We start from the raw sequence: 46,675 nt of genomic DNA, 5'->3' as shown, positions 1-46,675 counted from the left end.
GGCCGGGGTGGGGCTCACCTACGACTTGATTGAACGGCACCGGGACACCCAACCCTGGACGGTGTCGGTGGTGGTGCGCAGGACCTGGACGGACTCGGGGACTCGCACGGACGTGTCCTTCGACGTGACGGTGCCACTGGCGATGTTCTTTGGGACCCGGATCCCCGCCCCCGAGGATGGAGGGGCGTCTTCGGAGTAGCCCCGGGGCGGACCCCGTACTATGGGAGGTCCACCATGAACTTCGAGCTGACCGACATCCAGCGCGAGATCCAGCGGCTGTGCCGCGAGTTCGCCGCCAAGGAGCTCATCCCCAACGCCCGCAAGTGGGACGAGCAGCACGCGTGGCCCACGGACGCGGTGAAGAAGCTGGCGGAGCTGTCCCTGCTGGGCATCGCGGTGCCGGAGGAGTGGGGCGGCGCGGGCCTGGACAACGTCTGCTACGCCATCGCCATGGAGGAGATTTCGCGCGGCTGCGCCTCCACCGGCGTGATCATGAGCGTGAACAACTCGCTCTACTGCGACCCGGTGTCCAAGTTCGGCACCCCCGAGCAGAAGGAGCAGTTCCTCAAGCCCTTCGCCAGCGGTGAGAAGCTCGGCTGCTTCGGCCTCACGGAGCCCGAGGCCGGCAGCGACGCCGCCGCCCAGAAGACCGTCGCCGTGAAGCGGGGCGACGAGTACATCATCAACGGCTCCAAGAACTGGATCACCAACGGCCCCAAGGCCGACGCCATCGTCCTCATCACGATGACGAACCGGGAAGCGGGCAACAGGGGCATCACCGCGTTCCTGGTGCCCACCAACACCCCCGGCTTCACCCGCGCGGAGCCCGACAAGAAGATGGGCATCAGCGCCGCCTGGTCCTGCTCCATGTTCTTCGAGGACATGCGCGTCCCGGAGAAGTACCGCCTGGGCAAGGAGGGCGAGGGCTTCAAGGTCGCCATGTCCACCCTGGACGGCGGCCGCATCGGCATCGCGTCTCAGGCGCTGGGCATCGCGCGCGCGGCCTTCGAGGAAGCCGTTCGCTACTCGGGTGAGCGCAAGACGTTCGGCAAGGCCATCCGCGAGCACCAGGCCATCCAGTTCATGATCGCGGACATGGCCATGGAGATCGACGCGGCCCGCCTGCTCGTGTGGCGCGCGGCGCTGATGAAGGACAAGGGCGTGCGCCACAGCCCGGAGAGCGCCATGGCCAAGCTCTACGCCAGCGAGATGGCCAGCCGCGTGGCCAACAAGGCCCTGCAGATCCACGGCGGCATGGGCTACAGCAAGGAGATGGACGCCGAGCGCCACGTGCGCGACGCGCGCATCACCGAAATCTACGAGGGGACGAGCGAGATCCAGCGCATCGTCATCTCCGCCAACCTGCTGAAGGAGTAGTCACCCGGCCATGAAACGCGCGCTCCTCCCCGTGCTGTTCCTGTCCCTGGGCCTGGCGTCTCCGCTGGCGCTCGCCCAGGGCACGTCGAAGAAGAAGGCCGCGGCCACGCCGGCTCCGGCCACGACGTCCGCGCCCAAGAAGGACGACGGGCTGGACGTCAGCAAGCTGCCCTTCACCCCGGACTCCATCCGCCAGGTGATTGCCCACCACATGCCTCGGATCCAGGAGTGCTACGAGGACCACATGGTGGAGAAGGACAAGAAGGTGGAGGGCCTGCTCCGCACCACCTTCACCATCACCGCGGAAGGTGCCGTGCGCAGCGCGAAGATCGACAAGCACGGCAGCACGCTGAAGGATGCGGGCCTCAACGATTGCGTGGTGGCGGTGCTGTCGTCCCTGGACTTCCCCAAGCCCCCGGACGGCCGCGACCACCCCATCGAGTACCCGTTCAACCTCAAGGCCATCGAGTAGGGCTTCCGAGCCCCCCAAGGACGCCCGCGCCCGTGAACTTCGACCTCACCGAGACCCAGACGCTCATCCGTGACACCGCTCGCAAGTTCGCCCGCGAGCGCGTGGCCCCGCACGCCCGCGCGTCCGACCGCGAAGAGCGCTTCGACCCGGAGGTCTTCAAGGCCCTGGCCGAAGTGGGCCTGCTGGGCGTGAACCTGCCGGGCAAGTACGGCGGCGCGGAGGCCGGCGTCGTGTCCTACGCGCTGGCCATGATGGAGATGGCCGCCGCGGACGCCTCCGTGTCCGTGGCCATGGCCGTCACCAACATGTGCGGCGAGCTCATCCACGCGGTGGGCACCGACGCGCAGCGGGAGAAGTTCGTCACGCGCATCACCTCCGGTGAGGCCGTCGTGGGCGCGTTCGCGCTGAGCGAGCCGCACGCGGGCTCCGACCCCGGCGCCATGCTCACCACCGCCGTGAAGCGCGGCGACAAGTACGTGCTCAACGGCAGCAAGCAGTGGATCACCTCTGGCGCCTACGCGGGCGTCATCGTCGTGTGGGCCCGCACGGGGCAGTCCGGCAACAAGGGCCTGTCCTGCTTCATCGTGGAGGGCGGCGCCAAGGGCCTCCACGTGGGCAAGCACGAGGACAAGATGGGCCTGCGCGCGTCCAACACCGTGGGTCTCACCTTCGAGGACTGCGAAGTCCCCGCGGAGAACCTCCTGGGCAAGGAGGGCGACGGGTTCCGTCTGGCCATGATGGCGCTGGACGGCGGGCGCATTGGCATCGCGGCGCAGGCGTGCGGCACGGGCCGCGCGGCGCTGGAAGCGACCGTCTCCTACACCAAGGACCGCAAGGCCTTTGGCCAGGCCGTGGCGGACCTGCAGGGCCCGCGCTTCATGATGGCGGACATGCGCACCCAGCTGGACGCCGCCGAGCTGCTGACCCTGCGCGCCGCCGCCCTCAAGGAGGCCGGCCAGCCGTTCACTCGCGAGGCTTCCATGGCGAAGCTGTTCGCCAGCGAGATGAGCAACAAGGTCGCGGACAAGGCCGTGCAGCTGCACGGTGGTTACGGTTACATCGACGAGTTCCCGGTCGAGCGTTACTTCCGGGACGCGCGCGTGCAGACCATCTACGAGGGCACCAGCGAGGTGCAGCGGATGGTCATCGCCCGGGAAACATTCCGGCGCGAGGGGTAACACTCCGCTTGTCCCACCTGGGGCGAGCGGGCAGGGGGCACCGGCCGGGTAGGACAGATGCGGACGCGGCCGGGCGTTCATAGAACACGGATCACGACTTGGGGCGGTGCACCGCTTGACTCCTGTAAACCCAGGTGTCTAGGGTGCGCGGCTTCCAACCAGCCTTGCGTTCCCATTCAGGGGACACCCGCGGTCTCCCGTCGCTCCCCGCAGGCGGCCGCGCACCCATTCAAACAGGGGGCAGTTGTACCGTTCCAAGGACTTCCCATTCATGCAGCAGAACGTGAACCAGCAGATCGACGGCGGTGACGAAGACTTCGCGGCGATGTTCGAGGCCTCGCTCAAGGAGCGTGGCGGCGACGGAATCCTGAAGGAAGGCGAGATCGTCAAGGGCACGGTCGTGCAGGTGACGAAGGATTTCGCGATCGTGGACATCGGCTACAAGTCCGAGGGTCAGGTCCCGATCTCCGAGTTCACCAACCCCCGCGGCGAAGTCACCGTGAAGGCCGGTGACCCCGTCGAGGTCCTCCTGGAGAGCCGCGAGAACGACACCGGCATGGTCGTCCTCTCCAAGGAGAAGGCCGACAAGATGCGCATCTGGGACGAGATCTCCGCCGCTTGCGAGCGTGATGAGATCGTCAAGGGCACCATCGTCGGTCGCGTGAAGGGTGGCCTCTCCGTCGACATCGGCGTGAAGGCGTTCCTGCCTGGCTCCCAGGTCGACATCCGCCCTGTGCGCAACCTTGATCAGTACATCTCGAAGGAATTCGAGTTCAAGGTCATCAAGTTCAACAAGAAGCGCGGCAACATCGTCCTCTCTCGCCGCGTGCTGCTGGAGAAGCAGCGCGAGGAGATGAAGAAGGAGACCCTCAAGAACCTCAAGGAGGGTGCGGTCCTCAAGGGCGTGGTCAAGAACCTCACGGACTACGGCGCCTTCATCGACCTCGGCGGCATCGACGGCCTGCTGCACATCACCGACATGTCCTGGGGCCGCATCGGTCACCCCAGCGAGATGTTCAACGTCGGTGACGAAGTGCGCGTCGTCGTCCTCAAGTTCGACCCCGCGCAGGAGCGCGTCAGCCTGGGCCTCAAGCAGATCCAGGAGGACCCGTGGCACCGCGCCGACGAGAAGTACCCCGTCGGTACCCGCGTCGCCGGCAAGGTCGTGTCGATCACCGACTACGGCGCGTTCATCGAGATCGAGCAGGGCGTGGAGGGCCTGGTGCACGTGTCCGAGATGTCCTGGACCAAGCGCCTCAAGCACCCGTCCAAGATCCTGGAGGTCGGCCAGACGGTGGAGGCCGTCGTCCTCGACATCGATCCGAAGGCCAAGCGCATCGCGCTGGGCATGAAGCAGATCGAGCAGAACCCCTGGACGCTGCTCGAGGACAAGTACCCGATCGGCTCCGTCATCAAGGGCCAGATCCGCAACGTCACCGACTTCGGCGTGTTCGTCGGCGTCGAGGAGGGCGTGGACGGCCTGGTGCACGTGTCCGACATCTCCTGGACCCAGCGCATCAAGCACCCGGGCGAGATGTTCAAGAAGGGCGACGAGGTCGAGGCGGTGGTCCTCAACATCGACGTCGAGAACGAGCGCTTCAGCCTGGGCATCAAGCAGCTCCAGCCGGACCCCTGGGAGACGCTGTCCGAGCGCCTGCCCGTGGGCAGCCGCGTGAAGGGCAAGGTCACCAAGGTCACCGACTTCGGCGCGTTCGTGGAGATCGAGCCGGGCATCGAGGGCCTCGTCCACGTCTCCGAGCTGAAGGAAGAGCGCGTGGAGAACCCCCGCGACGTGGTGAGCGAGGGCCAGGATGTCGAGGTGAAGCTCATCGACATCAACACCCCGGACCGCAAGGTGGCGCTGTCCATCAAGGCGCTCATCGGCGAGGGCGAGGACTACCGCGAGTACCTGCGCAAGCAGGCCGAGGGTTCCAAGGCCCGCCTGGGCGACGTCATGGCCTCCAAGCTGAAGAAGTAATCAGCCCAACGTCTTGACGTGAATAGCGGCCGGGTTCCCCAGTGGGAGCCCGGCCGTTTCCATTTGATTCGGCGGAAAGCGCCCGTGATAAGTGCCTTTCCGGCGCTTTTCTCTTTTACAGACGGTTCCCTCTCCAGGAGGCAATTCCATGGCTCGTGAAGTCGTCATCGTGGGCGCGGCCCGTACCCCCATCGGCTCCTTCCAGGGAGCGCTGTCCAAGCTCACCGCTCCCCAGCTGGGCGCCATCGCCATCAAGGCGGCGCTGGAGCGCGCGGGCGTGAAGCCGGAGGCCGTGCAGGAGGTCATCATGGGCTGCGTCCTGCAGGCGGGCGTGGGCCAGGCCCCCGCGCGTCAGGCCACCATCTTCGCGGGCCTCCCGGACACCGTCCCGGCCGTCACGCTGAACAAGGTCTGTGGCTCCGGCCTCAAGGCCGTCATCGCCGCGGCGCAGTCCATCGCCCTGGGTGACGCGGACGTCGTCGTCGCGGGCGGCATGGAGTCCATGTCCAACGCGCCCTACATCAGCCACACGATGCGCGGCGGTTCCCGCATGGGCAACGTGGAGTTCAAGGACGCGATGATCTCCGACGGCCTCTGGGACGTGTACGGCAACGTCCACATGGGCAACTGCGCCGAGGAGTGCTCCACCTCGCAGGGCATCAGCCGCGCGCAGCAGGACGAGTTCGCGCTGGAGTCCACGCGCCGCGCCATCCAGGCCCAGAAGGAAGGCCTGTTCGCGGCGGAGATCGTCCCCGTGCAGATCCCGGGCAAGAAGCCGGATGAGTTCACCACCGTCTCCGAGGACGAGGGCCCCAAGAACGCCAAGCCGGACAAGATCCCGGGCCTGAAGCCGGTGTTCAAGAAGGACGGCACCGTGACGGCCGCCAACGCGTCCTCTATCAACGACGGCGCCGCGGCGCTGGTGCTGATGAGCGAGGAGAAGGCGAAGGCGGAAGGCCGCACCATCCTGGGCCGCATCAAGGGCTACGCGCAGGCCGCCCGCAAGCCGGTGGAGTTCACCATCGCGCCGGCGGACGCCATCAACACGCTGCTCACGAAGCAGAACGTGACGGCCAAGGACGTGGACCTCTGGGAGATCAACGAGGCCTTCTCCGTGGTGGCCATCGCCAACAACCGCATCCTCGGCCTGGATCCGGCCAAGGTGAACGTGCGCGGCGGCGCGGTGGTGCTGGGCCACCCGATTGGCGCGTCCGGCGCTCGCGTGCTCGTCACGCTGCTCCAGACGATGAAGGACCAGGACAAGAAGCGTGGCGTGGCGTCGCTCTGCATCGGCGGCGGCGAAGGCATCGCGCTGATGGTCGAGCGCTGAGGACCCGACCGCATGAACAAGGTCTACGCGAGCGCGGATGAGGCGGTCGCCGACATCCCGGACAACATCACTCTCATGAGTGGTGGGTTCGGGCTGTGCGGCAACCCCGAGAATCTCATCACGGCCCTGCACAAGAAGAACGTGAAGGGCCTCACCATCATCTCCAACAACTGCGGCACCACGGAGCTGGGGCTGGGCATCCTCCTGCAGAACAAGCAGGTGAAGAAGATGGTCGCCAGCTACGTGGGGGAGAACAAGGAGTTCGAGCGGCAGTTCCTCTCCGGCGAGCTGGAGGTGGAGCTGAACCCGCAGGGCACGCTCGCGGAGCGCATCCGGGCCGGGGGCTGCGGCATCGGCGGGTTCTTCACGCCGACGGGCGCGGGCACCCAGGTGGCGGAGGGCAAGGAGTCGCGCATGATCGACGGGCGGCTCCACGTCCTGGAGACGCCGCTGAAGGCCGACTTCGCCATCGTGCACGCGTGGAAGGCGGACACCTGGGGCAACCTGGTGTTCCACAAGACGGCTCGGAACTTCACTCCCATGATGTGCATGGCCGCCAAGGTCACCATCGTGGAGGCGGAGCACATCGTGCAGCCGGGCGAGCTGGACCCGGACCTGGTGCACATCCCGAGCATCTTCGTGCACCGCATCGTGCAGGCGCAGAACCTCCAGAAGTGGATCGAGCGGCGGACCGTCCGCAAGAAGGCGTCCTGAGCCATGCCCCTGACTCGTGAACAGATCGCGCAGCGCATCGCCCAGGAGCTGAAGGACGGCTTCTACGTGAACCTGGGCATCGGCATCCCCACGCTCGTGCCCAACTACATCCCCCACGGGGTGGAGGTGGTGCTCCAGTCGGAGAACGGCCTGCTCGGCATCGGGCCTTACCCCGAAGAGGGGAGCGAGGACCCGGACCTCATCAACGCGGGCAAGGAGACGGTGACGCTGGTGAAGGGCTCCGCCTTCTTCGACTCCGCGCTGTCCTTCGGGATGATCCGCGGCGGCCACATCGACCTGGCCGTGCTGGGCGCCATGGAGGTCAGCGAAGAGGGTGACCTGGCCAACTGGATGATCCCCGGCAAGATGGTGAAGGGCATGGGCGGCGCCATGGACCTGGCCGTGGGTGCCAAGCGCATCTACGTGGCCATGGAGCATGCCAACAAGGACGGGCAGCCCAAGATCCTGAAGAAGTGCTCGCTGCCTTTGACGGGCCTCAAGTGCGTGCACCACATCGTCACGGACCACGCGTTCATGGACGTGACGCCGGAGGGACTGGTCCTCCGCGAGCTGGCACCCGGACTGACGGTGGAACGGGTGCAGCAGCTCACCGAGCCGAAGCTGAAGATCGCGCCCGACCTGCGCGAGATGAAGTTCCAGGCCTGACGTGGAGTGCTAGGGTGCGCTTCCGTCTCCTCGGGTGGGACGGAAGCCACCATCCCCCGGGGAACGGAGCACCTCATGGCTGACACCTTGGAGAAGCCTGTCCCCGCGCCTCGCGCGCACCGCATCGACCATGAGCTGCCCGTGGCGTACCGCACGGTGGCGGGCTTCGTGACGGACTGGGCGGTGAACCTGTCGCGCGGCGGGCTCTACATCAACACGCAGCAGCCGTTGCCGGTGGGCACGGTGGTGCGCCTGTTGGTGTCGCTGCCGGGCGCCAGCTTCCCGGTGGACCTGTCCGGGAAGGTGACCCGCACGAACCCCCAGGGGACGCCGGGCTCCGAGGTGCCGGGGATGGCGGTGGAGTTCCTGGACGTTGACGATGAGAAGCGGTCGCGCATCGAAGCGTTCGTGGAGCGCCTGCGGGAAGCCCTGCCGGCGGACGAGCGTGGCAGTGCGACCCGGAAGTAGGGCGGCCCCACCCAGGCGGCCCCCTCGAGTGCGCCTGCGATGACGACGCTGCCCGAATCCCCCATTGAACTGACGATTGAACGGCTGGGCCAGCTGGGTGAAGGCGTGGCCCAGTGGGAGGGGCGCACCGTCTTCGTGCCCGGCGCCTTCCCCGGCGACACCGTGCGCGTGCGCCTGGAGTCCCAGGGCAAGGTCCTGCGCGGCCTGTTGGGCCAGGTGCTGACGGACGGTGCGGAGCGCGTGTCGTCGCGCTGCGTCCTGTCCGACGCGTGCGGCGGCTGTGACTGGCTGGAGCTGTCCGTCCCGGCGCAGCGGTCCGCGAAGCAGGAGATCGTCCTCTCCACCCTGGAGCACCTGGGCCGCCTGAAGCGCACGGCCTTCACGGTGCGGCCGTTGATGGTGGCGCCTCGGGACTGGGGCTACCGCCGCCGCGCGGTGCTGCACGGGGCGGGGAAGGGGGCGCTCGGCTACTTCGGCCGGCGCACGCACGAGCGCATCCCCGTGGACGTCTGCCCGGCGCTGACACCGGTGCTCACGGCGCTGCCCGGGAAGCTGGCCCCGCTGCTCAAGCCGCTGGCCAAGGACACCGAGGAGGTGCTGCTGCTCGCCGAGGGCGACAAGGCCGCGTTCGCGGTGAACCTCAGCGGCCGGGTGACGGCGCGGCACCTGGAGGCGGCGGAGGCGGCGGTGCGCGCGCTGCGGTTGGAGGGCGCGGTGCTGGTGCCGAAGGAGGGTTCGGCGCGGCTCATCGGCCGGCCGGTGCTGCGCTCGCTGTCTCCTCTGCGCCCCGAGGTGCCGGTGTACCTGCGGCCGGATGCGTTCGCGCAGGCGCACGCGGAGGCCAACGTGGGGCTCGTCACCACGGCCCTGTACGAGCTGGGCGCGAAGGAGACGGACTCCGTGCTGGAGCTGTACTCCGGCAATGGCAACTTCACCTTCCCGCTGGCGGGCACGGCCGGGTCGGTGCTGGGCGTGGAGTCGTCGCCGGTGGGCGTGGAGCTGGCGCAGCGGAGTGCTCGCGAGGGTGGGGTGGCCAACGTGCGCTTCGTCCAGGGCGACGCGCGCAAGGTGTGCGACGGGCTGGTGGCGGAGGGGCGTTCGTTCGACCTGTGCCTCGCGGATCCGCCGCGCGCCGGGGCACCGGGCCTGGCGAAGTGGATGCGCGCGCTGAACGTGCGCCGGGTCGTCTACGTGGCGTGCGACCCGGCTTCGCTGGCGCGCGACGCGGCGGGGCTGGTGGAGGCCGGTTACAAGCCGGTGGCGCTCCAGGTGGTGGACATGTTCCCGCAGACGCACCACGTGGAAGCGGTGATGTCCTTCGAACGGGGAGCCTGACGCGCCATGGACGCCCGCATCGTCGAGTTCGCCGAGGTCCTCCGCCAGAACGGCGTGCGCGTCAGCACGTCCGAGGTGCAGGACGCCCTGCGCGCCACGGCGGAAGTGGGCGTCCAGGACCGGAGCCTGTTCCGCTCCGTGCTGCGCGCCACGCTGGTGAAGCGCGAGCTGGACGTGGAGACGTTCCGCCGCGCGTTCGACTTCTACTTCTCCGGCGCGGCCCGCACGTTCGAGGCCATCGACAAGTCGCTGGCGAAGCAGCTGGAGGAAGAGGGCTACCTGGAAGGCGACCTGCTGAAGATGGTCATCTACCAGATGAACCTGCTGGCGCCGGAGATGTCCCCGCTCGCGCAGGCCATCCTCGCGGGTGACCGCGCGCGGCTGGCGCAGATCTTCCGTCAGGCGTCGCTCCAGCTGGACCTGGGGCAACTGGAGAGCCCTCTGCAGACGGGGTTCTTCACGCGGCGGATGCTCGCGGGCGCGGGCATGGAGCGGGCGCGCTCCGATCTCAAGTCGATGGAGGACGAGCTGAAGGCTCGCGGGCTCCATGCCGAGGGCGTGGAGATCGTCTCGCGCCACGTGGCCGCGGCGATGCGCAAGATTGAAGACGCCGCTCGCGCGGAGGTGAAGCGTCAGTCCGAGGCTCGCATCCGGCGCCGCACGGACAACGTCACGGAGAAGCCGCTGCACCTGCTCACGCAGGCGGAGGTGGACCAGATGGAGGCCGCCGTCCGCACGATGGCGGAGAAGCTCAAGAGCAGGATGATCCGCAAGCAGCGCTCGCACCGTCGCGGGTCGCTGCACGCCCAGCGCACGCTGCGCCGGAACATGCCGTGGGACGGCATCCCCATGGTGCCCGTGTTCCGCACCCGCAGGCCCGAGCGCCCGGAGCTGGTGGTGCTCTGCGACGTGTCCGACTCCGTTCGCAATGCGTCCCGCATGATGCTGCTGTTCATGCACACGATGCAGTCGCTGTTCGTGCGCGTGCGCTCGTTCGTCTTCGTGTCCGACGTGGGCGAAGTCACCCAGTTCTTCAAGGACCTGGACGTGAGCGAGGCCATCGACGCGGCGACCGCAGGGCGCACCGTGTCCATGAGCTCCAACTCCAACTACGGCCGTGCGCTGGCGGACTTCACGCGCGACCACCTGGGCAGCATCACGCGCCGCACCACCGTGATGATCATTGGCGACGGCCGCAACAACTACAACGCGAGCAACGCCTGGGCCCTGAAGGACCTGAAGCGCAAGGCGAAGCGCGTGCTGTGGATCTGCCCCGAGGACCGGGGCAACTGGGGCATCGGCGACAGCGAGATGCTCACCTACGAGAAGCACTGCACCCAGGCCGTGGTCGTCACCTCCGTGACGGACCTGGCCCGTATCGCGGAACAGCTCGTCCCCGTCTGAAAACCCTTTCGCACCCGAGGAGCGCCCCCATGGCCCCGTCCTTCTTCGACGACTACCAGGACGTCCCCAACGTGGAGACCGGTCCGGACTTCGACGCCGCCGACGACCGCACGCTGCGCATGGCGTCCCGGCCGGTGGACAAGGCGCTGCTCGACCAGCTGGTCCGCTACCAGGAGACCTTCCTGTCGCACGTGGAGGTGGACGCCGGTCCGGAGGCCATGGCCAGCGCGGCGAAGGCGGCGCTGGAGACCAGCGGCCTGGACGTGAAGGCGGCGGAGTGGGGGAGCGCCGTCCTCCGGGCCTTTGGCGGCCGGCGGTGGACCGTGCAGCGGCTGCGCTCGAAGCTGACGGAGCTGGAGTCCCGCTCCGGGCCGGAGGTGGACGAGGTGAAGAAGCGCGTCCAGGGCGAACTGGTGAAGCAGGAGCGGGAGACGGACGCCCTGGGCCGGCGGTACGGCGTGGAGACGGTGGCCCTGCTCCGGGAGCGCGAGGCGGAGCTGGTGGCCCTGCACACCCGGCTCACGAAGGTGCTCAGCCGGGGATGACCCGGCGTGTCCGCCCGGTTGCATTCCGCGTCCGGGCGTTCCATAACGGCCCGTTTTCCTTCAAGGCCCACCCATGAAGCGCTACTTCATCCACACCTTCGGCTGCCAGATGAACGTCAACGACTCGCTCCGCATGAGCGAAGCGTTGTCGAAGATGTCCTACGTCCCCACGCCGGAGCCGGACAACGCGGACCTCATCATTCTCAACACCTGCTCCATCCGGGAGAAGGCCGAGGACAAGATGCTGTCCGCGCTGGGGCGCTACCGCGCCGTGAAGGCCAGCCGGGGCGCCATCCTGGGCGTGGGTGGCTGCGTGGCCCAGCAGGAGAAGGACAAGCTGCTCAAGAAGGTCCCGTACCTGGACTTCGTCTTCGGCCCGGACAACATCGCGAAGCTGCCGGAGGTCATCGCCCGCGTGCAGGACGCCCGCGAGCGCGTGGTGGAGACGGCCTTCGTGGACTCCGAGGAGTACGTCTTCCCGCGCGCCGACGCGGAGACGTCCCGCGGCAAGGTGACCGAGTTCGTCACCGTGATGAAGGGCTGCGACAACGTCTGCTCGTTCTGCATCGTCCCGCACACCCGTGGCCGCGAGGTGAGCCGCAACTTCCCGGAGGTGCTCAACGAGGTGGCGGACCTGGCCGGCGTGGGCCTTCGCGAAGTCACGCTCATTGGCCAGAACGTCAACTCGTACCTGGGCGGCATCAGCTTCGCGCAGCTGCTGCTGCGCACCGCGGAGGTGCCGGGCATCGAGCGCGTGCGCTTCACCACCAGCCACCCGCATGACCTGTCGGACGAGCTGATCGAAGCGTTCCGCGTGCAGCCGAAGATCGCCCCGCACTTCCACCTGCCGGTGCAGTGCGGCAGCGACCGCATCCTGAAGATGATGCGCCGCGACTACACCGTCGAGCAGTACATGGAGCGGCTGGAGAAGCTGCGCGCCGCGCGGCCCGGCATCGCCATCACCACGGACATCATCGTGGGCTTCCCCGGTGAGACCGAGGAAGAGTTCGAGATGACGATGCAGCTCACCGAGCGGGTGAAGTACGACAACCAGTTCTCCTTCGTGTACAGCCCGCGCCCCAAGACGGGCGCCGCGCTGCGCGAGAAGGACTGGGGCCCCATCCCGCACGAGGTAAAGGTGGCCCGGCTGGAGCGGCTGCAGAAGCTGCAGCGGCGCATCAGCGGCGAGTACACCCAGGCGCAGGTGGGCCTGGACGTGGAGGTGCTGGTGGAAGGGCGCTCGCGCTACGACGCCACCAAGCGCTTCGGCCGCACGCCGGAGAACCGCACGGTGAACTTCGAGGGCGATGCCCCCGCGGGCGCCATCGTGAAGGTGCACGTGGAGCGCGCCACGCCCAACCAGCTCGGGGGCAAGCAGTTGGTGGTGCTCCAGGCCCCCACCGTGGCGCCGCCCGCCGTGGAGTTGCCCGTGCCGCTGCATGTCCCGGCGGAGGCCTGACGCTTCCGCCGCTGTCTCGCCGTCGGAGGTAGCCCCATGCCGTTGAAGCCGTTTCGCGGGGTGTCCCCCCGCGTCCATCCGAGCTGCTTCATCGAGGACTCCGCCCAGGTGGTGGGCGATGTGGAGCTGGGCGAGGACTCGTCCATCTGGTTCAACTCCGTGCTGCGCGGGGACGTGAACTCCATCCGCATCGGCAAGCGCACCAACATCCAGGACCTCACCATGATCCACGTCACCAGCCAGGGTGACTCGACGACGGTGGGCGACGACTGCACGGTGGGCCACCGGGTCATCCTCCACGGGTGCGTCGTGGGCCACCGGGTGCTGGTGGGCATGGGCGCCATCCTGATGGACGGCGTGGAGGTGGGGGACGACTGCATCATCGGCGCCGGTACGCTGCTGACGCCCGGGACGAAGATTCCCCCGGGGTCGCTGGTGGTGGGCTCGCCCGGCAAGGTGAAGCGCCCCATCCACGACGGCGAACGTGAGTTCCTGGTGCAGTCCGCCCTCCACTACGTGCACACCGCCGCCGAACACCGCGCCAGCCGCTGACGTGGCCGCGTTGTGCGTGTTAGGAACACCCCATGGCGCTCGCCCCCGAGACGACCCTGAAGGCCTGTCCGCTCTTCAAGGGCTTCACCGACACCGGCATCTCCATCTTCGCGGCGGCGGCCGTGTCGCGTGCCTTCCCCAAGGGGACGGCCTTGTTCACCGAGGGCAAGGCGGGGGACTCGCTGTTGATTGTCGGTGAGGGCACGGTGCGGCTGAGCGCCCGGAGCCCCTCGGGCGAGGACGTGCCCCTGGGCGAGGTGACTGTCGGTGAGCCCCTGGGCGAACTGGCGCTCGTGCAGAAGGGCGAGCGGCTGTGCTCGGCCACGGCCCAGACGGACGTGATGGCGCTGGAGATCCGTTCAGCGGACTTCCAGAAGCTGCTCGCGCAGAAGCCGCAGGCCTGCATCAAGCTGCTGATGGGCATCGTCAGCCACTTCGGCGCGAAGGCCCGGGACAACCGGGACATGCTGCGCACGCTGGTGGCGCGGGCCCCGGGGACCTGAACGGCTGTCGGACGGGTGGCGCCGGGCTCGTGCCGGGAGGCCGGAAAGGCGAACGGTCCTGCCACCCGCACCCGAGGTGGTTACTGTGCTCGCCACGAGCCCCTCCAGGCTCCCAGGCTGTCGCACACCGTGGGTGAGGGTAGACATACGGCCGACGGCTTTCGTGATGTGGCGCGGACGCTTGAGGTGGGAAGCTGGGCGGCCGGAGTTTTCAACTGCCTCACCCGGTTGATGGCTGGGTGATGGACGGGCCGGCCCGGGTGGTTGCCGAGCGGCCCTTCGGGAAGTGATTGGACGGAACGACGCGTGGAAGAACTGCTCACCAACCTGCTCGGTAGCTCCCAGGGCCTCTTCGCCTACTTGTCCGTGTTCGCCATCCTGGTGGCGTGCGGTCTGGGCGTGCCGCTGCCCGAGGACATCTCGCTCATCCTCGGTGGGTTCCTGGCGCACAAGGGCGCGGCCCACCTGCCGGTGATGATGGCGGTGGGGTTCTTCGGCATCCTGGTGGGTGACAGCCTCATCTACCTGGCGGGGCGCCGGCTGGGCACGAGGCTGGGGCGCGACCCGGGGGCGAAGGGCGGAGGGTTCTTCTCCAAGATCGTCACGCCGGAGAAGCGGGCGAAGGTGGAGTCGCTCTTCGTCACGCACGGCCAGAAGATCGTGATGATCGCCCGCTTCATGCCGGGCGTGCGCGCGGTGACGTACTTCACCGCGGGCTCCGTGCACATGTCGTACTGGCGCTTCATCTTCTGGGACGGGCTGGCGGCGCTGCTGTCCGCGCCGGTGTTCGTGTGGCTCGGGTTCCACTTCGGTGGCGAGCTGGACATGGTCATCCGCAAGCTGAAGGACGGCCAGGTCGTGGTGATGGGGTCGTTGGCGGTGCTGGCGGTGGGCTACTTCGTCTACCGTCGCCGCAAGAACGCGAAGCTCAAGGCCGAGGCCGCCGCCAAGGAGCAGCTGACGCCGGTGGCCCTGCCGCCCGTGCCGGAGACGCTGGAGAACAGCATGTCGTCGACGCGCGCGGCCAGCCCCAGCGCCTTCTTCGACGTGCCCGCCGACAAGGCGCCCGCGTCCGAGCCGGACCTGAACGCGCACAAGTAGTCACCGTGCAGCGGTGACGTGGTTCACGGACCCCGCCCCCTCGAAGGAGGGAGCGGGGTTCTTCGTTGCGGGCCTCGGTGGTTACGTCACTCCTGGCCCGCGTCGTGGAGCGCCTTCGTCAGCAGCTCCGCCACGGACTGCACGGTGGGCTCGCGCAGCAGTGTGTGGTGGGTGCCGGGCAGCTCGTGCGATTCGAGCTGCTCGCCCACCAGCGCCGCCCAGCCGCCGTCGGGGGTACGGGTTTCGTCCCGCTCCTCCGCGTGGATGCGCAGCACGCGCTGATCCATCGCGGGCGGGTGGTAGCGCCGTGCCGCTTCGAGGTTCGCCTCGAAGACCTGGAAGAGGGCCGTGGCGTCCATTCCGGGTGGCAGGGCTTCGGCCAGGGCCGCGGACTCCAGCACCGTGTCCACATCCAGGTCCGTCAGCGACACGCCCATCAGGTCCTGTGCGAACAGGGCTACCGCCAGCGTACTGTCCAGGTCCGGCTCCGAGTCCGGCACGGTCTCCGGCACGTACGAGTCGATCATCGCCACCAGCTCCACCGATTCACCTGCTTCGCGGAGCTGGTACGCCATCTCGTAGGCGATGACGCCGCCCAGGGACCAGCCGCCGAGGCGGTACGGGCCGTGGGGTTGGACGCCTCGCGCAACGCGCACGTAGCTGGCGGCCAGGGCCTCCACGGTGTCCAGCGGCTGCTGCGTGCCGTCGAGGCCTCGGGCCTGGATGCCGTAGAAGGGCTGATCCGGTCCCAGCCTCCGCGCGAGCTCCGCGTAGGCCAGCACGTTGCCTCCCACCGGGTGCACGCAGAAGAACGGCGGTGCGATGCCCGGGCCTTCCTTCGTGAAGGGCACCAACGGCGTGAAGGGCATCGGCTCCTCCGGCTCGGCCTCCGCCAGCAGGACCGCGAACCGCTCCACGCTGGGGGCCTGGAAGAGCGCCGACAGCGGGAGCTTCCGGGCCGTCTCCCTGTGCACTGCCGCCATCAGCCGCACCGCGAGCAACGAGTGCCCACCCAGCTCGAAGAAGCTGGCGCGCACGTCCACCGCGGCCACGCCCAGGGCTTCGGCCCACAGACGCTCGATCATCGCTTCCTGATCGTCCCTTGGGCCGACCCTCGCTTCGGGGTTCGTGGCCTGGTCCACCGGTGCCGGCAGTGCCGCTCGGTCCACCTTGCCGTTGGGTGTCAGCGGCAGGACGGGCAGGGCGACGTAGGCCGCCGGGACCATGTAGTCCGGCAGCGAGCGCTGGAGGTGGCTTCGGAGCGGAGCGGTGTCCACCTCCGGCGCCACGTACGCCACCAGTCGCTGCACGCCCGGCACGTCCTCGCGCACCAGCACCATCGCGTCGCGGATGCCCGGGTGCGTGCGCAGCGCTGCTTCGATTTCGCCCGGCTCGATGCGGTAGCCGCGCAGCTTCACCTGGAAGTCCACGCGCCCCATGAAGTCCAGCGTGCCGTCCTGCTTCCAGCGGACCCGGTCGCCCGTGCGGTACAGGCGGGCTCCGCGCTCCGTGCTGAACGGGTGGGGAAGGAAGCGCTCCGCCGTGAGGTCCGGCCTGTTGCGGTAGCCGCGCGCCAGTCCTTCGCCCGAGATGAACAGCTCGCCCGGCACTCCCACGGACACGGGGTTCAGGTTCGCGTCCAGCACGTACACGCCCACGTTGAGCATGGGCCGGCCGATGACGGGTGTGGGCTGCGCCGTGCCCTGGATGCACTCGATGGTGGACGCCACGGTGCCCTCGGTGGGGCCGTAGGCGTTGTAGGCCTTCGTGTGATTCGTGGCCGCGAGCGTGCGCCACGTCACCTCGTCCATCGCCTCGCCGCCGATGAAGCAGATGCCCGGCACGTGGGACTGATCCAGGACGCCTGCCTCCAGCAGCAGCTTGAACAGCGACGGCGTGCAGTCCAGCGCGTCGATGCGCCGCTGCTCCAACCACGTGAGCATCGCCTCCGGATCCTGCCGCACGGCCTCCGGGACGATGCACAGGCAGTGGCCGTCCGCCATCAACAGCAGCTGCGTCACGGACGCGTCGAAGTAGAGCGGCCCGTTGAGGCTCACCCGCATCACCTTGGGCGCCTGCGTGTAGCAGGCCTCCGTCAGCGAGCGATGCAGGTGCGCCAGCGAGCGGTGTTGGATCATCACGCCCTTGGGCATGCCCGTGGAGCCCGACGTGTAGATGACGTAGGCCAGGTGCTCTGGCCGTGTGGCCGTGCGCGGGTTGCCCGGCGAGGACGCTTCGATGCGCCTCGCGTCCACGTCCAGCCGCACCACGTGCCGCACCGCCGGCTGCCACGACTCCACCAGGGACTGCGTGGTCAGCAGCACGGCCGCGCCGCTGTTCTCCAGGATGAAGGCCCTTCGCGCTTCAGGTGCCGCGGGGTCTAGCGGCACGTACGCGCCGCCCGCCTTGAGGATGCCCAGGAGCGCGACGATGGCCTCTGGCGAGCGCTCCAGGCAGAAGGCCACCGGCACATCGGGGCCCACGCCCAGTGAGCGCAGGTAGTGCGCCAGTTGGTTCGCGCGCACGTTGAGCTGGTGGAACGACACCGTCGTGTCGCCCATCACCACGGCGGGCGCCTTGGGCGTGCGCGTCACCTGCTGTTCGAAGCGTGCGTGGAAGGGCAGGTCGGACTCGAAGCGGATCGTCTCGCCGCTCCACTCCTCCAGCACCCACTGGCGCTCCTCCGCCGTCAGCAGGGGCAGGGTGTCCAGCGCGGCATCGGGCTTCGCGACCGCGCCTTCCAGCAGTTGGACCAGGTGCTCGGACAGCCTGCGGGCCGTGGCGGACTCGAAGAGGTCCGTGGCGTAGGAGAGGTCGCCCTCGAAGCCTCGCTCCGTGCGGCTCAGCGTCAGGTCCAGGTCGAACTTCGTCGTGGGCAGGTCCACCTCCACCGGGCGCAGCGTCAGCTGCGGCAGACGCACCTCCGCTTCCGGCATGTTCTGGAGCGCGAAGAGGGCCTGGATGAGCGGCGTGCGCGACAGGTCGCGCGTGGGCTGCACGGCTTCCACCAGGCGCTCGAAGGGGATGTCCTGGTGCTCGTACGCGCCCAGCGTGGTGGTGCGCACCTGCGAGAGCAGCTTCCGGAACGACGGGCGGCCGTCGAACCTGGCGCGCAGCACCAGCGTGTTGACGAAGAAGCCGATGAGGCCCTCCGTCTCCGCGTGACGGCGGCCCGCGATGGACGTGCCCACCAGCAGATCCTCCTGGCCGGAGTACCGGTGCAGCAGCGTCTGGAAGGCCGCGAGCAGCACCATGAAGGGCGTGGCGCCTTCCGCCTGGGCCAGCGCTTCCACCGCCTCACTCAACGACAGCGGTAGGCGCACAGGGAACGTAGCGCCCCGGGCGGAGCGCTGGGGCGGACGCGGCTTGTCGGTGGGCAGGGCCAGGGCCTGCGGAGCTCCGGCCAACTGCTGCGTCCACCACGCGAGCTGCGCGTCCAGCACTTCGCCCTGGAGCCAGCCTCGCTGCCACACGGCGAAGTCCGGGTACTGCACCGGCAATGGGGCCAGCGGCGAGGGCTGACCCTGCCGGAAGGACTCGTAGAGCGCGGTGACTTCGCGCACCAGGATGCCCATGGACCAGCCGTCGCCGATGGCGTGGTGCAGGCACAACAGCAGCACATGTTCCTGCTCGCCCAGCTTCAACAGCGTGAGCCGCGTGAGCGGACCCATGGCGAGGTCGAAGGGCCGCAGCGCGTCCTCGCTCGCGAGCCGCACGGCCTCCGCTTCTCTCTCATCGTCGGGCAGGCCCGTCAGGTCCACCACCGACAGGACTCCGGTGGGGGCGGGGTGCACGTGCTGGCGGGGTTCGCCGTCGTGGGCCTCGAACGTCGTGCGCAGCGCTTCGTGACGCTGCACCAGGGCGTCGAAGGCCTGCTGTAGCGCGGGCACGTCCACCGCGCCGGAGAGGCGCAGCGCGGTGGGCATGTTGTAGAGCGCGCTGCCCGGGTCGAGCTGATCGATGAACCACAGCCGCTGCTGCGCGAACGACAGCGGGTGCGGACCGGGCGTCGCGGCGGGACGCAGCGGTGGCAGGGCGTTGGCCTCCGGTGCATCCGGCAGCCGCTGGGCGAGCGCCGCCACGGTGGGGGACTCGAACAACGCGCGGACGCCCACGTCCACGCCGAAGCGGGCGCGGATGCGGGAGACCAGCTGTGTGGCCAACAGCGAGTGGCCGCCCAGCTCAAAGAATTGGTCGTTGCGGCCCACGACGGGCACGTTCAACAGCTCCTCCCACAGCGAGGCCAGGGCCACCTCCGCGGGCGTCGCCGGAGCCTCGTACGAGCGCGCGGCGCGCCACTGCGCCTCCGGTGACGGCAGGGCCTTGCGGTCCACCTTGCCGTTGGGAGTCAGCGGCAGGGCGGGCAGGGTGACGAAGGCCGACGGCACCATGTACTCCGGCAGGTGCTTGCGCAGGTGCTCTCGCAGCACCTCTGTGTCGCCGTCCGTCACCACGTAGGCCACGAGCCGCGCATCGCCCGGCGTGTCTTCCCGGACCAGGGCCAACGCGTCCCTCACTCCGGCATGCGTGCGCAGCGTGGCTTCGATTTCGCCCAGCTCGATGCGGTAGCCGCGCAGCTTCACCTGGAAGTCCAGGCGGCCCATGAACTCCAACGTCCCGTCCGGCCGCCAGCGGCCCTTGTCTCCCGTGCGGTAGAGGCGGGCTCCGGGCTCCGCGCTGAAGGGATCCGGGACGAAGCGCTCGGCCGTCAGGTCCGGACGGCCCAGGTAGCCGCGCGTGACGCTTTCGCCGGAGAAGCACAGCTCGCCCGGCATGCCGAAGGGCACCAGGCGCTGCCGTGCGTCGAGCACGTACGCGTTCAGGTTCGCCAGCGGCCGCCCGATGACGGGCTCCGTCCGGGGACTGCCCTGGATGGAGGCTCCCGTCGTGCCGACCGTGCACTCCGTGGGGCCGTAGCCGTTGAAGGCGCGCGTGCGGTCTGTCGCCGCGAGCCGCCGCCATGTCTCCACGTCCAGCGCGTCGCCGCCCGTCACGATGACCGGCGGCACCCAGGCCCGCTCCAGCAGTCCGGCAGCGAGGAGCGGCTTGAGCTGCGCGGGCGTGCAGTCCAGCGCGTCGACGCGGTGCTGCTCCAGCCAGGTGAGCATCGCCTGCGGGTCCAGGCGCAGCGCGTCCGGAACGACGTGGAGGCAGTGCCCGTCGATGAGGTGGACCACGCGCTCAATCACCGCGTCGAAGTACAGCGGCGCGTTGACGCTGATGCGCTGTCCACGCGGCTGGCCCGCGTAGAACGCGCGGCCCATGGCCCGGTGCATGTTGAGCACGGAGCGGTGCTGCACCATCACGCCCTTGGGCGTGCCCGTGGATCCGGACGTGTACAGCACGTATGCCAGGTGCTCCGGGCCTGTCAGGGCGGGCAGGGGATCGTGGGAGAGGGCGCCCAGGCCGGGTTGCTCCACGTCCAGCCAGACCTCCTGGACGCCGTAGGGGTTCCAGTCTCCGCACGCGGTCTCCGTCGTGACGAGCACGGCCGCGGCGCTGTCCTTCAGCACGAAGTCCCTGCGTGCTGGTGGGGCTCCGGGGTCCAGCGGGACGAAGGCCCCGCCCGCCTTGAGCACCGCCAGCAGCGCGACGATGGACTCCACCGAGCGCTCCAGGCACAGCGCCACCCGCACCTCCGGGCCCACCCCCATGGAGCGCAGTCGCCACGCGAGCTGGTTCGCCCGCGTTTCGAGCTGCCGGTACGTCAACGCCGTCTCCTCGAACACCACGGCCGGGGCATCCGGAGAGCGCGCCACCTGCCGCTCGATGAGGCCGTGCAGCGTGGCGTCGCGCTCGAAGTCGAGCAGCTCGCCGCCGCCCATGCGCACCAGCCGCACCAGCTCCTCCGGCGACACGAGCGACACGTCCGCCAGCGGCAGGTCCGGCGCGTCGCAGACGGCTTCCAGCAAGCGGCGCAGGTGCGCGACCATCCGCTCGATGGTGCCCGCGTCGTACCACTCCGCGGCGTAGTGGAAGCGGCCCTCGTAGCCGTCGCGGGTCCGGTTCAGGTCCAGCGCCAGCTCGAACTGCGTAGGTGTGCCGCCGTCGAAGGAGGCCGGCCCCACGGTGAGGCCGGGCACCGCGAGCTCCGGCACGGGCGCGTTCTGGAGCGCGAACATCGCCTGGAACAGCGGCGTGCGGCCCAGGTCTCGCTCGGGCTGGAGCGCCTCCACCAGGTGCTCGAACGGGATGTCCTGGTGCTCGTACGCGCCCAGCGTGGTGGCGCGCACCTGCGACAGCAGCTCGCGGAAGGTCGTCTTCGCACCGAAGCGGCCGCGCAGCACCAGCATGTTCACGAAGAAGCCGATGAGGCCCTCCGTCTCCGCGTGCCTGCGGTTCGCGATGGGCGAGCCCACCAGCACGTCGTCCTGTCCGGACATGCGCGACAGCACGGCCTGGAACGCCGCCAGCAGCGCCATGAAGGGCGTGGCGCCTTCGGCCTGTGCCAGCGCATCCACGCGCTCGCTCAGGACGCGCGGCAGCGTCACCCGGACCAAGCCGCCCCGTTGCGTGGAGGTGGCGGTCCTTGGCCGGTCCGTGGGCACGTCCAGCACGAAGGGTGCTCCGGACAACTGGTTCTTCCACCACTCGACCTGCGCTTGCAGCACGCCGCCCTGGAGCCAGCCGCGCTGCCAGACCGCGAAGTCCGCGTACTGCACCGGCAGCTCCGGCAGGGCGGCGAAACGGCCCGCGCGCCGGGCCTCGTAGAGGGCCGTGAGCTCCTGCACGAGGATGCCCAGGGACCAGCCGTCGGACACGATGTGGTGCAGGTGCAGCACCAGCACGTGCTCCCGTTCATCCAGCTTCATGAGCAGGGCACGGATCACCGGCCCGCGTGTCAGGTCGAACGGGCGGAGCGTCTCCGCGTGGCCCAGGCGCTGGGCTTCGGCCTGCTTCGCGGCGCGGCTGCCCAGGCCCGTCAGGTCCACCAGCTCCAGAGGGACGTGACCCTCCGGGTGGATGTCCTGCACGGGCTTGCCCATCTCCATGCGGAAGGTGGTCCGCAGGGATTCATGCCGCGCCATCAGCGCGTCCAGGCTGGCGCGCAGCGCGTCCACGTCCAGGTCGCCGGTGAGGCTCAGGGGCAGCGGCATGTTGTAGAGCGGGCTGCCCGGCTCCAGCTGATCGACGAACCACAGCCGCTGCTGCGCGAACGACAACGGCGGAGCGGACGTCCTCTCGGCACGGACCAGCGGCGGCGCCTGGGTGCGGCGCGCGCTCACCAGCCGCTCCGCCAGCGACGCCACCGTGGGCGCACGGAACAGCTCGCCCAGCGGCAGCTCCACGCCCAGCGTCGAACGGATGCGCGACACCACCTGCGTGGCCAGCAGCGAATGCCCACCCAGATCGAAGAAGTCGCCGTGGATGTCCACGGTGTCCAGATGCAGCACCTCCGCCCAGATGCCCGCGAGCGCCTTCTCCAGCTCGTTCCGGGGCGCGGCGATGGCGCCGTCCGTGACACGGGTCTGGGGCGCGGGCAGGGCCTTGCGGTCCACCTTGCCGTTGGGGCTCAGGGGCAGCTTCTGCAGCACCACGATGGCGGTCGGCACCATGTAGTCCGGCAGCTGCTTCTGCACGGACGCTCGCAGCGCGCCCGTGTCCAGGCCTTCGTCTTCACCGCACACCACATAAGCCACGAGGCGCTTGTCGCCGGGCACGTCCTCGCGCACCACGACCACCGCCTCCTCGACCTCCGGCGACTGGCGCAGCACGGCTTCGATTTCGCCCGGCTCCACGCGGAAGCCTCTCAGCTTCACCTGGAAGTCGGCGCGGCCCAGGAACTCCAACGTCCCGTCGCGCTGCCAGCGCACGCGGTCGCCCGTGTCGTAGAGGCGCGCTCCGGGTTCGGTGGCGAAGGGGTGGGGGATGAAGCGTTCGGCGGTGAGGTCTGGGCGCTGGAGGTAGCCCCAGGCCAGACCGTCTCCGCCCACGTACAGCGTGCCCGGCACGCCCGGCGGTACGGGCTGGAGTGCACCGTCCAGCACCCACACCGTGGAGTTCGACAGCGGCCGGCCAATGGGCACCGATCGGCCCACGGTGTCACCGGCGCGCAGCGTGTGCGTGGCGGAGAACGTGGTGTTTTCCGTAGGGCCGTAGCCGTTGACCAGCACGGCGCCCGGGGGCAGCCGCTTCAGGTGTTCACGCACTCGCTCCACGGACAGCACGTCGCCGCCCGCCAGCACCTGCTTCACTCGGGCCAGCGCGTCGCCCTGGTGCAGCACCATCTGCTCGAAGAGGGCCGCGGTGAGCCACAGCGTGGTGATGCCCTCGCGCCGCAGCAGCGCTCCCGTCTCCTCCAGTGACAAGGCCTTGGGCGGTGCGAGCACCAGCGTCGCGCCATTCAGCAGCGCACCCCAGATCTCCAGCGTGGACGCGTCGAACGCGATGGGCGCCAGTTGGAGGAAGACCTCCTCGGGTCCGAAGTGGATGAAGTCCGCGCCGCGCACCAGGCGCGTGATGCCCCGGTGCGGGACGCTGACGCCCTTGGGCCGGCCGGTGCTTCCCGACGTGAACATCACGTAGGCCAGCGCGTCGGCGGAGACATTCAGGTCGAGTGGCGTCTCCGGCTGCCGCGCGATCTGGGCTTCATCCGCGTCCAGAAGGACCTGGAGGTCCGTCACCTGGGGCAGCTCATCCGCCAGGGCCTCCTGCGTGACGAGCACGCTCACGCTGGCCGCCTGGAGCATCCAGGTGATGCGCTCCGCGGGGGCCTTCGCGTCCACCGGCACGTAGGCCGCGCCGGCCTTGAGGATGCCCAGCAGACCGGTGACGAGGTCGAACGACCGCTCCAGGCACAGGCCCACCCGGTGACCGGGCCGCACGCCCTGGCGCCGCAGGTGGTGCGCGAGCTGGTTCGACGCCCGCTCCAGCGCCGCGTACGTGATCGTCTCCCCGCCGGACTTCAGCGCGATGGCGTCCGGCGTGCGCGCGGCCTGTTCCGCGAAGAGGGCGCCCACTGACGCGTCGCGCGAGTAGTCCCGGGCGGTGTCGTTCCACTCGATGAGCAACCGCTGGCGCTCCGCGTTCGTGAGCCATGGCAGCTGCCCCAGCTGCGTGTCCGGCGCTCGGACAACGGCCTCCAGCAGCACGCGGAGGTGATCCGCCATCCCGGCCGCGGTGGCCGGTTCGAAGAGGTCCTGGTTGAAGACGAGCCCGCCGTCGAAGCCATCCGGCGTGCGCATCATCAGCCACTGAAGGTCGAAGAGGATGACCTCCGGGGTGGACTCCAGTGGGCGCAGCGTCAGCCCCGGCAGGGACAGCTCCGGCAGGGGCGCGTTCTGGAGCGTGAAGGTCACCTGGAACAGTGGCGTGCGGCCCAGGTCGCGCTCCGGGTGGAGCACCTCCACCAGCTTCTCGAACGGCAGGTCCTGGTGCTCGTACGCGCCCAGCGTGGTGGCGCGCACCTGCTCCAGCAGTTCACGGAAGCGGAGCGTGTCGCGGACCCGCGTGCGCAGCACCACCGTGTTCGCGAAGTAGCCGATGAGGTCCTCGGACTCCGCGTGACGGCGGCCCGCGATGGGCGACCCCACGAGCACGTCATCCTGGCCCGCGTACCGGTGCAGCAGCAGCTGGAAGGCCGCGAGCAGCACCATGAAGGGCGTGGTGGAGGTCTGCTTCGCCAGCGACTCCAGCGCCTCGCTCAGCTCGCGCGGCAGGGTCATGGGCTGCACGCCGGCCCGGAAGGACTGCCGCGTAGGACGCGGGTGGTCCGAGGGCAACTCCAGGTAGGGCGCGGCGCCATCCAGCTGCCCGCGCCAGTACGCCACCTGCGACTCCAGCACGTCGCCCTGGAGCCAGCCGCGCTGCCAGAGGGCGTGGTCGGCGGCCTGCACCGGCAGCTCCGGCAACGGCGACGGCTGCTCCTCGGCGAACGCCGCGTAGAGCGCGCCCATCTCCCGCACCAGCACTCCCGTGGACCAGCCGTCGGAGATGATGTGGTGCGTGTTGAGCAGCAGCCGGTGCTTCGTGGGCCCCAGCTTCATCAGGAGCCCTCGGAACAGCGGGCCCTCCTCCAGGTCGAACGGGGCGCGGGCCTCTTCCAGCGCCAGCCGCGATGCCTCCGCCTCGCGCGCCTCGGCCGTCGGCAGCGCGGACAGATCCTCGTGCCGCAGGGGCATGGGGAAGGGCGGATGGATGACCTGCGACGGCGTGCCCTCGTACGAACTGAAGGTCGTGCGCAGCGCTTCGTGGCGGCGCACCAGTTCGTCGAATGCGGCCAGCATCACGATGATGTCCAGCGTGCCGTCCAGCTCCAGCATGCTCGGGAGGCTGTAGGCGTTGCCCGCCGTGCCGAGTTGCTCGATGAACCAGAGCCGATGCTGCGCGAATGACAGAGGCAGCACGTCCGGCCGCTCCGCGCGGACCAGTGCGGGCAGGGCGGACTCGGGGACTTCGCGGGCCTCGGATACGGGCTGACGGAGGGCGTCGATGCGCTCGGCCAGCGCCGCGACCGTGGGCCCTTCCAGCAGGGCGCGCAAGGGCAGCTCCACGCCGAAGTGCTTGCGCACGCGCGACACCAGCTGCGTGGCCAGCAGCGAGTGACCGCCCAGTTCGAAGAAGCCATCGTTGCGTCCCACGGCGGGGACGCGCAGCACCTCGCTCCACAGTGGGATCAGCGCCGCCTCGGTGGGCGTCGCGGGCGGTTCGATGGCTCGCTCCGTGGCGGGCGCGGCCTCCGGTGCCGGAAGCGCCTTGCGGTCCACCTTGCCGTTGGACGTCAGCGGCAGGGCGTCCAACGTGATGAACACCGCGGGCACCATGTACTCCGGCAGGTGACGGAGCAGGTGCTCGCGCAGGGCCGACGTGTCCACCTGGGGCGCGACGTACGCCACCAGCCGGTCGTCGTGCACCTGCACCACCGCGTCCCGGATGCTCGGGTGCGCGCGCAGCGTGGATTCAATCTCACCCAGTTCGATGCGGTTGCCGCGCAGCTTCACCTGGAAGTCCAGGCGGCCCATGAAGTCGAGCGTGCCGTCCTCGCGCCAGCGGGCCTTGTCGCCCGTGCGGTACAGGCGCGCGCCGGGCTCCGTGCTGAGGGGGTCCGGCAGGAAGCGTTCGGCAGTGAGCGCGGGCTGGCCCAGGTAGCCTCGCGTGACGCCTTCACCGGAGAGGCACAGCTCGCCCGGCGTCCCGATGGGCGCCAGACGCTGGTTCGCGTCGAGCACGTACGCCCGCAGGTTGGTGATTGGCCGGCCGATGACGGGCAACGGCTGGGGCGCGCCCTGGATGGCGATGGTCGTCGCGTCCACGGTGACCTCCGTGGGGCCATAGCCGTTGTAGGCACGCGTGCGCTTCGTCTCGGCGAGCTGCCGCCACGTCACCTCGTCCATCGCCTCGCCGCCGATGGTGAAGCGCCCGGGGAGGTGGGCACGCTCCAGCATTCCCGCGGACAGCAGGAGCTTGAGCTGCGACGGCGTGCAGTCGAATACGTCGATGCGCTGACCATCCACCCACCCGAGCAGGGTCTCTGGATCCAGACGCACGTCCTCCGGGACGATGACCAGGCAGTGGCCGTCCAGCAGCTGGATCACCTGTTCGATGGACGCGTCGAAGTACAACGGCGCGTTCACGGTGATGCGCTGAGCGGGCGGCAGCTCCTCGTAGATGCTCCGCGTCATCGCCAGGTGCAGGTGGATCACCGAGCGGTGCTGCACCATCACGCCCTTCGGCGTGCCCGTGGAGCCGGACGTGTAGATGACGTATGCGAGGTTCCCGGCGCCCACCACCGGCGGCGGGTTCTCCGAAAACCTGTCCGACTGTCCGACAGGTTTTGTGTCCAGCCGCACCAGGTGGGGCACTTCTGGGTGCCACGCTTCTTGCGCCGCCTGCGTCGTCACCAGGACGGACGCGCCACTGTCTTTGAGGACGAACGACTTGCGCGCGGCCGGAGCCTTGGGGTCCAGCGGCACGAAGGCTCCGCCGGCCTTGAGCACGGCCAGCAGTGCCACGATGGCCTCCGCCGACCTCTCCAGGCACAGGCCCACCGTCACCTCCGGGCCCACTCCCAGCGACCGCAGGTGCCAGGCGAGTTGGTTGGCCCGCGCGTTGAGCTGCTGGAAGGACAGCGTCGTTTCCTCGAACACCACTGCGTCCGCATCCGGCGTCTCGGCGGCCTGCCGTTCGAAGCGCGCGTGCACGGTGGTGTCGCGCTCGAAGTCCACGACGTCGCCGGTGCCGGTGCGTAGCAGCCAGGCACGGTCCTCGGCCGGGAGGAGGGACACGTCCGTCAGCCGGGCTCCGGGCTGGATGAGGGTTTCGAGCGCCTGACTCCACTGGCCCAGCACTCGCTGCACGGCGGCCGCGTCGAAGCGGTTCTCGTCGTAGGCCAGGTGCAGTTGGAGCTCGCGGCCCGGGTGCACCGTGGCCGACAGCGGGTAGTTCGTGCTCTCGCCGAGCTCCAGGTCGCGCAGATCCAGCGCGGTGGAGCGGCGCAGCACCGATTCGTCGAGGGGAGCGTTCTCGAAGACGAGCAGCGACTGGAAGAGTGGCAGGCCCCGGGGGATGTCGCTCCAACCGTGCGCGGCGACCAGCGGCGTGTGCTGGTGCTGCTGGATGTCCAGCAGCTTCGCCTGGAGGGACTGGAGCCAGGGCAGCACGGGCGCGTCCTCGTCGGGGAGCGCGACGCGGACTGGCAGCGTGCTGATGAGCAGGCCTAACATGGCCTCCGAGCCCACAAGCTCCGGCGGCCGGCCTGCGAACGTGGTGCCGAAGAGGACATCGCGCGTGTCCGCGTGGCGCGCCAGCACCAGGGCCCACGCCGCCTGCGTCAACGTGTTGACCGTGAGCCGGTGTTGCCGTGCGAAGGCTTCCAGCGCCGCGGTGCGTGCCTCCGGCAGGGTCAGCACCCGGTTGGGCTGATTCACCGTGCCGGACGGGATCGCGGACGGAGGGCGCGCGGCCGGCAGGGGCGTGGGCGACGACAGGCCTCTCAACTGGCTGCGCCAGAAGCGTTCGTCCTCGGCAACGTCGCGCTGGCCCAGCCACGCGATGTAGTCCCGGAACGGCGGACGCCCGGCGGCGGGCAGTGGCGTCTCGGCGGTCAGCGCGTCGTAGATGGCGAAGACCTCCTGGAAGAACAGGCCCAGACTCCATCCGTCGAAGAGCAGGTGGTGGTGGCTCCAGACGAAGCGCCACCGCGCGTCTCCCAGCCGCACCGCCGCCATGCGCGACAGGGGCGCGCGCGACACGTCGAAGCCGCGCGCGCGATCCTCCGCGAGCAGCCGCTCCAGCCCCGCCTGCTGCTCCGGCTCCGGCAGGTGGCGCCAGTCATGCGCTTCGAACGGCATCGCCGCACGCGAATGCACCGCCTGCAGCGGCGTCTCCAGGTCCTTCCACACGAAGGCCGTGCGCAAGATGGGGTTGCGGTCCACCGCCGTCTGCCACGTCCGCTGGAACAGCGCGAGGTCCACGTCCGAGTGGACCGACCACGCGGCCTGCTCGAAGTAGAAGCCCGACTCCGGATCATTCAGCGCGTGGAAGAGCATGCCCTCCTGGAGCGCGGAGAGCGGGAACAGGTCCTCTACCGTGGGACCCTGCGCCGCGAGCACCGCGTCCAGTGAGGCCTGGGCCAGGCGCGCAAGGGGGAAGTCGATCGGCGTCCTCCTGCTCGCGTCCTCCGAGTGGCGTCGGGCGATGAGCTCGCGCAGCGCGCGCGTGAAGCCTTGGGCCAGGGCTTCGATGGTGGCGGCGTGATGCCACTCATGGCTGAAGCCGAAGTCCATCCGCAACTGTCCGTTCACGACGAAGCCGTCGATGGACAGCGCGTGCGCGCGATGGGTCAGGCCGGTGGGATCAGTGCCCGGCGCGAAGAGGGTGCTGGTGGAACCGTCCAGTTGCCTCAACTCGTTGAAGACCACCTGCGCGGACGGCAGGGCCGCGAGCCGCTGGCGGAGCTCCTCGGGCCCCATGAACCGCAGCAGGCCCTGGCCGATGCCTCGGTCGGACCCTGTGGACAGCGAATCGCGCACCGCGCGCAGGCAGTCCCCGGCCGAGCCTCCCTCCGGCAACTGGAGCAGGGCCGGCGTCAGTGACGTGAAACACCCCACGGTGCGGGACACGTCCGCATCCGCGAAGAGTTCCTCACGACCGTGGCCCTCCAGGTCGATGAGCAGGCGCGACTGGCCCGTCCACTCGCGCAGGGCCAGCGCCAGGGCCGTCAACAGGATCTCGTTGATCCGCACCCGCCAGGCCGCCGGCGTCTCCTGGAGCAACAGCCGGGTCTCCTCCGCGTCCAGCCGCACGGACACAGTGCGGTGCGAGTCCGCGGTGCCGGGCCCGGAGCCGTCGGTGGGCAACAGCGCTACGTCCCGCCGGGCCTCGTCGAGCCAGAGGGGCGTCTGCGCATGCAGTGCGTCGGACAGGGCGTGGACTTCCATCCTGCGGGCCCAGGCCAGGAACGAGGTCGTCTTCGTGGGAAGCGCGGGAGACTGGCCCGCGCGCAGCCGCAGGTAGGTGGTCTCCAGGTCCTCGACGAGCACCCGCAGGGACACGGCGTCCACCACCAGGTGGTGGAAGATCAGCAGCAGGCGCTGCTCTTGTCCGTCGCCGAAGTGGAAGAGGGCGGCGCGCAGCAGGGGCGGACGGGACAGGTCGAACGAAGCCTGGAGGCGCTCGGCCTCCTCCTCCAGCCGCGCAGCGCGCATCTCCGCGGGCAGTTCGGACAGGTCGAACTGGAGCAGGGAAACCTGGGCCTCAGCGGGCGCGGCGTCCTGCTGGCGCCAGGCGCCGCCGTCCTCACGCATGAAGCGCATGCGCAGGGCGTCGTGGTGGACCACCAATGCACGGAGCGCTTCTTCCACCCACGCCGCCTTCAACGGCTGGCGCGCCTGAAGCAGCAGCACCTGCTGGGCATGCGTGGGTTCGCGCTCCAGCAGCTGGCGCTGGATGGGCGTGAGCGGCACCTCGCCCACCACCGGTCCCTGTTCCGCGAGGCGGATCCCGCTGGCGCGAGCCACGGAGGCCAGGGCCGCCAGCGTCGGGTGTTGGAACAGGTCGCGGACGAACAGCTGGATGCCGGCCTGCCGGGCCCTCGCGACGGCCTGGAGGCTGATGATGGAGTCGCCGCCCAGCTCGAAGAAGTTGTCATCGAGCCCCACGCGTTCGACGCGCAGTACCTGCGCAAGGACCTCCGCGAGCGTCCGTTCCATCTCCGTGCGGGGCGCGATGTACTCGCGCGTCGCGGCGCGCTGGACTTCCGGCGTGGGCAGGGCCTTGCGATCCACCTTGCCGCTGGACGTCAACGGCAGCGCCGGCAACGGGATGAAGATCGCGGGCACCATGTACTCGGGCAGCCGCCGCGACAGGAGGGTCCGCAGCGAGGCCAGATCCAGGTCCGCGCCCGAGACGACATAGGCGACCAGACGTCGCGCACCGGGCGCGTCCTCGCGCACCACGGCCACGGCCTCCCGGACCTCCGGGTGGGTGAGCAACGCGGCTTCGATGTCGCCCAGCTCGATGCGGAAGCCGCGCAGCTTCACCTGGAAGTCCGCGCGGCCCAGGTACTCCAGCGTGCCGTCGGTGCGCCACCGGGCGATGTCGCCCGTGCGGTACAGGCGCGCGCCGGGCGTGTCGCTGAAGGCGTCGGGGATGAAGCGCTCAGCGGTGAGGGTAGGGCGGCGCCAGTAGCCCCGGCCCACCTGCATGCCTCCGATGAACAGCTCGCCCGGGATGCCCACTGGCACCGGCTGCAACGATGCATCCAGGACATGCATGCGCGTGTTCGCCACGGGCCGGCCGATGGGCACGACTCGCAGGGCTTCGTCGCGCGGGCACTCCCAGGACGTCACGTCCACGGCGGCCTCGGTGGGGCCGTAGAGGTTGTGCAGCGTGGTGTGCGGCAGTCGCGCCTGGGCACGGAGCACCAGGTCCGAGGGTAGGGCTTCGCCGCTGCACATCAGCTGGCGCAGACGCGGCAGGGACTCCAGGCCGGGCTCCTCCACGAAGGCTCGCAGCATGGAGGGTACGAAGTGCGTGGTCGTCACGCCCTCGCGCGCCATCAGTGCCACGAGGTAGTCAGGCTCCTGGTGACCGCCGGGCCGTGCGAGCACCAGACGCGCGCCCGTCATCAGGGGCCAGAAGCACTCCCAGACGGATACGTCGAAGCTGAACGGCGTCTTCTGCAGCACCGTGTCCGACGGCGTCAGGCCGTAGCGCCCCTGCATCCAGCGCAGGCGATTGACGATGCCCGCGTGCGCGTTCATCGCACCCTTGGGACGGCCCGTGCTGCCAGACGTGAAGATGACGTACGCCAGGGAGTCATCCCCAGCCAGCGGCACGGGACGCGCCGTGGACTCACTCGCGAGCAGGTCCGCCTGCGCATCCAACGCGATGACGTGCGCGGCATTCGGAGGCAGTGCGGCGCGGAAGCGCTCTTGCACCAGGATCACTGGAGCGGCGGTGTCCTCCAACATCCCGGCGAGCCGTTCCGCGGGCGTGGCCGGATCCAGCGGCACGTAGGCGGCTCCGGCCTTCAGGACGCCCAGCAGGGCGACGACCATCTCCAGCGAGCGCTCCATGCAGACGCCCACCAACGTCTCCGGGCCGACGCCGTGCGCACGCAGGTGATGCGCGAGCTGGTTGGCCCGGGCTTCGAGCTGCGCGTACGTGAGGCGCTGGTCCTCGAACTGGAGCGCGATGGTCTCCGGCGTGCGTTCGGCCTGGGACTCGAAGAGGTGGTGCAGCGTGGCCCCAGCGGGGAAGTCCACGCGCGTGTCGTTCCAGCCGCGCAGCACCTGCTCGCGGGCGGCCGGCGTGAGCAGTGTCAGCGTCGCGAGCGGAGCCTCTGGCGCGGCGATGATCTCCCTCGCGAGCACCACCAGGTGCTCCGCCATGCGCTCGATGGTGGCTGCGTCGAAGAGGGCGGTGGCGTACTCCAGGTGGCAGGCAATGCCCGTGCGGCTCTCCAGCACCTCCAGGGACAGGTCGAACTTGGCCGTGTCGTTGGGGACCTCCACCTGGCTCAGTGCCAGCGACGGCAGCTGACCCCGGGCCTCCGGCGTGTTGATCACGTTGAGGACGGCCTGGAAGACCGGCGTGCGGCTCAGGTCGCGAGGGAGTTCGAGTGTCTCCAGGACGCGCTCGAACGGAGCATCCTGGCGCGCGTAGGCCTCCAGGGCCTGGGTGCGCACGCGGCCCAGCAGCTCCACGAAGGACGGCTGGCCGGACAGCTTCGAGCGGAAGGGCAGGGTGTTGATGAAGCACCCCATCAGCCACTCGACCTCCGGGCGCGTGCGGCCCGCGATGGGCGTGCCCACCACGAAGTCGTCCTGGCCCGAGTAGCGCGACAGCACCGTCTGAAAGAGCGCCATCAGCACCATGAACGACGTGGCGCCGTGCTTGCGGCCCAGCGCCAGCAGCGGCGCGGACACTTCGGCAGGGAACGCGAAGCGGTGCCGCGCGCCCTCGAAGGACTGGACGACGGGACGCGGCCGGTCCGTGGGCAGCTCCAACGCGGGCGCCCCGGCCAGCTGCTGCTTCCACCAGGCGAGCTGCGCCTCCATCACGCCGCCTTCCAGCCAGGCGCGCTGCCACACGGCGTAGTCCGCGTACTGCACCGGCAGCTCCGTCAGGGGCGACGGCTGGCCCGCGTGGAACGCGGCGTAGTTCGCCGTCAGCTCGTGCGCGACGACCATGTTGCACCACGCGTCGGACACGGCGTGGTGGAAGACGATCGCCAGCACGTGCACCTGGGGCTCCAGGCGCAGCAGCGTCGCGCGCAGCACGGCCTGATCCAGGTTGAAGGGCAACAGCGCGTAGGCCCTGCAGAAGCGCTGCATCTCCGCTTCGCGGGCTTCGGGCGTGTCACCCTCCACGTCGCGGCGCGGGAGCGGCAGGCCGCGCGGCGGGTGGATGTTCTGCACCGCGCGGTCGCCCTCCAGCGCGTACGTGGTCCGCAGCACTTCATGCCGCGCCACCAGCGCGTCCAGTGTGTCCTGGAGCGCGTCCACGTCCAGCTCCCCAACGAGGCGGAAGAGCGACGGGTTGTTGTACGCGCCGCTGCCGGGCGCCATCTGCTGGAGGTACCAGAGGCGATGCTGCGCGAAGGACAGCGGCAACGGCCGGTCGCGGCCTACGCGCGGAATGGGCGGCGGGCCCTCGTTCACGACCGGGGCGGCCGGGCGCGCGGCGGGACGCGGAGCTTCCACGACGGCGGGACGCGCCACGGGCGGAGGGGGGAGGTGGGACGGTGACGCCACGGGCTCCACGCGGCCATCCGCGCGCAACCGGGCATGGCGGCCAGTGCGGTACAGCCTCGCCGAGGCCTCACGGGGGTGCGGCACCAGGCGGCGGTCCTCGTCGCCCGCGCGCCACAGCGCCGTGGGAAGCCCCGCGCCCGCGAGGGCCAGTTCGCCCACCACGCCCACGGGCACGGGCTGACCGGCCGCGTCCAACACCCACGCCTGGAGGTTCGCGGGGATGCGTTCTCCCAGCGTGCGCGGCAACAGCGCGCCTTCCTGGGCGTCACCCGACAGCCACACCTCCACGCCCGCGGCCCTGTGCAGCGCCGCGCCCAACTCCGCCGAAGCGCCTTCCAACACCAGCGCGCCAACATGAGCCAGGGACTCGCGCGCTCCGGGCAGTTCGCTGAGTGAACGCGCGAGCCGGGCCGACGTATGCACCAGCACCGCGCCGGACTGGCGCGCCAGCTCCAGCAGTCCTTCCACGCCCGCCTCGGCCTCCACCAGCACCTGCTCCTGGCGGGCGGTGGCCTCGGCGGCCATGCGCTCGCGCACCACGGCCAGGCGACGCAGACCGTCCAGCACCACCGGGGTGTCCAGGCCGAAGTCGATGAGCGCCGCCACTTCATCCACGTCCGCCGCGCGCACGTCGCGCAGACGCTTCACCGCGCCGTCCACCGTTCCCACGAGGCCCGTCGTCTTGGCGTGGTTCTCGAAGGTGTGCTCCAGCAGCGCGTCGATGTCCTCCGGGGACAGCTTCTGGATGTCGCCCTGGTAGCCCTGGGTGAGCAGCAGCGACGTGACGATGTCCACCGAGCTGCGGAAGTACGCGAGCAGCGGCTTGCGCACGAGGCGCAACACCTCCTGGTCGTCGTCGCCCAGGTACGTGTGCAGCATGCAGGTGATGTGGCCTCGGCCGGGGTGGCCGTTGCGGCGCCATGCCTCGCGGTACAACGCCACCTTCGGCTTCAGCTCCTCCAGCGAGTGCGACAGCAGGCCCGTGAGCACGCCCGCGCCCAGCTCGCCCGCCATGCGGAAGGTCTCCGGGTTGGACGTGGCGGTGAGCCACACAGGCAGCTCCTTCTGCACGGGCTTCGGCCGCAGCGCTCCCTCCACCAGGGTGCCCGCGCCGCCGGGGCGCTTGAAGCGCTCGCCGCGCCACAGCGAGCGCAGCGTGGACAGCTTCTCCAGCAGGATGTCGCGGCGCTTCTCGAAGTTGGCTGGCGCGAAGGTGAAGTCCTGCGTGTGCCAGCCCGTGGCCACGGAGAGACCCACTCGGCCCTGTGACACGTTGTCCACCACGGACCACTGCTCCGCGATGATGAGCGGATCATGCAGCGGCAGCACCACGCTGCCGGAGCGCACGTGCAGGTGCTTCGTGACGGCCGCGACCGCGGCGGAGATCACCGCGGGCTGCGGGTACAAGCCTCCGAACGAATGGAAGTGCCGCTCCGGCGTCCACACCGCGGAGAAGCCGTTCGCGTCCGCGAACTTCGCTCCCTCCATCAGGAGTTCGTACTTGGGACCCTGGAGCGCGTCCTCGTCGTTGGCGAAGTAGATGAGGCTCAGGTCCATCGCCTTCGCGCGAGGCCCGCCGCCTCCCAGACTCACCAGCCGCGCGGTGATGCGCTCCGGTGGGTACACCACGCGCAGGCCTCGCGTGAGCGCCCATAGAGCCTCCAGCTCCGGACGGTCCGCGGACGCCTCGCTCGCGGACAGCCACGCGCCGCCGTCCGGTGGAGACAGCCGCGCGTCCAGGCCGGTGAAGAACTCCGACAGCTCGCGGTGGCCCAGCGCCCAGGCTGGCTGTCCGGCGCCCGTGGGCAGCAGCCACGCCAGGGTGTGCGCGGCCTCTCCTGCGCGGAGGGGAGCACCCGATGCGTCCACGTCCTCCACGTAGACGACGCGCGATGCCTCCACTCGCACGGAGGCCACCAGCGCTCGCGTGGTGACGAGCACCGGCACGCGGGTGCCTTCTGGCGCGTAGACGGGCAACTGCGTCAGGTCAGCCGGGCCCAGCGCGATGCCCGCGCCACCCGCGGCCAGCACGCCCCACAGCGCGGCCAGCTTCTCCGGCGATGAGCGCAGGCACACGGCCACCGGAGTCCCTGCCGTCACGCCCAGGGCCTTCAGCCGCTCGGCCAGGGCATCCGCCTGGGCGCCCAGTTCGGCCCAGGTCCAGTGCGCATCCCCACGCGAGACGGCGGTGGCGTTCGCGTGGCGTGCACGCCGCTCCGCCAGGAGGGCCGGCACGGAGGTGATGCCCGGTGAAGCACGGGGCGCGGGCCAGGCGCGGCGCTCGGCCTCCGTGGTCAGGGGCAGCTGGGCGACAGGCGTCTCAGGCCGGGCGAGCGCCGCTCCGAGCAACACCTGGAAGTGCTCCATCAGCCGCTCCACGGTGGCGGCGTCGAACAGCTCCGTCGCGTACTCCAGGACGCCGTGGACGCGGCCGGGCGCTTCGGAGAGCAGGAGCGTGAGGTCCGCCAGGGTGGCGCCCCATTGCACGGGCGTGCCGGGCACCTCCACCAGCGAGCCGCGCAGGCCCGTCAGGTTCAGCGTCCCGGCGCCCGCGGCCGCACCCGTGTGGTAGACGAACACGGAGTCCGTCAGCCTTCCTCGGCCGATGTCATGGCCCGGGATGAGGGCTTCCACCAGGTACTCGAAGGGCACGTCCGGACGCGTCTGTGCGTCGGCGACCTCGTCACGCACCTGGGTCAGCAGCTCGCGGAACGTGAGGCCTTCGGTGAAGCGCGTCCGGAACGCCGCCGAGTGCGCCACGTAGCCGATGAGCGGTAGCAGCTCCGGCCTCGTGCGGTTGGCGATGGGCGTTCCGACGATGACGTCCGTCTGGCCGCTGTAGCGGTGCAGCAGCGTCTGCCACGCGGCGAGCACCGTCATGTAGCCGGTGAAGCCCTCACGGCGTGCGAAGGCCACCAACTCGCGGGCGAGCGCGGGCGGGAACTCGACCGTCATGCGCTCGGAGGTGAGCGGGCTCTCGGTGGGGCGCGGGCGGTCGGTGGGCAGGTCCAGCTTGCGCGGCATGCCAGCCAGCCGCTGCCGCCAGCCCTGGTCCTGTTCGGGCAGCCGGCCGCCCGCGATGCTGTTGCGCTGCCACGCGCCGAAGTCCGCGTACTGAACGGGCAGCGGGGGCAGGGGAGACGGACGCCCCTGGAGGAAGGCGTCGTAGAGCTGGCCCAGCTCCTGGACGAAGAGGGCGATGGACAGCGTGTCGCTGACGATGTGGTGGATGCCGCACAGGAGCAGGTGCAGCCGCGTGTCCACTCGCACGAGCGTGGTGCGCAGCACGGGGCCGTGGACCAGGTCGTACGGCTTCGCGGCGTCCTCACGGGCGAGCCGGAGGGCCTCGGGTTCACGGGTCTCCGCGGGGCCTCGCAGCTCCACGCGGGTGAGCGGGACTCGCATGTGCGCGTGGAAGCGCTGCACGGGGCGGCCGTCCACGGCGTCGTAGGTCGTGCGCAGCGCTTCGTGGCGCTGGACGATCTCCTGGATGCCGCGCTCCATCACGTCCGCGTTCAGGTCGCCTTCGAGCCGCAGGACGAACGGGATGTTGTACGCGGACTGACCGGGCAGGTGCTGCTCCAGGCGCCAGACGCGCTCCTGCACGAAGGACAGCGGCAGCTCGCCGGTGCGCGCGAGCGGCACGAGCGGAAGCTCCACGGAGACGGGGGCCTGCGGCGACTGACGCAGCAGGGGCACCAGACGCTCCGCGATGCCCGCGACAGTGGGCGCTTCGAAGAGGGCGGCGAGCGGCAGGTTCACGCCGAACGCGTCACGCACCTGGTTGAGCAGCTGCGCGGCCGTCAGCGAGTTGCCGCCAATCTCCAGGAAGTCGTCGTGGCGGCCGACGAACTCCAGGCCCAGTCGCGCGCGCCACAGCGCGGCCACGCGTTCCTCCACATCGCCACGAGGGGCATCGTCGCGCGCGGGCTGCGAGGGCAGGGGGGCAGCCTCGACAGGGGCCGGACTCGTGCTCGAAGCGGAGAGGGCAACGGCCTCCACGGCCTGTGTGGACATCACCACCGGAGACGGCGCCGCCACCGTGATGCGGCCTTGCGCCTTCTGCTCCACCCAGACGGTCTTCTCCTGGAAGACGTACGTGGGCAGGTGCAGCCGCAGGCGCTGCTCGTGCGAGTAGAACGCGCTCCAGGCCACGGGCACGCCCGCGGTCCACAGCTCGCCCACGGCCTGGAGCCAGCTCATCTGCTCCGTTGTCGTGCCACCCAGACGCAGCGACGGCAGGCCTCGGACTCGAGGCGCGCCGTCCTCCACCGCCATCAGGTTCGCGCGCACCAGCGGCGTCACGTCCTGACCGGGGCCCACCTCCAACATCACCGCGCAGCCTTCCTCCTGCAGCGTCTCCACCGCGCGGGTGAAGTGCACGGGCTTGCGCATCTGCTCGGTCCAGTAGCGCGGATCCGCCAGCTGCCCGGGCTGAGCCACCGTCCCCGTGAGGCTGGACACATACCGCACCGTCGGCTCTGTCCAGCGCAGCGTGCCCACCACGTGCGCCAGCTCCGGCATCAACGGCTCCACGTCCACCGAGTGGAACGCGTGCGGCGCCGGCATGCGCACCGCTCCGACCTTCTGGGCCTTGAGCTCGGCCTCCAGGCGCTCCACTTCCTCCACCGGACCGGACACCACGCAGCGGTCCGGCGTGTTCACCGCCGCCAACTCCAGCCGGCCCGACAGCAGCGGCTGGACCCGAGCCGCGGGCAGCGCCACCGCGAGCATCGCGCCCGGTGGCATGCGGTGCATCAGCTCACCGCGCGCCACCGCGAGGCGCATCGCGTCTTCCAGCGACAACGCCCCCGCGACACACGCCGCCGCGTACTCGCCGAAGCTGTGCCCCAGCACCGCGTACGGCTTCACGCCCAGGTCCTGCCACAGCCGCGCCAGTGACACCTGCACACTGAACAGCGCGGGCAGCGCCACGCGCGTGTCCGCCAGGGCCTCCGTGGACTCCGCCTCAGCACTGGCCTCGGGCGACAGCAGCCGCGACACGCGCTCTCGCAGCGGCGCCTCCAACAACGCGAGGCAAGCGTCCAGGTGCTCTCGGAACCGGGGCGACGTCTCCGCCAGCTCGCGCCCCATCGCGACCCGCTGCGCTCCCTGGCCGGAGAACACGAACGCCACGCGAGGCGCGCGCTTCTCGGTCTTCACCGCGACCACCGGCTTGCGCAGCTGGCGCACCAGGTCCGCCGCGTCCCTCACCACCAGCGCGTGACGGTATTCGAACGCCTTGCGGCCCACGGCGTGCGTGAACGCCAGGTCCGCCAACGCCTGCGCCTCCACGCCCTCCGCCACGTGCACATCCAGCTGCTGTGCCGCGGCCTGCAACGCCTCCAGCGAGCGCGCGGACAGTAGGACCAGCTGATGGGACCGCGAGGTGGGACCACTCCGCCGCAGGGGGGCTTCCTCGAGGACCGCGTGCGCGTTCGTGCCGCCAATGCCAAAGGAACTGACCGCGGCGAAGCGGGGTGTCTCACCGCGAGGCCACTGCCGCAGGGTGGTGTTGACGAAGAACGGTCCCGCGTCGAAGTCGATCTGCGGGTTGGCCTTCTCGAAGTGGAGGCTGGGGGGAATCTCCCCGTGGTGCAGAGACAGCGCGGCCTTCATCAGGCCCGCGAGGCCCGCGACCGTGTCCAGGTGGCCCACGTTCGTCTTCAGCGACGCCAGCGCGATGCTCCCCCGGTGCTCCGCGCCCAGGCCGTACGCGCGAGTCAGCGCCGCCACTTCAATCGGATCCCCCAGCGGTGTCGCGGTGCCGTGGGTCTCCACGTAACCCACGGCCTCCGGTGCCACGCCCGCGTTGGCCAGCGCCTGGGACACGACCGCCGCCTGGCCCTGCACGCTGGGCGCGGTGAAGCCGGACTTGTTCCGGCCGTCGTTGTTCAGCGCCGAGCCCCGGATGACGGCGTAGATGGAGTCCCCATCCCGCACCGCGTCCTCCAGGCGCTTGAGCACCACCGAGCCCACGCCGTTGCCGGACAGCGTGCCCCCCGCCTTCGCGTCGAACGCGCGGCAGTGGCCGTCCGGGGAGAAGATGAGCCCCTCCTCGTGCACGTAGCCCGTGCGCTGCGGCAGCGACAGCCGCATCGCGCCCGCGAGCGCCACGTCGGACTGGCCCGTCCTCAGGCTCTGGGCGGCCAGGTGCACCGCCACCAGGCCCGTGGAGCACGCGGTGTACAGCAGCACGCTTTCGCCCGTGAGCCCCAGCTTGAAGGACGCCTTCGTCGCCAGGCTCTCGTGCGTGGCGGTGCCGTGCAGCTCCATGAACGACGCCGCGTCCAGCGGCATCGCCTGCCGCACGGCGTCCGTGTACCCGGAGCCCGTGGCCCCCGCGTACAGCGAGATGGCCCCGGGGAAGCGCTCCGGGTCGATGCCCGCGTCCTCCAGCGCGGCCCATGCCGTCTGGAGGAAGAGCCGCTGCTGCGGATCCGTGAACTGCGCCTCGCGCATCGACATGTCGAAGAACGCGTGGTCGAACCGGTCCGCGCCGTCGATGACGCCCGCGGCTGGGACGAAGGCCGGCTGGTGCCACAGCTCCAGGCCCTCCGGCAGGACGGACAGGTGCTCCAGTTCCTCCGGGGCGAAGCGCGTGATGGACTCCACGCCTCCGCGCAGGTTGCTCCAGAACTCCGCCACCGTCATCGCGCCAGGGAAGCGGCCCGCCATGCCGATGATGGCGATGGAGCCGGACTCGCCGGCCTTCGGTGCCTCGCGCGGACGGTGACCGAGAGCCTGGGACACGGGCTGTACGGTGCCCGGGCCCTGCTGGGACTCACGCTCCAGCCGCTGGACGAACGCTTCGAGCGTGGGGTGTTCGAACAGCCACACCACGGGCACCTCGCGCTGGAGTTCCTCGCGCAGGCGCGCGGCCAGCCGCACCACGGTCAGCGACGTGGCGCCCAGGTCCTCGAAGAAGTGGTCCTGTGCGCTCACGCGGTCCGTGCTCAGCTCGCGCGCGAAGACGGGCGCCAGGCGCTGCTCCAGTGGGTGCGTGGGCTCCACGAAGCGACCCTGACGTCCGGTGGACGCGGCGTCCGGTGCGGGCAGCGCCTTGCGGTCCACCTTGCCGCTGGGGTTCAGGGGCAGGGTGTCCAGCATCACGAACTCCGACGGCACCATGTACTCCGGCAGCCGCTGCCGCAGCGCCGCTCGCAGCGCGGACGCGTCCAGCACCTGCCCCGGGCCAGGCATCGCGTAGGCCACGAGCCGCTTGTCCCCGTGCACGTCCTCGCGCACCACCACCGCGGCGTCCTGCACCGCGGGCAGGTCGCGCAGGGCGGCCTCCACCTCCGCCAACTCGATGCGGAAGCCGCGCACCTTCACCTGCGTGTCGATGCGGCCCAGGAACTCCAGCGTGCCGTCCGGACGCCAGCGGCCCATGTCCCCCGTGCGGTACAGCCGTGCGCCCGGCGTCGTGCCGTAGGCATCCGGCACGAAGCGCTCCGCCGTGAGGTCCGGCCGCGACACGTAGCCCCGGCCCACGCCGTCACCGCCGAGGAACAGTTCGCCCGGCACACCCACGGGCACCGGGCTCAGGCTCGCGTCCAGCACGTACACGGACGTGTTGGCGAGCGGTGCGCCAATCGACACCGTCGTGCCGACCTGTTCCAGCCGCTCCACCGTGAAGGCGGTGGCGACAATGGAGCCCTCGGAGGGCCCGTAGCCGTTGGTGAAGGGGATGCCCAGCGACTCCACCGCGCGGCGCACGTGCGGCGCGGAGACGATGTCTCCACCCGTGTGCAGCTCGCGCAGCCGCCCGAGGATGTCCGGCCGGTGCTCCACCAACTGCGAGAAGAGACCGGAGGGCATGTGGATGAAGGTGACGCCGTGGCGCTCCACCACCCGGGCCAGCGTGTCCATGTCGCCCGCGGGCACGTGGCCCGGGAAGACGACGAGCCGGTTTCCATGCACCAGCGGCATCCACAGCTCCAGCACGGAGCCATCGAAGGACACGGGCGCGAAGAGCAGCACCGTGTCGCGCATCCCGTAGTGCAGGTACGGCGCCGCGTGCAGCACTCGCAGCAGGCCGCGATGCTCGACGCCCACGCCCTTGGGCCGTCCGCCGCTGCCGGAGGTGAAGATGACGTAGGCCAGGTTGCGCGGCCCCACGCCGGTCTCCGGCGCTGTGACAGGCTGGTCGGCCAGCTCCAGCTCCTCCAGGAACAGGCACGGCAGGGACGCGTCGGGCAGGTGCAGCCGGCCGCGCAGCTCGCGCGTGGTGACGAGCAGGTGCGGCCGGGCATCCTCCAGCATGAAGCTCAGCCGCTGCGCGGGATACGACGCATCCAGCGGCACGTACGCGCCGCCAGCCTTCACGATGCCGAGCACCGTGACGACGAAGCCCACGGAGCGCTCCAGGCACAGCGCCACCAGCACGTCCGGTCCCACGCCATGGGCCCGTAGGACATGCGCGAGCTGATTGGCCCGCGCATCCAGCTGCGCGTACGTCAGCCGTTCATCCCCGTCCTCCACCGCGACGGCGTCCGGGCGCAGCGAGGCCTGCAGCGCGAAGCGCTCCGCGAGCGTGCTGTCGGAGGGATAGGGCAGGGCGGTGTCGTTCCACGCGACGAGCACCTGCTGGCGCTCCTCCGGCGTGAGCCACGGCAGCCGTGAGAGGGGCACGTCCGGCCCGGCGACCGCGGCCTCCAGCAGCACGAGCAGATGCCCGGCGAGCCGGGCCACGGTGTCGCGTTCGAAGAGGTCGGTGCTGTACTCGATGGAGCCGCGCAGTCCATCCGGCGTCTCCGTGAGCAGCAGGCTCAGGTCGAAGTGCGCCGTGCCCGCGTCCACCTCCAGTGGCTCCATCCTCAGCCCTGGCGCATTGAACGCCTCGGCCGGAGCGTTCTGGAGCGCGAAGACCGCCTGCACCAGCGGCGTGCGGCCCAGGTCGCGAGGCACCTGGAGTTCCTCCACCAGCTTCTCGAACGGGAGGTCCTGGTGCTCGTAGGCCGCGAGCGTCGTGTCCCGCACCTGTTCCAGCAACGCTCGGAAGGACGTCTCCGGACGGACGCGTGCACGCAGCACCAGCGTGTTGACGAAGAAGCCGACCAGTCCTTCCACATCGCCGTGGGTGCGGCCCGCGATGGGGGCGCCGACGAGCAGATCCTCCTGCCGGCTGTAGCGGGACAGCAGCACCTGCCACGCGGCCAGCAGCGCCATGAACGGCGTGGCGCCTTCGCGCCGGGCGAGCCCCGCGAACCGGTCCGTCAGGCCGCGAGGCACGTGCACGGGCATCAGCGCGCCGTGAGGTGAACGCGTCGTGGGCCGAGGCTTGTCCGTGGGCAACTCCAGGACCCGGGGCGCACCCGCGAGCTGCTCCTTCCACCACGCCACTTCGTCCGCGAGCACGTCGCCCTGGAGCCAACCGCGCTGCCACGCGGCGAAGTCGGCGTACTGCACGGGCAGCTCCGGCAGCACCGGGGCCGAACCGGAAGCGAAGGCCGTGTAGGCCGTGGCCACCTCTCGCACCATCACGCTCAGGGACCAGCCGTCGGCGACGACGTGGTGCATGCCCAGGAGCAGCACGTGCTGCGTGGACGTCAGCCGCAGCAGGCGCGTGCGCAGCAGCGGCCCGGTGCCCAGGTCGAAGGGCCGGCCCGCCTCCTCGCGCGCCACTTGCTGGACCACCGATTCGCGGTCCGGCAGGTCGCCCAGGTCCGTCACGGGCAGCGCCCAGACCGGTGTCGGCTGGAGGGTCTGGACGGGGTCGCGGCCCTTCAGCGCGAGCGTGGTGCGCAGTGCTTCGTGGCGATCGACGAGGAGCTCCAGCGCGAGGCGCAGGGCCTCCACGTCCAGTGCGCCGTCCAGCCGCACGGCGCCCAGCAGGACGTAGGGCGTGGCACCGGGTTGGAGCTGTTCCATCACCCACAGCCGCTGCTGCGCGAAGGACAGGACCCGTTCGCCGTCGCGAGGCACCTTGCGGATCGCGGGCACGCGCGGGAGGCCGGCGCGCGAGAGGAGCTGGGCCTCCACCTGTTCGGTGACCTCGGCGACGGTGGCTCCGTCGAAGAGGCCTCGCAGGGGCAGCTCCACCTGGAACGTGGAGCGCACGCGGGACAGCAGCCTCGTGGCCAGCAGCGAGTGTCCGCCCAGGGCGAAGAAGTCATCGTGCACGCCCACCTTCGGCACCCGCAGCACGTCTCGGAACAGGTCCGCGATCCGCTGCTGGAAGGGTGTCATCCGCTGGGGCTTCGACGGCGCCAGGGCTGCCGGACGCGCGTCCGGAACAGGCAGGGCCTTGCGGTCCACCTTGCCGTTGGGGGACAGCGGCAGCGCGTTCAGTGCCACGAAGGCCGTGGGCACCATGTACTCCGGCAGCTTCACCTTCAGCGCCTCGCGCAGGGCTTCCGCCTTCACGCCCTGGCCCACCACGTAGGCCACCAGACGCTTGTCGCCGGGCGCGTCCTCGCGCACCACCACCACTGCTTCGCGCACGCCTTCGCATTGGCGCAGCGCCGATTCCACTTCGCCTGGCTCGATTCGGAACCCGCGCAGCTTCACCTGGAAGTCCAGGCGGCCCAGGTACTCGATGGTGCCGTCGGCGAGGACGCGGGCCCGGTCTCCCGTCCGATAGAGCCTCGCTCCCGGAGGGCCAAACGGATCCGGGATGAACCGCTCCGCCGTCAGCGCGGGACGGCCCAGGTATCCCCGGCCCACCTGCACGCCGCCGATGTGGAGCTCTCCCGCGATGCCCACCGGCACCGGCTGCGACGATGCATCCAGGACGTGGATCCGCGTGTTCGCCACCGGCCTGCCAATGGGCACGGAGCGCCGTCCGTCATGGCGCTCGCAGGTCCAGGCCGTCACTTCCACCGCGGCCTCCGTGGGGCCGTAGAGGTTGTGGAGGGGGACGCCCAGCCGCTCCAAGCAGCGGTCCTTCAACTCCAGCGGCAGCGCTTCTCCGCTGCACACGACCCGGCGAAGCGCCGTGCAGCGCTCCAGCCCCGGCTCCTCCAGGAACACCTGGAGCATGGACGGCACGAAGTGCGCCGTCGTGATGCCTTCGCGAGCCATCAGGTCCACCAGGTATGCGGCGTCCTGGTGCCCACCCGGCTTCGCCACCACCAGCCGCGCGCCCGTCATCAGCGGCCAGAAGAACTCCCAGACCGAGACGTCGAAGCTGAAGGGCGTCTTCTGCAACACGACGTCGCGGGGCTCCAACCCGTAGGCGTCCTGCCCCCAGAGCAGCCGGTTGCGGATGCCCGCGTGGGTGTTCATCGCGCCCTTCGGACGCCCCGTGCTGCCCGACGTGTAGATGACGTACGCCAGGTGCTCGGCGCCCACGCCCGACTCCACGGGCTCCGGCGACAGGGTCGCCACCTGGGGCCAGTCCGAGTCCAGGCAGAGCACCGGCGTGCTGCCTACCGACAGCACCGGCCGCAGGTGCTGCTGCGTCAGCAACACCGCGACCGCCGAGTCCTCCACCTGGTACGTCCGCCGGTCCGCCGGCGAGGACGGATCGATGGGCACGTACGCGCCGCCCGCCTTGAGCACACCCAGCAGCGCGATCACCAACTCCAGCGACCGCTCCGCGCAGATGCCCACGCGCACTTCCGGTCCCACGCCGCGCGCCCGCAGCGCATGTGCGAGCTGATTGGCCCGGCCGTCCAGCTCGCGGTACGTCAGCCGCGCGCCCTCGAAGTCCACCGCGATGGCGTCCGGCGTGCGCGCCACCTGCGCCTCCACCAGCCCGTGCAGCGTGCCCTCCAGCGGGTAGTCGCGTGCGGTGGCATTCCAATCCACCAGCAACCGCCGCTGCTCCGCGTCATCCATCAGCGGCAGCAGGTGCACGGGTGTCGCCGCATCGCGGGCCACGGCCTCCAGCAGCACCTGGAAGTGGGTGGCGAACCGCGCCGCCGCGTCCTCGGAGAAGAGGTCCCGGCTGTATTCGAGCGTTCCCTCCAGGCCGCCGTCGCTCGCGGTGAGCGAGAGCAGGAGGTCGAAGCGCGCGGTCTCCGTCGAGGTGTGCAGCCGCTCCACTCGGACGCCGGGCAGGGCCGGCGTGGACAGCGGCGCGTTCTGGAGAACGAACATCACCTGGAACAGCGAGGTGCGGTCTCCGCCGCGCGCCTGGGCCACGGCCTCCACGAGCCGCTCGTAGGGCACGTCCTGGTGCGCGTACGCGGCCAGGGAGGACTCGCGCACGCGGTCCAGGAGTTCAGAGAAGCGCGGCGCTCCGTCCAGTTGGGCGCGCAGCACCAGCGTGTTGAGGAACACGCCGATGAGGGGCTCCAGTTCCGGCCGGGTGCGGTGGGCCACCGGCGTGCCCACGGCGAAGTCGTCCTGGCCGGAGTAGCGCGACAGCACGGCCTGGTACCCGGCCATCAGCACCATGAACAGCGTGGCGTCGCGGTCGCGGCCCACCTGTTCCAGCGAATGCACCAGGGACGCGGGCAGCGTGAAGACATGGCTGTCCCCACGCGTCGACCGGGTCCCGGGCTGTCCCTGCTCGGCGGGCAGGGTGAGTACGGGCACGTCCTTCAAGGACTCCTTGAGCGTGTCCAGCCGGGCCTGTGCCGTCTCGGAATCGTCCTGCTGGCGCTGCCATGCGGCGAAGTCCGCGGCCTGCACCTCCAGCGCCGGAAGTGGCGACGGACGTCCCGCCGCGAGCGCCGGGTAGAGACTGGCCACCTCGTGCACGAGCACGCCCATGGACCAGCCATCCGTGACGATGTGGTGCATGCACAAGAGCAGCACGTGTTCGTCCGGGGACAGCCGGAACAGCCTCGTGCGCAGCAACGGGCCGGTGCCCAGATCGAACGGCCGGGTCGCGTCCTCCTGCATGCGCTGTCGCAGGGTGGCGTCGCGCTCGGCGCCTTCGGGGAGGGACTCCACCGGCAGGGACCCGTCCGAAGGCGGCGCGTGGATGCGCTGGAGCGGCTGGCCTTCACGTTCCTCGAACGTGGTGCGCAGCGGTTCGTGTCGGCGGACGATCTCCGCGAACGTGCGGCGCAGCACCTCCACGTCCAGGGGGCCGGAGAGCCGCAGGGCCAGGGGGATGTTGTAGAGGGCCTGGCCGGGCTCCATCCGATCCAGGAACCACATGCGCTGCTGCGCGAACGACAGCGGCAGCGCTTCATCCCGGGACACCGTGGGGATGGGGGCGGCGGGGTATCGGGAGGGGAGCGCTTCGATGCGCTCCGCGAGCCTTGCCACGGTGGGTGCGTCGAACAGCGCGCGCACGGGCAGGTCCACGCCGAACCGGGCGCTCACTCGGGTGACGAGCTGGGTGGCCAGCAGCGAATGCCCACCGAGCGCGAAGAAGTCATCGTGCGCGCCCACGCGCTCCACGTGCAGCAGATCCTGGAACAGCGCGGCCAGCTTCTCCTGGAGCGGCGTCAGCGGGCCCGAGTCCTCGGTGGCGACGGGGGCCGCGGGGGCGGGC

The 46,675-nt window shown here is 70.3% G+C and carries 16 protein-coding genes and 1 pseudogene; 16 read left to right on the top strand and 1 reads right to left on the bottom strand.

Features of this window, described 5'->3' with window-relative positions; genetic code table 11:
* The 16 genes and pseudogenes from D7Y15_RS15850 to D7Y15_RS15775 all read left to right on the top strand — a co-directional run.
* Positions 1–199 (top strand): annotated as a pseudogene (locus D7Y15_RS15850) (hypothetical protein); the annotation flags it as partial.
* 35 nt (positions 200–234) lie between these two features.
* Positions 235–1,377: an acyl-CoA dehydrogenase gene (locus D7Y15_RS15845; protein WP_121753111.1), complete on the top strand. Its 1,143-nt coding sequence runs from the start codon at positions 235–237 to the stop codon at positions 1,375–1,377.
* Positions 1,378–1,387: 10 nt separating this feature from the next.
* The gene (locus tag D7Y15_RS15840; protein ID WP_121753110.1) at positions 1,388–1,849 is read left to right on the top strand and encodes an AgmX/PglI C-terminal domain-containing protein; all 462 of its coding nucleotides are present in this window, start codon (positions 1,388–1,390) and stop codon (positions 1,847–1,849) included.
* A 32-nt stretch (positions 1,850–1,881) separates the two neighbouring features.
* A complete protein-coding gene (locus D7Y15_RS15835; protein WP_121753109.1) occupies positions 1,882–3,027 on the top strand; it encodes an acyl-CoA dehydrogenase family protein in 1,146 nt (381 codons plus the stop codon).
* A gap of 271 nt (positions 3,028–3,298) precedes the next feature.
* Positions 3,299–5,005: a 30S ribosomal protein S1 gene (locus tag D7Y15_RS15830; RefSeq protein ID WP_120563302.1), complete on the top strand. Its 1,707-nt coding sequence runs from the start codon at positions 3,299–3,301 to the stop codon at positions 5,003–5,005.
* 148 nt (positions 5,006–5,153) lie between these two features.
* A complete protein-coding gene (locus tag D7Y15_RS15825; RefSeq protein ID WP_121753108.1) occupies positions 5,154–6,335 on the top strand; it encodes a thiolase family protein in 1,182 nt (393 codons plus the stop codon).
* Between the two features lie 12 nt (positions 6,336–6,347).
* Positions 6,348–7,049, top strand: a complete 702-nt coding sequence (locus tag D7Y15_RS15820) for a CoA transferase subunit A (RefSeq protein ID WP_120563244.1) — start codon at positions 6,348–6,350, stop codon at positions 7,047–7,049.
* Between the two features lie 3 nt (positions 7,050–7,052).
* Positions 7,053–7,715 (top strand): CoA transferase subunit B, encoded by a 663-nt coding sequence (locus D7Y15_RS15815; protein WP_121753107.1) that lies wholly within the window; start codon positions 7,053–7,055, stop codon positions 7,713–7,715.
* 75 nt (positions 7,716–7,790) lie between these two features.
* A complete protein-coding gene (locus D7Y15_RS15810) occupies positions 7,791–8,183 on the top strand; it encodes a TIGR02266 family protein (protein WP_121753106.1) in 393 nt (130 codons plus the stop codon).
* Positions 8,184–8,222: 39 nt separating this feature from the next.
* Positions 8,223–9,518 (top strand): class I SAM-dependent RNA methyltransferase, encoded by a 1,296-nt coding sequence (locus D7Y15_RS15805; protein WP_121753105.1) that lies wholly within the window; start codon positions 8,223–8,225, stop codon positions 9,516–9,518.
* Positions 9,519–9,524: 6 nt separating this feature from the next.
* Positions 9,525–10,922, top strand: a complete 1,398-nt coding sequence (locus D7Y15_RS15800) for a VWA domain-containing protein (protein ID WP_120577616.1) — start codon at positions 9,525–9,527, stop codon at positions 10,920–10,922.
* A 29-nt stretch (positions 10,923–10,951) separates the two neighbouring features.
* A complete protein-coding gene (locus D7Y15_RS15795; protein WP_121753104.1) occupies positions 10,952–11,467 on the top strand; it encodes a hypothetical protein in 516 nt (171 codons plus the stop codon).
* A 73-nt stretch (positions 11,468–11,540) separates the two neighbouring features.
* Positions 11,541–12,926 (top strand): tRNA (N6-isopentenyl adenosine(37)-C2)-methylthiotransferase MiaB, encoded by a 1,386-nt coding sequence (gene miaB / locus D7Y15_RS15790; protein ID WP_121753103.1) that lies wholly within the window; start codon positions 11,541–11,543, stop codon positions 12,924–12,926.
* Between the two features lie 36 nt (positions 12,927–12,962).
* Entirely contained in the window at positions 12,963–13,478 is a 516-nt protein-coding gene (locus D7Y15_RS15785; protein ID WP_120563250.1) for a gamma carbonic anhydrase family protein, read from the top strand.
* Positions 13,479–13,510: 32 nt separating this feature from the next.
* Positions 13,511–13,981, top strand: a complete 471-nt coding sequence (locus tag D7Y15_RS15780) for a cyclic nucleotide-binding domain-containing protein (RefSeq protein WP_120577619.1) — start codon at positions 13,511–13,513, stop codon at positions 13,979–13,981.
* A 306-nt stretch (positions 13,982–14,287) separates the two neighbouring features.
* Positions 14,288–15,082, top strand: coding sequence for a DedA family protein (locus D7Y15_RS15775; RefSeq protein ID WP_120577620.1), 795 nt, complete (start codon positions 14,288–14,290; stop codon positions 15,080–15,082).
* Positions 15,083–15,168: 86 nt separating this feature from the next.
* Here the strand turns inward: D7Y15_RS15775 and D7Y15_RS15770 are convergent.
* A partial coding sequence (locus tag D7Y15_RS15770) for a non-ribosomal peptide synthase/polyketide synthase (RefSeq protein WP_121753102.1) occupies positions 15,169–46,675 on the bottom strand: 31,507 nt, incomplete at its 5' end.

The organism is Corallococcus sp. AB030 (assembly GCF_003668965.1).
GTDB lineage: Bacteria > Myxococcota > Myxococcia > Myxococcales > Myxococcaceae > Corallococcus > Corallococcus exiguus.
This window is presented reverse-complemented; position numbering and strand designations above follow the sequence as displayed.

What these genes read in the sequence shown, in the direction of transcription:
- D7Y15_RS15845 (WP_121753111.1), top strand. Translation starts at nt 235, where the DNA reads ATGAACTTCGAGCTGACCGACATCCAGCGCGAGATCCAGCGGCTGTGC.
- D7Y15_RS15840 (WP_121753110.1), top strand. Translation starts at nt 1,388, where the DNA reads ATGAAACGCGCGCTCCTCCCCGTGCTGTTCCTGTCCCTGGGCCTGGCG.
- D7Y15_RS15830 (WP_120563302.1), top strand. Translation starts at nt 3,299, where the DNA reads ATGCAGCAGAACGTGAACCAGCAGATCGACGGCGGTGACGAAGACTTC.
- D7Y15_RS15825 (WP_121753108.1), top strand. Translation starts at nt 5,154, where the DNA reads ATGGCTCGTGAAGTCGTCATCGTGGGCGCGGCCCGTACCCCCATCGGC.
- D7Y15_RS15820 (WP_120563244.1), top strand. Translation starts at nt 6,348, where the DNA reads ATGAACAAGGTCTACGCGAGCGCGGATGAGGCGGTCGCCGACATCCCG.
- D7Y15_RS15815 (WP_121753107.1), top strand. Translation starts at nt 7,053, where the DNA reads ATGCCCCTGACTCGTGAACAGATCGCGCAGCGCATCGCCCAGGAGCTG.
- D7Y15_RS15810 (WP_121753106.1), top strand. Translation starts at nt 7,791, where the DNA reads ATGGCTGACACCTTGGAGAAGCCTGTCCCCGCGCCTCGCGCGCACCGC.
- D7Y15_RS15805 (WP_121753105.1), top strand. Translation starts at nt 8,223, where the DNA reads ATGACGACGCTGCCCGAATCCCCCATTGAACTGACGATTGAACGGCTG.
- D7Y15_RS15800 (WP_120577616.1), top strand. Translation starts at nt 9,525, where the DNA reads ATGGACGCCCGCATCGTCGAGTTCGCCGAGGTCCTCCGCCAGAACGGC.
- D7Y15_RS15795 (WP_121753104.1), top strand. Translation starts at nt 10,952, where the DNA reads ATGGCCCCGTCCTTCTTCGACGACTACCAGGACGTCCCCAACGTGGAG.
- miaB (WP_121753103.1), top strand. Translation starts at nt 11,541, where the DNA reads ATGAAGCGCTACTTCATCCACACCTTCGGCTGCCAGATGAACGTCAAC.
- D7Y15_RS15785 (WP_120563250.1), top strand. Translation starts at nt 12,963, where the DNA reads ATGCCGTTGAAGCCGTTTCGCGGGGTGTCCCCCCGCGTCCATCCGAGC.
- D7Y15_RS15780 (WP_120577619.1), top strand. Translation starts at nt 13,511, where the DNA reads ATGGCGCTCGCCCCCGAGACGACCCTGAAGGCCTGTCCGCTCTTCAAG.